Below are 48566 nucleotides of genomic sequence, written 5' to 3' on the forward strand. Positions count from 1 at the left end.
AATAATCTGCTTAGTAAAAAAGCAAATAACCACTAGATAATAATTAGTATTATAGTTATAATTTGACTTAGGAATGCAGTTTCATAAAGCTATATTTTGACGCACTACACTCTATCAAAAGATTATTTTTATCAATTACTGCATTTTCACTTCCATTTTTAAAGAGCCAGTCTGGATTAATCCCAATATACTGATCAAAGGGCAGGTTATCAAGAATTAAATAGTTTGTACATTCTTTCCCACTTCTACCTGCTCTCCCTGTTTGTTGCCAGAAAGATGCCCTCGTTCCGGGATATCCAACAAGTACTGTTGTGTCAATCTTTCCAATATCAATACCAAGTTCTAAAGCATTGGTAGATATAATGCCTCGCAAAACACCTGTAATCATTTTATTTTCAATTTCTTTACGTTCCAGAGGTGTATACCCTCCCCTATATCCAGATATTTTATCCGTTAATGATGCTCCAAAGAAACTCTCTGATTCTAATTTATCTCTTGATTCTTTTAATACTACTTCAACGTTTTTTCTTGATTTGGTGAATGCAATAAAACTATTATCATTTTCTACCAAATCAGGTATTAAATCAGCAGCAACTGAGGTTGTCTGTACTTGACCATAATATTTTTTATCGGCCCCCATAATCTTTGGCGGTTGAACAAGCACATATTTTCTTTTCACTGCTGGCGAACCATCCTTATCAATTTGAATGAATTTTTGCCCACATATATCTTCTACTAATTCAACAGGATTTGCTATAGTTGCTGAGCTGCATAGATATTGAGGTGATGAATTATAATATCTGCATACTCTCCCTAATCTTCGAAAAACATTTGCCACATGGGAACCAAATGCTCCTCTGTACGTATGCAGTTCATCAATTACCACATATTTCAGATTAGAAAATATAAAATCAAATCCAAATTTACTGTGATTCGGTAAAAATGCAGCATTTATCATTTCAGGATTAGTTAAAATAATATTTGCACTTTTTCTGATTCTACTTCTTTCATTTACAGGAGTATCTCCATCATATACACCTGCTGAAATTCTGTTTTCCCCGAAATATTCTAAATAAGGCATTATAGCACGATACTGATCGCTTGCTAATGCTTTTGTAGGGTATATAAAAATTGCTCTTGCAAGAGGATTCGATAAAATTTCTTGAAGAACCGGCAGCAAAAAGCTAAGTGTTTTTCCACTAGCTGTAGATGTGGTTATTACAATATTATGACCTTCCATTGCTTTTTCAAACATCTCTGCCTGATGACAATATAGTTTTGTAATCCCATTTTTAGAAAGGTACCCACATAATTCCACCGAAAGCGTACTCGGAAAATCGACATTCTTTGCTTCTCTTTTCAAGATTGTTTTATTGTATATAATTAAATCATCTATATTCATAATATTGCTCCTATTCTACTAAATTACTTATAATTATATACTAAAGTATAAATAATAACATCTTAGTTTTACAAGCAAAAATGCACCCATTATTGGGTGCATCTGAGTTATAACTAAACAATTTAAAACACTCAATTATTATTCAAATAACGCTTTAACTTTTTTCAACTCCTCGCGTATTGGAATGCCTTGTGGACAATGAGTCTCACATTTGCCACATTCTACGCAACTCGATGCCTTTTGCTTAGGTGCAAGAAAACGGTCATAATTCTCCTCTTTACCAAACATATGATAATTATTATAAAAAGTGAAACATCCAGGGATATTAACACACTCCTCCATTTATTCTTATTTTTAAACTTAATTTTTTATTATAGTTTCATTGAAGCTCCCTACTCTATATCCTTGCAAGTCTAAAGTTACATATTTAAACCCACATTCTTTTATCTTTTCAGCAATAGTATCTAAAAGTTTTTCATCAAATAATTTACTCCTGTCATTTTTACTTACTTCAATCCTTGCTAAGTCTCCATGGCATCTCACTCTAACAGCTCTAAACCCTATGCTCATCATATATTTTTCTGCATTTTCGATCTTCTCGAAATCTTCTATTTTTAATTCATTTCCATAAGGTATTCTTGTTAAAAGACATGCGTATGCTGGCTTATATCCCAAGTATTAAGTCCTAATTCTTTGGAAAAAGCTCTTATTTCTGCCTTAGTTACCTTGCATTCTAAAAGTGGACTCTTTATTTCTAATTCCTTTAATGCTTTAAGACCTGGTCTATAATCACTTATATCATCAAAGTTAGTTCCATCTATTACATAGTTATAATCCTGATCCTTAGCAACAGCTAATATCATGCCAAACACTGCCGTTTTACAAAGATAACATCTATCTTCTGGATTAAATTTAATTGAATCAATGATTGGAGCTTCTATAATCTCATGCTGTACTCCTAATTTTTTAGCTAGTTCCTTTGCTTCTACTATTTCCCACTTTGGAATATATGGAGACATAATTGTTACTGCCTTTACATTGTCCCCAAGGGCCTCTTTTGCTACTCTAAGTAAAAAAGTACTATCTACTCCACCTGAAAATGCTAAGACTACTTTTCCTAATCCTTTAATATATTTAATTAATTCATTATACTTTTCATTGTTTATCATTTATTTTTCCACCTCTCACCTAAATATACTTTATATGATTACCATCATTATTCTACTTATCCCAAGGCAAAACGCCTGTCACTTCTGCCTCTTCATATCCGCCTATTTTATACGCTCATAATAACGCAATGTATCCGAAGATTGAATGATACTTGTTATTTTAACCCTCTGTGGACTATGTAAAAAGTATAACACTTGGAGTCCACTCTAAGTCAAGTATTTTTTCACTTTAGTAAGCTGGCAATTGAATAACTGTACATACTTATTCTTTGGATGAGCAATTAAGCTTAACAGCGAGTGCGGCATTGGAACAGAATTTACAGTAATACTTACAGAAAATTAAAGACTATGTTTTCGCATAGCCTTTTTTTATTTATTTAATTTGAATATCAATTATGTCTTTTGCATTATCAAGCAACTTAGAAGGTACGTATATACTGATTTCACAATTACCTGGGAAACCATAAATGCCGTTAATTCCTGCGGTTTTTTTTAACGACGGTATATCAAAAGCATTTAGTTTTGATTCAATTAACTTTGCTTCAAAATCATCACTAACTGATATAAGAAAAGCCTCAGTGTCATATTCTTCTACTGAATCCACTTTTGTAGTTTCAAGCACTTCTACTAAATCACATCCACAGTCGCTACACTTTATAAATCCCGTGCGGTATTCACATTTACATTTTGGACACCATGACATAATAACATCTCCTCAAAATATTTTTAATCTTTTAAATTCTATAATTACATATATTTTTATTATATTCTAATGTTTTTAAAATATCAATTTAAAACACTAATATTATACAGTAGCTAAAAACATAAAAAAGAATAACTAATTAGATAGTTATTCTTTTTGAATTGCTAAATAATATTGAGAAATTTAAGTATTATAATTACAACAACAATTCCACCAATTATTGATAACATATAATTCACACTCCCTTTATTCTAGTTTTAGCACCTATTTTAATTCTATCCTAACTATTTTCTAATTCCTATATGATTTAATTGTAAATTTAAAGCATGACGCAAAAAGAACCTTCGGCATTTTCCTTCCTAAAGGTTCTTTTATTTTTATAATATATACTTAGCATTTTTAATGTTGATTATTAAATAATCCAGCCCCTTCTACGATTTCCTGTTCCATAAATAAACTTAAAACAGCTTCATTATACTCATTTAAATTTTGCGACTTTTTTATCCTTTTAGCATATTTTTTATTATCTGAAAATATGTAAATCATATAGCCCCATAGTTCTTTCATTCTAAATATTGCATTTCTTTCTTCATCAAATATTTCTATATATTTATACAACATTTCATCATGAAAATCTTTTAATACTTTTTTATCTATATTAGTATTATGGTTTATCTTATTCATCAACCCTGGATTAGCTATAATACCTCTTCCTAGCATAACTGTTTTAACTTCTGGAAAAGCTTTTATTAATTTATTATGATCATCGACAGTGAAAATATCCCCATTATAACATACTGGACTTATGCTTAAAGATAATGCATCTTTAAACACCTCTAAATTAGGTTTGTTTCCATAAAAATCTTTTTGTATTCTTGGATGAATAATTAATTCTTCTAAAGGATATTTATTGTAAATTTTTATTAGCTCATAAAATTCTTCTGGACTATCTTTTCCTATTCTAGTTTTTATAGAAATTTTCATATTATCTATCTTAAATATTTTATCTAAAAATATATCAAGCTCTTCCCTTTTGGCTAAAAATCCTGAGCCTTTATTTTTTGAAACAACCGTTCCAGCGGGACATCCTAAATTTAAATTTACCTCGTTATAACCTAATTGTTGTAATTTTCTAGCAGTAGTAATAAAACCTTCTGCATCGCTCGTAAGTATTTGTGGAACTATGTTCATACCTTTATTATTTTCAGGCAAAATATCTCTTAATTCTTTAGACTTAAGACTTCTACTTTTATTTGTAACAATAAAAGGTGTAAAGTATTTATCAATATTATTAAAAAACTTTTCATAAGAATTTCTATATACGTATCCCGTAATTCCTTCCATGGGTGCTAAATAATATTTCATTCCCATTATTTGAATTCCTTTTCAATAACATCTGTTAGTTTTTTACAAGGAATGATCTTTATATTCTTAAATTTAATACCTGTTTTTAAACAATTCATAGGTATATATGCCTTTTTAAAACCCATTCTATCTACTTCTTTTAGCCTTTGCTCGAGCGATGGTACTTTTTTTAATTCACCAGTAAGGCCAAGTTCTCCTATAAAGACTGTATCAGTAGATATTCCATGGTTTAATGCGGAGGATGCAATACTCATCACTACAGCAAGATTTACTGATGTTTCAGTTAACTTAAGACCACCTGTTGCTTTTATAATAACATTCTTATCATAAAGCCCTATCCCTCCCCTTTCCTCAAGAATTGAGATAAGAGTCCCTAATTGTTCCTTCCTTGCGAAACACTCACTTAATCTACTTGGATAAGGAGTAAAAGATTTAGATACAAGACTCTCTACCTCTACAACAATTGGTCTTGTACCGTCCTTTATAACGGCTAAAGCACTGCCCGGAACTAACTCTTCCCTTTTGGTCATAAAAAACTCCGACGGGTCAGTTATTTCTTCCATTCCTATCTCTGACATACGAAATAGTCCACTTTCAGAAGTGTCACCATATCTGTTTTTTTTGCTAATTAAATGTTTCAGTTCTTCTCCATCTTCTCCTTCTATGTACAACACGGTGTCCACTAAATGTTCTAGTATTCGAGGCCCCGCCATCTCATCAGCCTTTGTCATTTGCCCAACGAGAAATACAGCTCTTGGTCTATCCGGATTTTTTGCTTTATCCTTTAAAGCTGTAGCACATTCAATTACTTGAGTAGGCGATCCCGCTCTTGAACTTGAATATTCTTCTAAAGTAAATGTTTGAATGCTATCAAGTATTATTAAGTCTGCATCAACTGTTTCTATATGTTGTAATATCTCATCTAGCTTAGTATCAGAAACTACCCAAAAATTATCAGCTAGTTCTTTTACTGTACGGTCAGCTCTATTTTTAATTTGACTATTACTTTCCTCTCCAGATGCATATAAAATTTTAAATCCTTTTAAAGACAGAGCATTTGCGAGTTGCAGTAAAAGAGTTGACTTGCCCATTCCAGGAGGTGCTGAAATTATGCTTATACTATCTCTAACTATTCCGCCGCCCATAACTCTATCAAATTCTGAAACTCCTGTAACTATCCTATCGCTGTTAGATTGTACAACTGCTCTTAGTTTTGTTGGATTAGTTGTTATTACCATTCTACTTGATTTAGATTTAAGGTCGCTTGCCTTAACTATTTTTTCTTCATATGTATTCCAGGCACCACAATCGCTACACTTACCCATCCATTTTGGAGATTGTGACCCACAGTCTTTACAAATATAAACTTTTTTATCTTTAGCCAATCAAATACAACTCCTTAGTTTTGCCGTTACTCTAAACGCAATAAAATAACTTTATTAATACAATTATATCAACAAATCATTTTCACAGTCAACACATTGATATATATCATAGTATTGTCTTATTTAAAAGGTAATTAGCATATATTTTATTATATGTAGGTTGTTGTTGTCTAATATTACCTATTTAAATCTATATAGAAGAGGAGGAGAGAAATTAAAATGTGGAAAAGGAATAGTGAAAAATCAGATTTGAAAATAAAACCAATAAAAATAATAATGATAATAGTATTAATATTAATGATAATTTTAGAAATATACCTCACTGTGACATTAGGAATATTGGGTCTATTTATAGGTTTAATAATTGCTTTTATTATTTTAATGATACTATTAAATAGAAGCAAAAAGTCTAAACGTTCAAACGTAAATGCATTCCTCCAACATAAGAATAATGAAGAGTAATTTATAATTAATAAAGTGTTTCCTTTGACTTTATCCTTGTAAAGCAATGAATTGTAATGATATAATAAATTTGTTAAAAATTATAAATCGCGAAAGGAATGGTTTGATTATGGAAACGAAATTAGAAAAAAAGTTTGGTCTTATTACTGCGATAGCAATGGTTGTCGGCATTGTAATAGGCAGTGGCGTTTTTTTTAAGGCAGAAAAAGTATTAACTGCAACTGGCGGGAATCTTACACTAGGTATTTTGGCTTGGGTTATTGGTGGTATTATTATGATTTCTTGTGCCTATACTTTTGCTGTAATGGCAACTAAGTACGAGAAAGTAAATGGTATAGTAGATTATGCAGAAGCTACTATGGGCGAAAAATATGGTTATTATGTTGGCTGGTTTATGGCACTTATTTACTATCCAACATTGACGTCAGTTTTAGCATGGGTTTCAGCTAGATACACCTGCGTATTATTTGGATTTTCAATTACAGGTGGAGAGTGTATGACTATTGCCTGTCTATATTTGATAGGTAGCTATGCAATAAACGCATTATCACCAGTTTTAGCTGGCAAATTTCAAGTTAGTACAACTATAATAAAACTAATTCCACTTATTTTAATGGCTATAATTGGAACAATAGTGGGTATCAATAGTGGTATGACTATGATTAATTTCACAACAGTAGTAAAAAAAGTAAGTACTGCGAATGCATTATTTACAGCAGTTGTTGCAACAGCTTTTGCATATGAGGGTTGGATTATTGCTACAAGTATTAATGCTGAATTAAAGAACGCAAAGAAAACGCTTCCACTTGCTCTAGTTGGTGGCACGTTTATAATTATGGCTGTTTATATTCTTTACTATATAGGACTAGCTGGAGCTGTAACAAATGAAGTTATGATGAAAGGTGGGGAAGCTGGAGCTAAACTGGCATTTCAAAAAATATTCTCCTCTGCTGGTGGCACTCTAATATTTGTATTTGTTATTATTTCTTGCCTCGGAACTTTAAACGGATTAATGCTCGGATGTACTCGTGGTATTTATTCATTAGCAGCAAGGGGCTTTGGACCAAAACCAAATATATTTAAACAAATAGATAGCGAAACTAATATGCCAACAAATTCATCTATACTCGGACTACTTCTTTGTGCTATATGGTTATTATACTTCTATGGCGCTAACTTAACAAAACCTTGGTTTGGATTCTTTTGTTTCGATTCATCAGAATTACCTATAGTTACTATTTATGCATTATATATTCCTATTTTTATTATGATTATGAAAAAAGAGAAGGATTTAAACTCATCTAAAAGATTCATAATGCCTATTGTTTCGTTAGCAGGATGCATATTTATGATAGTTGCCGCCTGTTTTTCCCATAAAATAGCAGTTGTTGGGTATCTAATTATTTTTACTATTATAATGGCTATTGGGGCTTTGTTTTCAAATAAAGGAAATCTTACTTAAAATAGAATTGTCACTCTGATTCAACTAAATTAAAATCAAAGTATAAGAAAACCCTTAACTAAAAATTAATTAGTCAAGGGTTTTACTTACTAATTTATTCTTCATCCCATATCATTTTTGCCAATGGAAAAGGTTCTAGAGCTCGATCTAATATACCTTGAACATAGGCAATTAAAATCCCATAATTAACCATAGGTACATCAAATTCTTTTGCTGACTCAATTCTATTGAGCATCGCAGCTCTATTTAACATGCAAGCGCCACAATGTATTATTAGTGCATATCTTTTAACATCCTCTGTGAAAGTAACCCCTGAAGTGTATTCGAAATCTATCTGTTTACCCGTAATTTGCCTAAGCCATCTAGGAATTTTAACTCTTCCTATGTCATCAGCTTGCTTATGATGTGTACATCCTTCTGAAACTAGTACTTTATCTCCATCCTTAAGCTTTTCAACTGCCTTAACTCCCCTTATAAGCTGGACTAAATCCCCTTTATATCTTGCAAATAAAATTGAAAAAGAGGTCATAGGAATGTCCTTAGGTGTATCTGCTGCTACTTTTAAAAACACTTGTGAATCTGTAATAACAATTCTAGGTTTCTTACCTAGATTCTCTAAAGTTTCCCGTAATTCATGTTCTTTAGTAACTATTGCAATTGCATCACTTTCAAGAATATCTCTAATGGTCTGTTGCTGAGGAAGTATTAATCGTCCCTTTGGGGCTGCCTTATCTATAGGCGTAACTAATACTACAAAATCACCCGGACTAATAAGGTCTCCTATAATTTTAAATTTTTCTTCCTCTTCTGGGATCATACTTATAATTTTATCTTTAAGTTGCTTTACTCCTTGTTTTGTAACTGCTGAAACAGAAACAGAAGGAATATCTAGTCCATTATTTATTTTACTAATGAGCTCTTCATTTACGGTAGCTATATCAGCCTTATTTAAAACCGCTATTACTGGTATCTTTTTACTTTTTACTTGATCTATAATATATTTATCATAGTCAGTTAATCCAATAGAGGCATCAATAACCACTAAAGCAATATTTGTTTTATTTAAAACCTCAAGTGTCTTCTTTTTTCTTAATTCTCCAAGCTCTCCAACATCGTCTAGCCCTGCGGTATCAATTATTACGCAAGGCCCAATTGGCAATATTTCCATAGCCTTGTATACCGGATCGGTAGTTGTTCCTTTCATATCTGACACAATAGCTGTTTCCTGATTTGTTAAAGCGTTTATTATGCTAGATTTTCCTGCGTTCCTCATTCCAAATAACGCTATATGGACTCTTTCTGAGCGAGGTGTATCATTTAAACTCAATTTTCATTCCTCCTTATTTTAACCCGGGTATTCCTGGTTTCGTTAATTCATACGGATTTAATATTTCCTCTATTTTTACATTGCTAAGTATTTTCTCTGAGAGTAGTATATCCCTAATGGTCTTATCCTCTTTTAAAGCTTTTTTTGCTACGCTACTAGCCTTATCATATCCTATATGATGAACTAATGCAGTAACTAAAGCTGTAGATTTTTCAAGATTTTCTTTACATTTTTTTTCATTTACACTAATGCCTTCAATACATTTTTCTCTAAATATTATAACGCATCTGTTTAAAAGCTCAAGGGATTCAAGCAAACTCTCTGTAATAAGTGGTGTAAAAGAGTTAAGTTCCAATTGTCCCATTGAACTCGCCATAGTTATAGCTCCATCATTTGCAATAACTCTCATAGAAACCTGAGCCACCATCTCCGGAATCACAGGGTTAACTTTTCCAGGCATTATTGTAGAACCTGCTTGCATTTCTGGTAAATTTATCTCCCCAAAACCACCCTTTGGTCCAGAATTTAATAACCTTAAATCATTTGATATTTTTAAAAGGTTAACACTACAAGACTTGAGTAATCCGGACACCTCCACATACACATCACAGTTTTGAGTTATATCCATTGGATAATCAGACCTAGCCAGGCCTAGCTTTGTTAAATCTTGAAGGGAATCCGTTATCATATATATAAATTTATTTGTAGCATTGAGTCCCGTCCCAATAGCTGTAGCACCCATATTTATTTGTCTTAACCGTTCTTCTACCTTATAAATTCTCCAACGATCTCTCTCTATTGCCTTTGCATAGGCGCCAAATCCTTGACCTACCATCATAGGAAGTGCATCCATAAGTTGAGTTCTCCCTAGCTTTATCATATCTGCAAATTCATTTTCTTTCTCTTGAAACGACTGCTGAAGCTCTGACAAAGATTTACTTAACTTCCTTATAAGATGGATTGCTGCAATTCTAAGTGCAGTTGGATAAACATCATTTGTAGATTGAGACATGTTAACATCATTTAAAGGATGTATTAAATCATATTCTCCCTTATTTCCTCCAAGGATTTCAATTGCTCTATTGGCAATTACTTCATTTACATTCATATTAGTTGAAGTTCCTGCTCCACCTTGAAAAGCACTAACCACAAAGTTATAATCAAGTTCTCCGCAAATTACATCTTCACTTGCTTTTATAATAGCATTTGCTTTTTCATGATCAAGTTTTTTAAGATTCTTATTTACACCCGCTGCTGCTTTTTTAATAATTGCAATTTCATATATCAATTTTAAATTTACGCTCTTATTTTCTAATGGAAAGTTTTCAATTGCCCTTTGAGTATTGATTCCATAATAAAATTTATCATCTATCTTTATCTCGCCAAGTAAATCCTTTTCAATTCTATATCCCATTATACCCTTCCTTTTTCAACTAATTTACTATCTATAAAAATAGAATACCATTTAAAATAAAAAAAATCAAAATTCTGTTGTTTAATCAAAAACTATTATATAATATTAATTATATAATCAACAAAATATAGCGAGGTATTAAATATGGCAAAAAAAAACAGTAGAAATAACGATCTTTTATATAATTCTAAAGCGACCGCTTCTCCACAAATCTATTCCTTATTAATTAATCTAGTAAACCAGGATAAAGAAGCTCTGGCAAAAGCGGTGATTAAAGTTGATTATCTCTTAGAATATGCAAGCCGATGCATAAAACAAAAGGATTTTGAGGAAGCAAATGAAGGTTTAAGTAAGGCTAAAAGTAGAATAGACATGTTAAAAAACGAAGATGTTGATACTGAATACTTAGAATATTTATATGTTGGTATAGCAAAAAAGACGACCATATAAGAAAACCCCCGACCAATTTATTAATTAGTCGAGGGTTTTCTTACGGGGTTTAGGAAACCGTAGTTAGTTTACAAATCATCTAATTGCACAACCCCGCTTTTAAGTAGTCTAACAAATCGCTCCACAATTTCTGGTTCAAACTGACTTCCAGATCCTTTTATTAATTGAACTATAGCATCATCAAGGGAGAGCTTCCGCCTATATAGTCTATTTGTAGTCATTGCATCAAAAGAATCTGCTATTGCCAAAATTTTTGCTAGGAATGGAATTTCATCTCCTTTTAAACCGTTAGGATAACCCTTTCCGTCCACTCGTTCATGATGGAACATTACAAGAGGAACAATATCTTTAAACATCGATAATGCAGAAAGTATATTAGCCCCTGTTAAAGGATGTTTCCTTATCTCTTCAAATTCTAGTTCACTTAACTTTTTACCTGACAAAAGTATATCATCTGCAGTACCTATTTTGCCTATATCATGGAATATTCCTGCTACCCTTAACAAGTCTAAATCTTTTTCATTTAAATGATTAAAACATTTCCCGATTTCTACAGCATATTTTGAAACTCTGTCTGAATGTCCACTTGTATAATCGTCCTTTGCATCAACTGTAAGTCTTAAAGTATCTATAGTCTCTTCATATCCGGCCTTGATTATTTCATAAGTTTTATTGAGTTCATCATTTTGTATATTAAGTAATGAATGCAAGAATGCGTTATTTATAGAGCTTGCTGCGTGTTTTGCAAATATCTCCAATAAACTTATGTTTTTATCATCGCTAAGTTCCACATAAATAACTCCCATACACTCTGATTTATCATTAATAAGCGGAAAGAATACACCTTCTTCATATCGCACCTTTTTCTTTTGCATTCTAGCTGAACCTGCATATACCATAAGGGATGGGTTAAACATCCTTGTAAATGTATTTACATCAGTATCAAACTTTCCAATGCCTTTAAAAAAGCTTTCCGTTAAAATGCCTTCATGGCCAAAAATATTATCAGCGAAAATAAAAGCATTAGTTGACTTAACTATTTTAAGAAGATTTCTAAGTACCTCTTCAAGTATCACGTCTATAGGCTGCAGTTGATATATCTTGGGAACTGACTCCAAAATGCTATTAAGTCCGTTTCGTGTCAGCTTAATTTCATTCATCATAGCTACGACCTTGTAAGCTGATTTGACCAGAAGCAAAAGTTGACTTTGATCATTCGATTTACTACAATAACCTTGTATATCATTTTTTTCAAGCGTCTCTAAAGGTGGTGCAGACTCTGAATAACCAGTTAAAAACAATATATATAATTCTTTGTCAAATTTCCTTATTATCTCAACTACTTGTGTTCCATTAATGTTATTAAGCATATAATCAAGAATCAATAAATCATAATGATTATTTTTAATTTTCTCAATTCCTTCTTCATGATCTGTATATCCTTCAAATTCGTAACCATACTTCTCAAGAATAACCCTCAAAGTTTTAATTATTCCTATTTCATCATCAATAGCTATTATTTTAAACTTTTCTCTTTTGTTTATTAATTCAACTTTTTTTATATTAGAAATCCTCACTTTATTTCCCACCTCCAATCAAATCAAAATGCCCCGCACTTTTACACCTATTATATCAAATTCTTATGAACTTTAATATAGAAACTCACTCCTTTTTCCTCTTCAGATTCAAGCCACATATCACCTTGGAACATTACCTTTATTTTGGAATAAGAAAGATAAAGTCCAATTCCGCTTCCTTCTTTTCCTTTGGTTGTAACCATCTCTTTAAAAAGTTTATCTTTAATTTCCTGTGTTACACCTCTTCCATAATCTTTAACTTTAAAGATTATGTAGTCTCCCTTTTCAAATATTATAAACTCTATATTCCTAGAAGACGCATCAGCGGAAGTAGTGTGAGTAATTTTTCCATAAGACTGAATGGAATTCGAAATAAGATTATCAATAACTTGTACCAAAGTTCCAATATCCCCATTAATTAAAAAATTTTCTTTTGTTTCATTTGAAATAATTAAATTACAAAAATTAGATTTAACCTCATACTTCATAAGGAATTCAATATTTTGAATTATCTCTTCTAGTGTAAAACTTATTTCTTTACGAGTATCGGAACTTGCTACCTGGTTCTTTATCGCAGTCAAAGCATTACTCATATAAGAAAAATGCGCTTTAATATCGTTAATATTAGTTAACATTTCATCTGCTATCTCGTGATGATCACTCTCACTCACAATTGTATTGCCCACAGATTCATTATATTCTTTAGTAAGATCCTCTAAAGCTATAATACACCCAGCTATTGACATTATAGGAGTTTTTAGATTGTGAGAGATCCCTCCCATTAACATACCAAGAGATGATAGCCGCTCCTGCTCTATAATTTGTTCCTGTTGCTCACTTATCTTCTTCAAGTTGACCTTATTTTGAGTTATGTCTTTTAATAAAATTATATTACCTAAGTGGTTTTCACCTGATATTATGGGTGTAATTTCAATATTGAAATATTTGTCAAATTTTTCTTCACAAAAGTGGTGTTCAAAGATGATAGACTCCTTCATAACATTTACTTTTCTTATAACCTCTTTAAAATGGTACATTTCATGAGATTTGAAAAAGCCTAAAACGTTAAAAAGATAATGTTTCCTTTTAATCTTTACAATGGGATCAAATATATTCTGCATAGTCTTATTATAATCAGTAATTCGAAAGTTTTCATCTATAACAATAAAACCATCGGATATTCTATCCACTATTGTTCCCATTGCTATGGGCATGAGATTAAGAAAATTAAATTTAAAAATTGCTATCATTTCAAATAATCCAAAAATGGTGAAAGCAATTGAGTTTGATAAAAAAGGTAAGTCGAGTAAATTTAGTGTAAAAGCTATGTTTACAAATACAGGGACTAAAAACCCAATAACAATAAATAGCGATTGTTTTGAAAAATAACCAGAGTTCTTTATTGAAAATACCACTAAATAACTTATCCCAATAAATATGCAAATATAAGAATAAACTGAATGGAAGTAAAAATAACTTCCATATATTGCATCTTTGTTATTAACAGAGTACTTAACAAAAAAAAGTTTATGCATGTTGTTAGTCCATATTAATACCGTTGATAACAGTGGAATTATAAAAAGCATAAGGTATTTCCATGAAAATTTTATTCGTGTATGTGCATATACAATACCAAATAGAAGAATACTAATCGGTATAAAGGAAATAGAGAAATAGCATATATTTATAAATACCATTTCTGTATAACCATATCTTAATCTTACGCATAATTCTAGTAAAGTACCTATATTCCAAATAAATAACAATACTATTATTGATATAAACACATTCTTTAACTGTGATTTATTTGAATTTTTATAAATCATATAAGCCATAATAATAATAATTACTGTTGACATAAGAAGTAACACTAAGCTAATATCAATTTTTCCTATCATAATATCCCCCTTTAAAATGTTAAATTATTTCATCAATAACATTCGCAAGTTCCTTCGCATGTGATTTTATAAAATAGTGATTAGCATCTTTTAAAGTAATTAAACTCATTTTTTCGCAATAATTTAACCACTCTTTATATTTCTTCTCATAGTTTTTTGTAGATGAATCACTTTCACCTATTACTAAATAAACTGGTGTTAATAATTTACTACTTTTGTTTCGAGAAAAATCATGAAAGTATTTCATATAACATCTTACATCATGCCTAAATGCTTTGATAATTAATGACATTTCTTTGTTTCCAAATGCGTAATTAGCCCCACCAAGTTTATTAAGGTATTTTATTATCGCTTCATCATTTTTTAATTTATAAGGGTCTACAACATCTCCATAATACTTTATAAACTTTGGTGGAATTATGCCACCTATAAAAATAGCCTTAATTTTTATTTTTTCTTTTTCTAATAATCTAGCTATTTCAATAGTAAGTGCACTTCCAACACAATGTCCATACAAAACAATCTCCGTTTTTATAAGTTTTTTTATCTCTTCAACACATAATAAAGCTATTTCCTCAATAGGTTTTAAAACACCTGTTTTCTCTCCAAAATCATGTCCAGGTAGAATAACCGAATATAATGAATACTTGTCGGATATTTGGGACAACTGAGTTCCAATTTCATTATATACTATTGGAGCTCCTCCGCCGTAAGGAATACCCAATATTGATATTCCTTTAATATCATCAGACTCCATTACAGAATAGAAAATACTATCTATACCTTTTTTATTCTGAATTTTTTTCGCCAGTGCTTCAATAGTCGGATATTTATATATATCAGAAATTGTAATTCCACAACCAATACTAAGGGACACATTGATAGCTAATAATGAATCTCCTCCAATGTTGAAAAAATCACTCTTTACTCCTATTTTATCTGTATTTAGTTCTTTCTCCCAAATGCCTGCAATCCTTTTTTCTATCTCATTTCTAGGCTCTACATATTCTTCATCAAGAGAAATACTAAGGAACGGATCAGGTAATTTTTTTCTATCAATTTTCCCGTTACCTGAGAGTGGCAATTTGTCCATTCTTACAAAATATGAAGGTATCATATATATTGGTAAATTCTTAGAAAGGTACTCCCTTATTTCAACATTGGTTAGCTCCGAATCTGAAACATAATAAGCGCATAGGTAACTATTCCTAGTTTCATCCTTTCTATCAATTACTACAGTTTCCTTAATTGATTTGAATCTCAATAATTGATACTCAATCTCACCAAGCTCTATCCTTAATCCTCTTATTTTAACTTGATTATCAATTCTTCCTAAATATTCTATGTCACCACTTGGAAGCAATCTTGCTAAATCGCCAGTTTTGTAAATCCTATCTTCATTTAAATATTGACTTGTTATAAATTTTTGAGCCGTAATATCTGGCGCATTGAGATACCCCCTAGCTAATCCATCTCCTGCTATAAACAGTTCACCGCTAGCTCCAATTGGTTGAACTTGAAGATTATTATTTAAAATATAAAGCCTAATATTATCTATTGGTTTCCCTATTGGTAGTACTTTTAGATTTTCTCCTTTTATGCAATCAAAATAAGATACATCAACAGTTGCCTCAGTCGGTCCATACAAGTTAGTTAAACTTATATCGAGATTTTCAAAAACTTTATAAAACCTTTCAAAATGTTTCAGCGTTAGAGCCTCTCCACTTGCAAATACTTGCCTTAGGCTGCTAACTTTATAATTGCTAGTTTCTCTTTGAAGAAAGTCTAAAAATACACTTATCATGGATGGTACAAAGTGTATAGTAGTAATTTTATATTTATCAATTGCACTAATAACTTCGGCTGGATCTTTCTCTCCCCCAGGGCAAAGTATAACAAGTTTTGCACCATAGAATGACCACCAAAATAGCTCCCATACGGATACATCGAAAGTATACGGTGTCTTTTGAATAATAATATCGCTCTCATTTAAAGGATATTCTTTTTGCATCCAATTCAACCTATTGATTACAGAATAGTGCTCTATCATTACTCCTTTAGGCATACCTGTTGAACCCGAAGTATAAATTACATAGGCAAGATCATTAGGTCTATTTATTATTACAAGATTAGTTGAGTCTCCTTCATATAACTCTGAATCGTCCAATAGTATTTTTTCTACATTACTATTACTCGTGTCACTTATTCTTTTTTGTGTTAGTAGTATTTTAACATCGGCATTTTCTAACATATATTTTTTTCGACCTTCAGGATACTCAGGGTCTATAGGTAAGTAAGCACCGCCAGCCTTTAGTATCGCCATTATACCAATAATCATCTCAAATGATCTATACACCATTATACCAACTATACTATCAGGTTTTACACCCTTGTCCCTGAGTTTCCTTGCAAGCTGGTTTGATTTTTCATTTAACTGCGCATATGTTAGTGACTTGTCTTCAAACAATAATGCAGTACTATTAGGCGTTTTCTTAACCTGTTCTTCAAACAATTGATGCAATGTCATATCTTTTGGATATTCAGCTTTAGTATCATTAAATTTAGAAATAGTGCTCAATAGTATATTCTTATCCTCTTCATCGAGCATTTCAAGCTTATTTATAGCTATGTCATCATTACTTATTGCATTCTTAATCAAGTTCATTAAAGAACCACTTACTTGACGTATTTCATCTTCAGTAAATAGGTCAACTAAATAATCAACATTCAATAATAACTTTCCGCTGCCTTCCCTATCGTCCAAATGTAATATTAAAGATTCGACCTGATTTTTATTAAAGTGCCATCTAATCTCATAGCTATCTGGATGATCACCTTTTTCATACTTAGAATTTTGATATGAAAGGAGGCAATCATAAAATTTATCTATAACTTTATATTTTTCTCTATAATCTTTTAAAATCAATTCATAACTATATTTTTGATTTCTTAAATACCCATTCAGTTCTTTTGATACATAATGAGCATAGGAATCAAAATCCCCATTAACATCCACAAGCAATCTTACAGGAATTGTACTTACAAACATTCCTGTCATCTGTTTTTCCTTTGCACCTGATCTATTAAGAATAGGTGTCCCTATAACCACGTCGTTAACACATGTCTTACTACTAATATAAATTGAAAAAATAGCCATAAATAACGAAAATACTGACAGTTCATGCTTTGCGCAGTATTTATAAATATTTGTAGTTAACTCACAGTCAAGAAGAATAGTTTTTCTATCTGCTTTTGTTGAGTGAATTCCTTTAGAAACTGGTTTTAAGTGAGCAATTTCAAACTTATCGTTATATTTCTTATTCCAGAATTCCTTTGACTTTACGAATCTATCAGAATATCTAAATTCATCTTGATCAATTAAGAAGTCTATATATGATGGTTTTTTGACATTTGAAATCTTTTGATTATTCTTTAAGCATTGATAATTCCCAACAATTTGACCAGCAAGGAGATTCACTGTCCAAGCGTCTGAAATTAAATGGTGAGTATTTGCATAAAATGCGCCAACATCCTTACCTAATTTTATGATGGCAAAATAATATAAGGTTGACTCAATAACTTTGAAAGGTTTCTTAGCCTGCTCATCAGTCCACTTATAGAACTCGCTAATATCAGAATTACTGAAATCAAAAAAATCAATTTTAAAATAACTGTAATTATGAATATATTGTTTAGGAATACCTTCCTCTTCTATTACCCTTATTCTCATAGCATCGTTTTTCTCTACAAATATGTTTATTGCTTTTTCAAGAAACTCATAATTAATTTCTTCTGTAATTTTTAGTGTTCCTGCCACATTTCCTATACTTGTTCCTGGAAAAAATTTTTCTATTTGCCATATAGACTTCTGAGGCAGCGATAGGTTATGAAACCTTGCATAGTGTTCAAAACTTGACATTAATAGCCTAACGAATTCTACCATACCATCTCTATTCATCATTATCCTGTTTATTGAAAGTTTTTTCCCAAATTCACTTGTGAAATTATCATCAGTAACATCAAAAGGAGATTGAATGTAAATTCTTAATTTATTCTTATTTTTAATCCTAAAGAACATTGTTATCTGAGTTAAAATCGAATGTATGATTGTATCAAAGTCTGGTTTATCCTCCAGAAGGTAAATTTTAATAGTATCCATACTATCAAAATTAGTTTCTCCTAAAAAACACTCAGCAACAGAATAAGCTACAATTTTATTGTTTTTTGTTGTTTGAAGCAACCTTCTTTCAACAGAATAACCAATTGTATGGTAAATACCTTTTATTTCATCTAAATTGTAGCAATCCTTATGGTAATCGAAACAATCCTTCTCTAGAGAGGTTAGGGTTTCATCACAATATTTTATAAATTCATCAGGATTATCAAGCATTTCAGTCTTATATTCACTTAACTTCTCTTTTATATCATAATCAATACTATATTCATAACATAACTGATTGTGAAAGCTCACTTTTTCACTGTCATTAATAATATGACTAATATTCTTAAAAACACCTATATACCATTCAGTATCCGAATTAGTATAAGTTATAAAATTTTCAAAATAGACATGATTTAATAATTGCTCTGAAAGTCCTATAAAAATATCTGAATTTACTTTCGGGTTAAGATATGTCTCCATCAGTAATACGGGCTGATTCCCCAAAAAAGTATGGTTATAAATACGCAAGGCTGAATTAGCCCCCATAATAATATTATTTTTCTCATATACTAAATTTACAGAAATAGTAGGTTTATCTTTAACTTTATCAATGTTTTTAATTTCATAAGTAAGCTCAGTATTTTCATTATCTAATGCTCTTTGTCCAATGTTTGTTATCTTATTATATAACTCTGACATTTCATCTTTTGACAAATCAGTAAGGGATTTTAAGTTAGGATAATATTTTTGAAAAATATAGTGAAATAAAGCCTGTGAAGATGCCCAGTCAATGTTAACAAAGCTTAACCCACATACAAATATATTTCTTGACTGCTTTATATATTTAACTTCAGCATCAAAATAAAATGATAATGAATCATTAAGATTAAGGTGTAAATTTCTTAAAACATGCTTTTCACATATAGACTTAGAATTTATTTCAAAAGAAAGTCCTGTAGTACTAACTTCAATTATTTTAAAATCCTCTGTACTTTCTTGAAATCTTAAAAATGCACTTTCATTTTTCTTAATCTTATAGCGTGTACTATTTCTAGCAAATGATGCCTTTACTAATTGAGGTTTCCTAATAATAAATGATTTTTCAAATGCTTCAATTATCTGTGCTTCAAATACAAAGAAAGTATTTTTGTAGAAGAACGATATTTCGATATTATCTGAAGCTTCAAAAGGATAAACCTCTTCAGAATATTTTACTAAAGGCTCATAATCTGTTTTGTAATTAAATACCATTGTTCCAGGAAATTGATTTTCTTTAATTCTTATAGTAATTGTTGTTTCTCCTTGTCTTTCAAGGTTGTTAAATAATTCTTGAATACTTATTGAATCATTTAAATTTTCATATTTCCCCATTATTGAATCCCCCGATTTTATAATTTTATTATCATATTTAAACAGACATTTTTATTTATTAAAATTTATATTAGATAGCATTTTACATATATATTATATTATATATTAACAAAATATTCTATTATTTTTCAGAAATATGTCGCATTCCCCAATTTAAGGCATTATGGTGTCTTTATTTTTATTGGTGTAATCATTATATCCAGATAAATATGGAACATACAAAAATGTACCTTTCAGCAAAAGCCAAAGGGTACACCTTTTCATTTTTTCCTTTACTCTTTACTCCAAATCACATTCTAATAAAACATAGGTATAACTTGAATCAATTTTATTCTTAACATACCTCTGTGTTACTTTGCCTTCCTTAATGAGTGCACCAATTGTGCTGGATCTCCTTTTCTTAGCATTCTTAATCATTGGGTATGCCATAGCACTGCCTAATCCATAATGTCCTGGTTTGACACCCATGTAAAGTAGAACATAATTGCTACAACGTATTTTTTTAAGGAATAGTTTGATATATTTTAAAAATCCTAATTTTCCATATAACATATTGCCATAGTCAGGCATTCCTATAACAAATCCCACAACTTCTTCCTTATAGTATGCTATTTTCACAAACGAAAAATCTAATATATGTCGATAAGCTCCGAATTGCTGCAGGAAGTCCTCCTCACTAATGCTTTTAAATACTGGAAAACCTTTGTATAATTCCATTAACATATTGTATATTTCCCTTATTACAATATCATAGTCCTTCTCTTTGAGAGAGACTATGTGGTACCCTTTATTAGTGAATTTATTATATCTTTCCATACATTTCTTATCCATATAATTGAACATCGGTGGTTTTTCGTAATAATTAGATACATAAGATTCAGCCACTCTATAACCCCCAGCCAAAAATAACTCCATATAGTATTCCTTATTATATGGCTCTGACACATAAGGTTTTTTGTCAAAATTATTAGTCTTCAACCTGTATTTTATCCAGAAACTACAATCGATAGGTCCCTTTATTTTTTTACAATTATTCGCTCTCGTTATTCTCTTCGCCTCTTCAAACAACAACTTAGAGCACTCAATATCATTAATGCTCTCAAAAAAGCCTATACATGAATAATCATCGCCTGGATAAATAGTTACTATACATCTAGCACATGCTGACCTTTCTTTATAAACAATAAGTTTATATATTTTAAAATATTTGCTAAGCAAATGCTTTTCGAGAAGTAGTTCACGTTCTTCCTTTTCATTTTGAACTATATTCATCGGAGAGTATAAGTCCCTTGGAATCATTAAGAAATCATTTATATAATTTTCTTCTTTATCAAATGTTATAAGTTTATACATCATTTATCATTCCCATTTCTGTTTCATTCTCTTTTCTATTTCAATTTCCCCTGTATTCCCATTCATTTTTATAATGTCACCAGTTCTTAAAATGTTTGTAATATTTTTCACTCCTACAATTGAAGGAATATTTAATTCTCTAGAGATAATTGCAGTATGGGATAGTAATGACCCTTTTTCCGCAATTATCCCTTTAGATAAGGTTATTAAAAACACCCATCCTGGATCAGTCATTTTTGTTACTAATATCTTATTTTTGAACTCTTTAATTTTTTTAGGGTCATCCACAACTACTACTTCTCCAATTACCAAACCATTGGAACATGGAATTCCAAAAATTTCATTTCTATTTTCAAACATTTCCTCAGAATTTATATTAGAATGTTTTTTTTCAAAAACCTTGTTACTAAAAATAAGTCTTGAGCTATTTGGCAATTTACTAAACATTTTATATTCCTGTTTTCTAATATTAATAAGTTCTTTTAAGTCAATGTCTTGCCCAGCAATAAAATCAAAAACCTCAGTAGTTTTTAAATAAAATATATCTTCCCTAATTTCTATTGATTTTGAGTTACAAAAATTTTGTCCAATAGTTAAAAATATTGTTCTAACCATCCCATATATTCTGCTCCTATTAAGTCTTGAAATTTCTCTGTTTTTTATTCCCAGCATTGCACGTGAGCTAAAAAAGCGTATAATTTTACGTTCAACTTGGCCGCACTTTTCAAGTAGTTCATCTGATATTTTTTTGTTATCTTCATTTTCCAAAAACTTACTAATATTTAGCAACTTTTCTTTATCTTCAGTATATTCTAATATTTTTTCTACTAAAGTTATTTGCGATACTCTAAATGTACTACTTTCTAACTTTAGCTCTTCAAAGGAACGATCTCCATAAATATCAATGTACTGTTTAAACCTTTGGGCGAAATTCGAGTTGTTCCCGTCCAAGTAGTTCGCCAGCATTTTATTGTCCTTAAGCCCCACTAAATCTTCTAATAAATTTTCTTTCAAAACAATCTTCGCGAGTTCTACTAACATCTTTATAGGTTTCATGCTCTCAATGTTTGATATTCCTGAAATAAATTTATTAGTATCCGCTTCGTAATTTTCTGTTTTCATTTTTTTAAAGCGATACTTTATAAGACCTACATAAATAAATGCATACAGATCATTAAGCAAAGTGATATCCCAGTCTTTCAAAACCCTTTCAGAAATACTATTATATAACTCTACAAGAAGTTTATTATCCAAATTGTTTTTATATTTAATTTTAAAATGATCACTTACTTCAATATATTTATTATTTAATTTATCCATTTCTTTTGGAACAAATAGAAATTGTTTTACAAAACTTAGATAAGTTCTAGTCCTTTGTGAAATACTAATATCTACTTTTTCTGAATTATATTCTTTGCTGGCAACCCCAAGCATTTCTTGCCATATTGGAATTATTTTTTTGCTAAGCGGTAAAAATTTAATTAACGTATACCAGTTATTAATATTGTAATACATTCTTCCGTTTACACTATCCACCATTTCTTTTAATACGTTGTGATACTTTTTAATAATCATTTCATTAGATAATATCCTCTTTGATAGTCCGTAAAACACTCCGTAATATGCCTCTTTAACAAAAGAAGCAGAAAGTGGTAACGTTATATTCGGATAACTCTCTACAATATTACTATTATCAAAAATAATAGTTTTGTCCCTTTTTAATGTTGTTATAGGTCTTACCTGCAATATATATATGACGCCTTTAAATAACGCGAACTCAATATCTAAATATTCACCATATACGTTCTTAACCATAATTATAGTTTCAATTATCCTTTGAAAAGTATTTGTATCTAAGACAATTGAATGTTCTTGTTTTTCCAAATAATAATCTTCATCAAAGGTATTATAATAGTATGTTGTGGTGGGTACCTTGTCTTCTACAACCAAATCGCCCGTTCCCGCGCCAACCACAATTACCATCTCATTTAATAATCCTCTTGGGTTTGCTGTAAAAATAACCCCTGAAGCATCCGCATTAATCATTTTCTGCAATATAACACTCATTTTCAAATCAATGATTTTTATCTTTTTGTCCAAGCAATATTTTAACACATTAGCTGAAAATAGTGATCCTAGGCAATCTTTTATTTTGTCAAAAATGTCTTCCTTTGAAACATTCAAATAAGTATCAAATTGTCCTGCAAAAGAGCTACTATCACCATCTTCTACAGTTGAAGATGATCGCACTGAAAAAGAATCACTTTTCCCAAATTTCTTTTCTAGATAATTTACCACTGCCTCTTTAAATTCATCATCAAACCTAATATCACTTACAATGCTTTTAAAGTACAAGCTGGCATTTTCCAAGCTCTTTTCATCATTATAATTAATATTCTTTATTGTATCTTCTATTTGTACACTATAATCTTTTAGATAGTACGCAAGAAATGTTGAATCTATACAAAAAAGATCTGGGGTATTAATTTTGTTTTTTCGCATCAGAAATAAATTGTGCGCTTTTACTCCCACTTTGCAATTTTCAAAATTCTCTATATCTACTATAAATTTTTTCATATAATCCACCGGGTAACTATATATATAAGTTCGATGATAACAAGAGTAAGTTCTGTAATATATTCATATACTATAACCTTATCCACAAGCTTGAATCTTGTAGGATCTTTTATAAAATTTGTTCCCTGTTTTAGAAACCAAATATAACTTCCTATTACTGTAACAACTGCAATAGGATAAATTTGATAAACAAGAATTGAACTAGTGATCATATCAAAAACCATTACAATCATTATAAATTTAGTTGCTTTTTTGAATCCAAAAAGTTTTGAGTATGTTGTATAATCATTCTCATCCTTAGGTGCCCTGGTTTTTCTTGAAATTTCCCAGATTAGTCCTGGAAAATATAATGTAAGTAAAATTATCAAATTATTTAATGTAAAAATATTTATATTATATTTTATACATGTAAATGAAATTACATATAAATTTAATATGAGCTGAACTGGATTATGAGTAATCAAAGCCAGTGGCAAACTCTTTTGTATTTTAGTCTTGCTAAAAAACCATACTGACATTACGACTCCATATACTGCTAATATTACGAAGTATATTATGTTGTTCATGAAAATCAAATTTAGTGTTATTACAACTACACAAACAATAGTTAAAAGTGTTACTAAATCATTTTTTTTAACCCTTCCAGAAGGAAATGAACGTTCAGGAAACATTATTAAATCCGTTTCATAATCTTTGAATTCATCCGCAATTCTAAGTGATAATAAAAAACCAAATACCGTCACTGCGCCAATAATCTCCTGTAAATTAATATCTAGTCCCATAGAAGACCCATTTGTGAGAATTACTAAAAAATAAATTTCAAAAAACATTATAAATCCTAAAATTAAGCGAGGAATTACAGGATACATTTCATTTAAATAAATATTTAGCCTTTTAATCATTTTATAATACCTCCAATTTTCTCACCCATTCTAACCTTAGTTTCAATATTCTCTTTTGAGAATTTTAAAATATCAGAGTCCACTTTGATTACTCCCGCTTTAAATAGGAGCAATATTGTTGATCCACCGAAGGAAAAATAACCTTTCTCATCACCTCTTTTAAATTCATCTGCTTTGTGATTAGTTATTTTACCTACTAAAATTGCGCCTACTTCTATTTGAATAATTTCACCAATGTTCTCTGTTATCAAAACCGAAACTTCTCTCTGATTTTCTATATAAACATTATGCCTCTGAGAAGATATTGGGCCTACTGTGTGTAATACACCATTTATTATATTTCGCCGCTCTACATAACCATTGTCAATATAATGATACCTATGATAATCATCTACAGTAAGTCGAAAAACAAGGCAAGTACCATTATTATAGCCTTTTCCCAGAATATCGTCCCTTAATAATTCACTAATAGTATATGTACTGTTTTTAATATTCATTTTCAGTTCGTTATTAATTTTATAAACCATTAATTTTGCATCCGCAACTGAAATAAGCGTATGCCGTTCCAAAGAATACGGTCTTTTACTCCGTTTAATTTCCCTCACGAAGAAATCATTAAAACTATTATAGTTCCTGTCTTTATAATCACTCATGTCAATGCTGTTTTTTTCTATAAATGGTTCTATTTTTTTTACAGACTTTCTACTGTCCATATAAACAGAATATAGCTTTGAAAAACATTTTGTAGAGAAGAAAATCTTAAGCAATATTCTCCCGATCATTGTTTTGTATAAGAAATCTAAATAACCTTTTTTAAACTGTTTTTCACTAAATATTATTTTTAATTTTCTATTATATACTTTAGTTTCCATTTATACTCCCTTTAGTATAATAAATGTTGATAATCCTATAGCTAGACATATGAAAAACAAATAAGCATAACCTCTTGGCTTTTTGATTTTTATATCAATAATAAACAATAGCGCAACCACAAATATAGTTAATGCATATAGCATATTAAAAAAGCTGGGTAGAAGGCAAAATGAAAACATCCACATCACAGGAAAAATAAGTGCGGAATAAGTTACCGGAAGTCCTTTATAAAACGCAATTGTTGAATCAATATTATTCTCAACCTGAACATTGAAATAACCTAGCCTTGTTATACCTGCTAGTGCATAAAAACTGTAAATTACTAAATGATACCAACTATTAAGTCCAAGACAAAGTGCTAAAATAATAGGTGTTGCAACGAAATTAATCATATCTGCAAGGGAGTCAATTTGAACCCCAAACGCTTCTTGCTGTTTAGTTCTTATCAACATTCGGGCATATTTACCATCGAAAAGGTCACATATTCCTGCAAAGATCAAAAACATCATACCAAATCTAATACTATTGTTAAGAGCGTTATAAATTCCAAGTATGGAAAACACCACCCCCATATACGTCACTATAACCGATTTATTATATTCACCTATAAACATATTACACCCCTTTCCTAATCAGATATAAACACTTCTCCTGTTGCGCCATTTATTGTTATTTTACTGCCATCTTTTATTTTTTTAGTAACATCATAGCAGCTTACAATACAAGGAATTCCATACTCTCTAGCAACTATAGCCCCATGACATAAAACACCACCGCACTCAGTAACTATTCCTTTTAAAATTGCAAACTTACTTGTCCACCCTGTATCAGTAAATTTCGTAACCAATATGTCTCCTACCTGTAACTTATGTATTTCTTCAATGTTTTCCACTACTCTAGCTATGCCAGTTACAATTCCGTTATTACATCCAACCCCAACTATTTCCTTCGTATTACTTCTAATCTTAACATTTTCCTTCTTAAAAACTGCTCCTATTTCGTTTTCACTTTTAAAATTTCTAAACGAAGTATAATAGTTTTTATTTCTTTTTATGATTTCTCTTAACTTAAATTCATCTTTTTTATTTTCAATAAATTCAAACAAGTCATCAATTTTTAAATACCAAATGTCATCTAAATCCTCTATTATTCCTTTTTCTTGATAAACTTTAGCAAGTTTCATTGTGTATATTCTCACCAAAGAATAAAATCTAATTGAAATATCCTTAAGTTCTTCTCTCCACCATAACATTTCTCTCATTTTCTCTATCTTATTAAATAATTTTTTATATTTTCCAGGCGACACTTGTTTTTTTATACCTTCAAGCTGTATACAGTAATTATTGTATTGCTTCTCTTTGTCCCTGCTTGGACTGAAGCTATCATCTAAAACAATTGTATCCTTTATCATTTTTATAACTTTTCCTACATCTTCAAAATAACAAGGATACGTAACATCCAGTTCACTGTCTGAATGATACCCGTATTTTGTAATATGAGTTATTAACTCTGGAACAAAATATTCTTTTCTATTCTCGCAGTAATATCTTTTTATTTCTTCGATATCAGAATTGTTCCAAAAATCAAAACTTGTCCTATCTTTAGATATTTTTCTGCTAATTTCCCAAATATCATAAAATGGCAATAGGTGAGATACATTTTTAAGTCCACCGATTAGGTCTAAGTAATTACTGCTTGTAATATATTTAGGCAAACTCCGTTTAAAAAGCGGTTGCTGTATTGTATTTATGAATATCTGCCAAAAATATCGACTTTCACCTTCTAGATAATCCGTTTTTATTAATTTATACCATATACTTTCGATATTTTTATTTGTATTTTCATTATCACTAAGTGCCATTTCATTATATTCATTATATTTTTTAAATAACTCTTTTGTAAACTTAGATACATTGTTATTTTGCTTTCCTGTTAATTTGCTTTGAGCAAAAGCCACTTGAATTATTTTAGCTATTGATTTAGGTGAAATTTCAGTAGTTCTACCCTCACCTTTATATGTAATTCTAACTCCTAATTCACTATCAAATTCTATTTCTTTGTATCCCGGAATACATGCCATAGCTTCCTTAACAACACTTAAATTCCAATATGGCCTTCCATAAAACATTTCTCCAAGTTTTCTAAGTTTCCCATCTTTAAATAGCTTAGTTTCCAGCAAAAATCTTTTTAAAATTATCTCCCACACATATTCATAAAGGCTCCACATATATGGTTTGCATACCGTTGCTGAAACTCCACCGTCCTTAAAATTAGCAGTTGTCCATTGATCAAGCACCTTAGCGTATAAAATCTTTGTAATAGGCCTTGCTTGCAAAATGTATAATTCACCCTTTTCATATGAAAATTCAATATCACAAGGATATCCGAAAAATATTTGTATTTTAAGTAGCGTATCCATAAGCTCATTTAGTTGTTCTTTTTTAAGCAACTTATTGCTAATGCCAAAATCATATTTTTCATCAAACCAATTGTAAATATAACTTTCAGGGTTTACTTTTCCACTTACAATATTCTCTCCTTGCCCCTCTGCCATCTCAACAACTATTTCTTTGTCATTTCCGGTAATAGGATTTAATGTAAAGGCTATCCCACTCATTTCTGAATTTACCATCTCCTGAATAATAACTGCCATTTCAATATTATTTAAGTCTACCTCATTGTCAATTAAGTAAGAAAGGCTAGCCTGCTCATACATTGATTTATAACAAGCAATTATTGCCTTTGTTACATCTGATATTCCAGTAACATTTAAAAAAGAATTATATTGACCAGCAAAAGATAAACCTTCCAAATCCTCTTTGGATGCACTACTTCTAATTGCATACTTCTTGTTTTTATCTAATCTTTTACTTATCTGCGAGAGAACATTTTCTGGTATTAAAAATTTAGAAAACATACTAATTATTTCTAAACTTATTTCATTAATATTATCTTTGTTTAATTTTAGCAAACTATCTTCTATACTTTTTCTCTTATCATTATAGTCAACTATATCATTGTAAATCACACTGCTAATAACAAACATATTAGGTACATTAAAATCATTTTTCTTCATTTCCATTAAAAATTTAGCTTTATTTCCAACCTGATCTGACAATTCCATATTGATATCAAACATCCTTCAATTCTCCTAAAACATATTTTTTCTTAATTTCCCAAGGTATAAAAGCATGTTTATTACTATATGAGTCAATGCACCTAAAAGCACATAAGCTAAATAGAACTTAATACTCATTTTATAAACTAGACATATTACTAAAACACACCCAAATATTGAGTCTGCTTGATCTAGCAAAACAAAAAATATACTTTTTATGCCTTCACTAGTCTTTCCTGGAATGATATTTATTCTTCTTTTTAAAAAACTATTTGGAAGTTCAAGTAATGCATACGCTAGTCCTAATAAAAAACCTATAAAGACGTTATAGCTTAATGAGTTATCATAATTTCTATATAAATAGTTGTGATCATTTAAATATTGTAGATTGGCGCATATTAATCCCCATATTATAGTCGAAACAATTGCAAATACAATCATTCCTATAAAGCCCTTCCATGTTTTATTATCACCAAAGATTCTCTTGCCATCATAAAAACATTTATTATTGTCCATTGGTCTTGTCCATAAAGACATATACGGTAATTTAACCCATACCATATTCAAAATTCCTGCAAAAATCACAGGGATTAGGGTTATATACATTGTAAATATTACTATCATAATTTTTGTTCCCCACTATCATCATCAAATTTATATGACCTTTAAGCTATTAATATGTTAGCTTTCCAGCCTAATTCTTCACAAATTATACCATATAACGACTAATAATAATACAATGCGAGCTTGTATTTGTTATATAATATACTTATAAAGTAACGCGATACTTTTTATTATATCCTATGCTATAATTAATTCATATTTTCCTTTTTAGGAGGCCTCATATGGATTCAAATTATACTACTATATTTTCATTGATCAATAATTTTAGAAATCAATAATATTATTCCTACTGCGGCCGCCGAAATGCCGACCTTGTTGGTGTAAAAATACGTAAAGAAATAGCTTCGTTGGTATAAACGCATTATACCCTCAATATTATAAGGAGGTCTTGTTAATGAATAAGAAATTAATCTTAGGTGTAATATTAACAGCCGCAAGTTTGTTTGCAGCACCTATAAACAATGTATATGCTGATTCATATAAGAGCGTTACTATAGGATATGATTTAACGAATCAACAGAAAGAAGACATGCTAAAGTATTTTGATGTAAATAGGAATAGTGCGAGTGTTGTTGAAGTTACATCTAATGAGGAGAAGAAATATCTAGGAGATAGCGTATCTAAATCTCAATTAGGTAATAAAGCTATATCATGTTCATATATTGAGCCAACCTCTACTGGTGGTTTAGTAGTGGATACAAATAATGTCACTTGGGTAAATGCTAGTATGATAAAGAACGCTCTAATTACAGCAGGAATTGAGAACGCTAATGTTAAGGTTTCTGCACCATTCACTGTATCGGGAACTGCAGCTATGACTGGCATACTAAAGGGATTTGAAAATAGTAAAGATGGTAAGAAATTGGATGAAAGCACAAAAAAAACAGCTAATGAAGAGGTGGCAGTTACAGGCAAACTAGGTGAAAAGATTGGACAAGATAAAGCTGCGGGATTAATCAATGAGGTAAAGAGTGAAGTTATAAAAGATAAACCTAAGGATGATGCCGGCATAACAAAAATAGTAAATAATGTAACAAATAATTATAATTACAATCTGTCTAAAGATGATGTAAGTAATGTTGTTGGATTAATGACAAATGTAAATAAATTAAACTTGGATTACAGCAAAGTAAAAGACCAACTTGATGGTGTAGCTAGTACAATGAAAAATACATTAGATAGTGATAAGACTAAAAGTTGGTTCGCAGGTGTTTGTGATTCTATAGGAAATTTCTTCAGTGGAATATCAAATAGTTTAAAATCATAACTCACATAATTAAATCATAGCATTAGAAAACCCACAGCTAATTAATAGTTGTGGGTTTTCTATATAATAAATAATATTTTCTATTCTTGCCCTATATTTTTTCATCTAACAAGTAAACTTTATCAGCATATTTAGACTCATCTGAAATTTTAAGCTCAGAGTTTTTAACCGCTTGTTTAACCTGCGCACCAGCCATGTTAGGTTTGACAATACACCCAGCTCCAGCCACACATCCACCCGGACACGCCATTCCTTCAAGGAGATATCCATCATACTTTCCTTTTATGGCATCATTACACATCTCTCTACATTCTCTCAGTCCATTGGCAGCTTTAATCTTCACTTCTCGCCCTGGATGTTCTTTTGTTATCAAATCAGCTACAGCCTTAGCGACTCCACCTGCAACAGCAAAACCTCTTCCTGAAGCAGTTGCTTCATTACTCAAGCTCATATCTGTACCAATTATTTCTACTTCTTTGGCCTCTAGCATTCCAGCTAACTCCTCATATGTAATTACAAAATCAACTTCACTTTTTACACTTTTTCTGGAAGCTTCTAATTTTTTCGCGCTACATGGCCCAATAAAAACAATCTTTGCATCTTTATATTGTTCTTTCACAAGCCTTGCTGCAAAAACCATTGGAGTCAAAGTCATTGAAATATTTTCAGTATACTGCGGATATAATTTTTTAGCCATAACAGACCATGAAGGACAACATGAAGTACCCATAAATGAAAGTTTTTCAGGTACATTTTCTATAAAATCTTTTGCCTCCTCAATTGTACAAATATCTGCACCAATCGCAACTTCAACAACATCTTTAAATCCAAGTAAAATCATCGATCTTTTAAAATCATTAAATCCAACATTTTTACCAAACTGCCCCACATATGATGGAGCTACAATTGCAATTACTTCTTCCTTTTGATTAATTGCCTGAATCAGTTGAAATATTTGACTTTTATCAGATATTGCTCCAAAAGGACAATTTACCAAACACATTCCACAGCTAACACATTTATCATAATCTATTGATGCTCTACCATATTCATCCGAATATATTGCATCCACTCCGCATGCCATGGCACATGGTCGACCATGTTTTATTATTGCTGAATAAGGACACACTTTAGCACATAAACCACACTTTATACATTTTTCCTGATCAATAACACTTTTCCCTTTAACTATACTAACTGCATCTTTAGGACAGACTTCTACACAAGGGTGTGCTAGGCATCCACGGCACATATTTGTAACTTCATAGCTATTTGTTGGACAAGAATTACAAGCAAATTTTATAATATTTACAAGTGGCGGTTCATAATATTTTGATGGTTTTGTTGCCCCCTCTAATCCCTCCGTAATTGCTCTTGATTTATCACTTGGTCTTAAATTTAGCCCCATTGCCAACCGGATTCGCTCACTAACTATTGCTCTTTCAAGAAATGTACTATCTCTATACCTACCCACATCTCCCGGAATGATTTCATATGGAATATTATCTATTTCTTTTAAATTATCTTCAAAGGCCATCTTACTTACGGCCGTAAAAACTTTGTGTCTAATATCAGTGAGTGTTTTATATTCGTATTTCATAATAACTCCTTTTGTGCTTTAATATTTACAAAAACTACATATATATATTCTTCGTTAGAATATCATATAGGAACAATTTAGTCAATTTTGTTTGTGTATTATATGAAACAAACGAATAGCTCTCTTACCTTTTTTCTATATGACTATTCCATCACAATGGTCTACTTCATGTTGAATAATTTGAGCAATCCATCCTGAGTATTTTCCTCTTCGCTTCTTAAATCCCGAATCAAAATACTCTACTTCTATCTCTTTAAATCTATTAGTTTTTCTAACACCTATAAGTGAAAGACATCCTTCTTCCGCTATATATTGGCCCAATTTATCCACTATAATAGGGTTAATCATTGGAACGTTTATATCGCCCATACTGATCACAATAATTCTTTTTTTGACACCAATCATATTAGCTGCCATTCCTACGCAGCCTTCCTTATTTGCTTTAAGCGTATCAAGCAAATCCTGTATTACCTGAACATCTGCTTTTGTAGCAGGTTCTGATTTTTGATTAAGAAAGAATATGTCTTTCATAATTGATCTAACCATATGTTATACTCCTTTAATATTTGTCTTACCTCTTACTTCTTAAAACTAACTGCAAGACCGTTTCCACAAGCCTTAAGTAGGCAAAAATGATGTACCTTCGTATAATTTCTGTGTGAGGAAATTATGGCTATTAATATTATTATAATTCTAAATACTTATAATATCAATGTCTTTACTTTCTTAAGATGGAGAGAGCTTATAAAAAAGCTATATATATTTGTTATAATAAATGATAAGATATAAAAAGTAAAATAATTTGATAATAACGCATACAACTACAAAATGAAAGGATGATATATTTATGGCAATAAAAAGAAGAAAAGTAGCTATTGTTGGAGCTGGTGCCGTTGGTTCAACTGTAGCATATACTTTAGTAATGCAAGATATTTGTGAAGATGTCTTGATATTAGATATTAATAAAAATAAAGCTTGGGCAGAATCTATGGATTTAAACCATAGTATTTCATATCTGAATCGAAACACAAATATTGTTAGCGGTGAATATGAAGACTGTGGAGATGCAGATATTGTTGTTATTACAGCAGCCGCACCATATATAACCGGGCAAACAAGATTAGATATGTTAGAAAAAGCATCCTCAATTATAAAATCAATAGTAAATCCAATTATGGATAGTGGTTTTAATGGAATCTTTATTATTGTAACAAATCCAGTAGATGTAATTAGCTATTATGTTCATAAATTATCGGGGCTACCAGCAAATCAAGTGATCGGGACTGGAACATCTTTAGATTCTGCTCGTCTGCAGAATGCAGTAGCAGATGTCATGGGTGTTGATCCTCAAAGTGTTCAGGCATATTGTTTAGGCGAGCATGGAGATTCGCAGATGGTTCCTTGGAGTATGGTCACAGTTGGCGGAAAAAATTTCCTTAAAATTCTTGATGATAATAAAGAACGCTTAAATCATATTGTATTAGAACAAATAGAAAAAAACATATTGGAAATTCCTTTCAAGGTCGTAAATGGTAAAGGTGCTACTAATTATGGAATTGCTGCAACAACAGCTGAGATAATTAAATGTATTTTTAAAGATTCCAATAAAGTTATTCCTGTTTCTGCTATGCTGAACGGAGAATATGGCATAAAAGATGCTTATGTAGGTGTTCCTGCGGTACTAAACCGAAATGGAATAAAGGAAATAGTAGAGTTACGTCTTACCGAAGATGAAAATGAAAAATTTCAGAATTCTGTAAAAATCATTAAGTCATATAATCCTAACCTTTAATATAGTAGTATAAAGATTGACAAGAAATAGTCTAAATAAATTTAAACATAATAAAACCCACAACTAATTAATTAGTTGTGGGTTTTACTGGTAGTTATAATGTATTATATAAACAATTCCATTGAGTTTCTTAGACTACTACAGAAATAAGAGTAATAACAGATAGAAAGAAACCTATTGATAAGTTTTGAAGAATATTATGAACATTATAATATCTATTTCATATTATAATATTGAGAAAAATATTAAGGAGAAAATCAATGTTTTATTGTCCATATGAAAACATTACAAATAATTATTACAGAGCTATGCAAATGAATTCTTATATTAGAGTATTCCATGCCTCCCCTAATTCACCAGCTGTAGATGTTTATGCAAACGGAAATCTTATTGTAAAAGGTCTTACTTATGGGAAATTATCACAATATATACCTGTTCCTTCTGGCAATTACAATATTAAAGTTTACCCTTCAGGACAAATGACAACCCCTGTTATAAATACAAATCTATATATACCTGAAAATACTGTAACTAATATAGCCGCAATAGGAGTTCTTCCCAATATTAGTTTATTCCCAATTCAAGAACCAATCACTGCTCAGACATCTGGTAAATCTTGTGTAAGATTTATTCATCTTTCTCCAAACGCACCAGCTGTTGATATAAAATTAGCTGATGGTACAACAGTATTCAATAATGTTGCTTATAAGGGTATTACAAATTACGTTAACGTTCCTAAAGGAACATATACCTTCAAAGTCAGCCCTACTGGTACCAACAATGTAGTATTAACTGTTCCTAATATTGAACTAAGTTCAGATAATTACTATACTATATATGCAATTGGTCTAGTTGGAAAAACTCCAGCCTTGGAGGCTATAGCAGTATTAGAACCAAGATAATAAAAAACGAAGGTGTTTCTTAAGATTACCTACGTTTCTTTTATTTAATTTGTGTGAATTTATTAGATTACTATTAAACTACCTAACATTATGCTGACTAGTTTATGCTACTAATCCCATTAAATCAACGCATAAGAAAACCCACAACTAATTTATTAATTAGTTGTGGGTTTTATATCTTTTAACAATCCTTCAAACCATTGAAACATTCCCTATATGATGAGAGAGTGAATTTTCCAATATTTTTTTAAAATAAGTAGGCATAGTTTCACAATGTTCAAGAAATTGTTCTAATAAAGAAATTTTCTTAATATATTTTTTTTCTTCTAATTGTTGAAGATTATAATAAAATGACCCTTTAGTGAAATTTACTATATATTTATAGTGTCGCTCCTCCATTAAAGCCAATAATTCGTATCCGTAGGAACCTGGGTTTTCTTTTAATAAATCTAAAATTAGTAATGGCTTCAACACATGTTGCTTATTAGAAAAGGCCTCAAAATATCGTAAAACAAATTTTCTTTGAGAAATTGCATCAATATGAATACCATAAACGAAAAATAGCCAACTAAGGTGAATACTTTACTTCACCCCAGACGGCATAAATTTTAGTCTCTATTAAATTTCACATTCTACTTTCAAACTAACATTCTTTTACTATAGGTTGACATTCATGCAATTTAAATTCTACAATAGTACACCAGATTTCGATACATCAGTTACTGTACAACGAGTTGTATCAAAACAACACGGTTTTTTATCTCCATTTTGTAATTTCGAACACATTACATTAATTCTTTTATTTCGAGTATCTAGATTTAAAGTTGAACGAATCCATCTAACCCATTCCCACCTTGATTTTGCATTAATAGAATTCCATTGGTTTAATACATTTGAATTAATAATTTCATTCATAATGTCCTCAGAAACCTCTGGCTCAATCCATTCATTGATTGGTTCTATATTTAAAAATACAGTTTTATCAATAGACATTCCAGCTTCTTCACTTAATAAGGTACTTACCTCTATCCAATGACTACCTTTACCGTCTGGCTCTAATGGTGCTTTAAAATTCAAATTATTAATTGTTCCTCGAACCATAACCATACCCCTCGAAGGGAGTTTTTTACTTGAGTCTAGAGGTATTCTTATAACTTGTAGGTGGCCAATTTTTAAAAGTTTAGATTCGAAAATAATTGACATTTTTAATCACCTTTCCCTTATAATTTTATAGTGATAATAATAAGTTTACATGTTTACTTTTACATTAATTATAAGACATATTAAATGTGTGTGTTTATACTTAATATTTACTCTTTTTCATATATTAAATCACAAATATTGGTTTATTTTAGCAATTTTTTCTTATTTAAAGGAGCAAACATAAATCTCTTAAAAGACTTCATATTGGTAAGCCAAACTATATGTGCATCCTGTTTTTTATTGCTAAGTATTCTAGGAACGAAGAACTTAGCAACTGTTTGCGGCTCATCTCCAAGTGTGTTAAAAATTTTCTTAAACTTTTTATCTTGTATAACTGAAGAAACTTCTCCTGTAGGCGACTTTGTAATAAATTCAGTAAGCATCATACCTGGAGAAAGCCTGCCTGCCTTTACAGGAGAATTCTTTAATTCTTTTGCAAGTCCCTTAGTGAAATAAGTAAGAGCATGTTTTGAAGCACCATACAAAATAGTTTGCTCAATAATCATATTATTAGAACCTAATCCTTCCATATTCCAAATCTGACCATTCTCCTGTTTAAGCATATTTTCAGCGGCTATCTTGGAGCCGTTCATAACACCCTTTATATTCGTGTCCACAACTGCATCAATATAATTATCAGGTGTATCCCATATAGATTCACGAGGACAATTTTGTCCGGCATTATTAATCCAGATGTCTATACTCCCCCATTTTTCGACTGATTTTTGCCACAGGCATCTAATATCAGCTATATTTCTAACATTACAGGTCAAATATATAAACTTATCTTCTAACCCCATAAGTTTTTCTCTCGCGTTGCCAAAGGATTCAGGTTTTGAGCCGGAAATGGTCACATTACACCCTGCACTTAAAAATTCCTTCGCCATTTCAAGTCCTAAGCCTCGAGTACTTCCCGTTATTACTACGTTTTTCATTATAATATACCCCTTTATATAAAGATTTATTACCACAATATTACTTTTACTACAAAAATCAATACCTTTCTGAGGCTGAAATAGTTAAAAATATATTTAGTATGTACATTGGTGGTAATGGTTATGGGATAATGAGGACTTTATACTAGTTAAATCTAAAATTAATGGAAAGAAGGTATAGTAACATATATTAGAGGGTTTTAGAAAATTACTTTAAAAATTTATTAATTTTTATCCATACATAACCAATTAAATATTAGTACTTGTTAGGAATATTATACCATTAATTGCGGATTTTATAAACCAATAAAGCGATTTACACACCTATATTATAATCCATTATTAACAATTCTTATATTTATAAAATTACCCTTTCCAATCTATTTCCTAACCGACTTAACATTTCACTGGCAATTGTCCCAGCATTTTTAGATAAGTTCTGTGCTGTAATTTCCTCTAAGCCATCACAACCAATTAAATTCATTTCATGAATACATAGGTATGAGTTGCAATAGCATTTTTATCACCATTCTTATCTGTGGTGTTTTCATTGATATTTTCCCCCCTCAGAATTTTATTACAAGATTTTTAACCTCAATATAACATTCATTTTGTTCTTATCTACATTCATTATTTTATATGAATCTTATATGTATACATATTGATTTACATTTCAGTAACGTTGCATTTTTGTAACTTTAAGTGTACATAATCATCGTAACTCAATTAAATTAAACCATTATAAAACCCACAACTAATTTAATAGTTGTGGGTTTTACTGGTGGAGAATTTGCTTTAAGCGTGTCAAGTTTCTACAAGCCTTATAATGTAGTGAATATATACTGTTTCCTTAGCGGTACTGGTATTATTAATGATTTAAAATGAACCTAGCTTGACATCCCCTGATTTCTCATAGGAAGCTATAATTACTCCACTGGAAGTAAGTTTGCATTCTTTTACTTTGAACGCTGTTGGAATTGTACCCGCTGCAAATAGACGTTGTCCAGTTCCAAGAGTTATAGGATAAATTTTAAGCCACAATTCATCCACCAAATCATTTTTCAATAAGGTCTGAATGAGTTGACCGCTACCGTGAACGTGTAGGTCAGGTGCATCTTCATTCTTTAGTACTTTTACCTTTTCTACTATATCGCCATCAATCCGTTTTGAATTTTTCCAAACATCAGTATCATCTGGAATAGGCTTACTGGTCACAACATATTTGTTGACACAGTTAATTATGCTGTTTGGATCAATCTCGGGCCAATTTGCCGCAAATATATCATATGTCTTTCTTCCAAGTAGCAACTCAAATGTTTGTTCCATTTGGCTTCCCATTTCTTTTTCAAGTATCCCTTCCCAATAGGCAACAGACCAACCTCCATAAAGAAATGAATCTTTTGAATCTTCTTCTGGTCCTCCAGGGGCCTGCATCACACCATCAAGTGTTATAAAAGATATCACAATTATTTTTCTCATACACACATCTCCCTTCGTATAATTTCTAATTATTATAAACAACGCGTCATAAGTAGACAGTACTCCTCATTCCCTGTGTGAGGAAATTATAACTATTAACTTCATTATAATTCTAAACACTTGTAATATCCATGTCTTTATTTTCTTTAGCTTTGAATAATTCATTATCGCTAAATAGTGCACATCCCCTATAAAAAATGCACACCTCTACCTTTAAAATCCATAAATATGTGCATATTCGATATATAAATTAAAAATTTATGCTGCAAATCTTAAAATTTCCACACAGCAATTTATCCAAAAAACAATAAAAATCCCTGAATTCAAGGGTTTTCCATTGTATCAAACTTGTTGTTTTCTTATGTCTAAGGGCCATGATTTCTATACAATTTAACGACTTTTTTATTAAAGGCATTAATTTAATATCGCTAAATTGTATAGGGTTTTATATTTTCTAACAATCCTTCAAACCATTGAACATTTACTATATGATGAGAAAGTAAATTTTACAACATTTTTTAAAATAAGTAGGAATAGTTTCACAATGTTCAAGAGATTGTTATAATAAAAAATTTTTCTTTTTAGTTTGTTCAGTTTGTACTTCTATTAGCTTTGTTAACGCCTCGCTTTTATATTCATTGGAAAATAGCATTGCTGAATAAAAAGTAAGTTTATATAATCTGTCTTAGAGCCATACTTATACATCAATTTTTCAAATTCTTTATGCCCTAATTCAGAAATGATATAATTACGCGTCTCTCTAGTATTTTTTTATTGGTCAATTTTTTTAATATATTGTTTTTCTTCTAATTGCTGAAGATTATAATAGAATGACCCTTTAGTGAAATTTACTATATATTTATAGTGTCGCTCTTCCATTAAGGCTAATAATTCGTATCCGTAGGAACCTATGTTTTCTTTTAATAAACCTAAAATTAGTAATGGCATCAAAAAAACACCTTCTTTATATCCTTAATTAAAATTGAGCTAATAGTTATTCCGTAGTTATAAAGTTTAACCATTGTTAATTTGTATGAATTGAGATTCAAATTCATCATACGATATTTATCCTAACGCGAAATCCATACTTTTTATATATATCTTTTCTGCCTTTGTATGTGTTCTAGCATTACTAATATTTATCAACTCATTTTCATTAATTAATGGCTTCAACACATGTTCCTTATTAGAAAAGGCTTTAAAATAACGCATCCCAAATTTTCTTTGATGTTAAACGTGATGCTGTGACAAATCAACAATTATCCTGTACAACAGTAAATTTCTGTAACTCTTGATTAATAAGGTTATATTCAATACAGCCTTTTCCAAATCCTTTTTTACCTAAAAAATCTCCTAAACCACCAATAATGAGAGGAATATCTGGAGCATTCAACTCCTTTCTAAGATCCTCAATAATTAAAAGTAACTTTTTGTAATAGACTTTGTAGTTACCATTTGAATATTTATATAACTTCGTGTTTTACTAAGTTTCGGATATAACATTTTTTATTCTCCTTTTCCCTTTTATTGATGTACTATTAATATATTTCATTGTTGTCTCCATCCTTAATATTTATTATAACCTCAGATTGTAATAATCAGTTGATTTTGAGCATTTTCTTTCGATAATCTACATTCTTTAATTTAATACATATTAAAACTATCACATTAATGACTTTTAAAAGTATAGTGATTTTTATTTAGAATTTCAGCTAGAGCTAGATGATTTTTACAATGGATTAGATTAGGCAAGTTTAAATGTTACAAAGAAACATTTTCACATGCCTAATTTGTTATATTCATCATGAAAGTTCTCTATTACTTTCAGTCCAAATTCCCGTAGTAGCGTCAACGTTCCAGGAAGGAAACCATTGTATTTTTGGCTTACCATCAATAAATGTCAGTGGTGTCCACATATATCTTCCTGTCCCGATTCCGTGAAAGTTGCTGTAACGGTCACCACAATATATATAACATGTAGTATCACTTCCCTGTACCGTAATTATAAAATCATGTTGAGAGTTATATGAATTATGTGTATTAGGGCAATTGGCTACGATTTTTAGAGTTGACCAAGGACCAGCTAGGTTTACTGCTGTAGAGTATTTAGTTTCAGAGGACTCCCATCCGCGCATGTCTGAGGAAAACCAATAATATACTTCATCTTTTTTAACTATATATGTAGCTTCACGCTTAGACATCTCAAAGCCTTCAAATACCTTGCCTTTTAAGCTACAATAGTCTGCCTGTAGCTTAAATATTGCAAGGCTATAATTTACTTCTTTTCCATCCTCTAGATCTAAACCTTCATCCATAACAGTTAAAAGATAAGCATTTTCATCCGTATCCTTGTATACAGCCATATCACCGAAGCTTCTTCCTTCAGCTATAGCGCTACCAACCCAATTATATACACCGGTTACTGTTGAACACTGTGCAAACGCCACTCTGTTTCTTGGAACGCCAGGACTATTCCATTCAAAAATCATAACATAATTTTTAGTAGTACAATTGTATATAACAGAAGGCCTTCCAATCCAATGGTCCTTTGCAAGATTTCCCGAAGGCTGTCTTGTTAATACGTTATTCTCAAACTTCCAGTTAATTAGATCCTTTGAGGAATAACATTTTATATTACAAAATTTAGAATTACCTACAAATTCGGCACCAAACCAATAGTAAACATCACCCACTTTAAGCATATCTCCACCTTGAGCTAATATCTCATTTCCTTTGGTATCTTTCCATATAGTATCATTATTTATTGCTTTGTTTTCCATTAAAATACCTCCAATTAGTCTTTTACCTTTTAATGATAACTTTAACCTCGTGTACAACTTTATGATTAAATAATAAAATTATTTACTCAACCTCACTTGTATGTTTTTAAAACCTTCGAACTCAAATTTAGAGTTCGAAGGTTTTGTTTATTTAGCAAATCACTATGTTATTTACTGTACAATTACCATTTACTTTTCCTTTTTCTTATCTACTATATAATGCTTGCTCAGCTTTTTAGCCGATGCATTTAATGTAGTTACTTCTAGATCTATATCTCTTTGTGATGTCGCTAATGCATTAGTTACTAATGTTTTAGCATGTGTTATTGCTGATTGTAATTTAGCTTTTAATCCTACTGCATTACCATTTCCTGTTCCTTTTTCTGCTGAATCATACAATGCCTGTGCTTTCTTTATCGCCAATGATAATACTACGGTATTATGTGTTGGCACTGCTTTCGTAGTTACAGCTAATGTTTCACTGGCCCCTGAAATATTACCTGTAGCATCAATAGCCTTTACTGTAAATAGATATTTAGAATTAGGTCTTAGCCCATTCCAATAGAAATTTGTATTATCTTTATTAGTAGTTCCTATAAGTTCTCCTCCACTGTAAACCCTATAACCTGATACACCCATGTTATCTGTAGAAGAATTCCATTTTATTGCTGCCTCATCTTTAGAAACTCCAACTGTAGATAGGTTTTGTGGTATTGATGGCTTAGTTGTGTCTGCTTCACTTACTGCCGCGCCATATAAATCTATACATTTACCCCAGTGATTATATTGATTATTTAGTTCTATAGTCATAGTAGTATTATCTACAACTGCACTATAGGTTAATGTAACTATATAATTTGAAATCCAACCACTATTGTTTAAACTAAGTGGTGTAGTTACAGCATCATCTACATTTGACTCATAAACAGCATTAGATCCATCATTTAGTTTTGCCGTTAATTTAGCTTTTGAACCCTTAACCCCCACTAAAATACTGACTGTCCTTTGTTTAGTACCAGCCTTAACAGTGAATTTTACGCCTGGATTATCCCCTGCATCTCCCTGTGGTCCGAAAGAAAAGCCTTTATTATCATCTACCTCTGATGTAGGTTCTGTACCATCGCTGTAACTAACCTTATAACCAGTATTATCTGTTACAACTGCATGTTTCTCTATTCCAGTTACTTCAAGATCTGAAATAATATGATTAGTAATTCCTGCCTTGCGATTACTAATAATTTGTGCAGTTTTTATTCCACTCACGTCTGCAACATTGCCACCCCAATGAGCCCAATCAAGGTTTCCCAAAGTAGTTAAATTAGCAGTGTCCCCAAACGCAACATTACTTTTAATTCCAGAACCCGATGGAGTGGTGTCAACTTGGTCATCATTAGTAGGATTACTAGACACTCCTGGTGCTTTTTCTGGAACAGTAGCTGGCATTATTGTAGGTTCTTTGCTACTATCAGTTATTACAGTAACAGAATTTGCTGGTACTAAAATTCCTTCTATAGTTGCATTTGCCCAATAAGTATCTTTTATAGAATAACCATACTCATTAAGTTGATGTTGTTTTACAATACCTGATTTAATGCCTGCACCTTTTGAATTTACTTTAACTATTTGAGTCTCATTTGATCTGTTAACAATAGCAATAGAACTATCCTCTCCATTTTCAACTGCAAGACTCACTATCTTGCCTTCTTGGTCTGATGTACTTTCAACTACATCTCCTATCATGTAATTGTTAAACATCTGGAATACATTAGCGCTTGGTCTCAAGTTCATGTCATTATCCATTTTACCATAAACTCCATCAAACTCATTCCAAGCAGTAGTGCAATCTGCACCACTTTTACTTGCATATATCAAACTAAGTGCATCAAAAACTCCACCCTTATAATTTTGCATTCTAGGATCATTGTTTGTCCAACTCCAACTTATGTTGTACTCATCACACCACAGTGGTATGTGTTTGTTTGGAGATTTTGTATCTAAAATATTCCTTATATCTTTAGTATGCTTTTCAAGTGTTCCTGCAGTTGCATCGGCTGGAGTACTTACTCTATTATATATTGTTTGGTCGCTGGCACCTAAATCGCCGCTACCATAAAAATGATAACTTAAATAATCAAGAGTACCTTCGGGTAAAGTCCCGTCTACAAATCTACTTATTTGATCATATAAATCTCCTCTAGCAAATGAAGCTCCACCAGTTTGAATAGTGGGATCAATTGCTTTCATTGCCTTTGAACATTGATTATAAATATCTATCATTTCATTTAGACGATCTGGCGTACCAGCATTAGCAAATTGTACATAATATTTATCATCCCACTCATTCATAGGTTCCCATAACTTTACCTTAAGCCCTAAGTCTACGTTTACAATTTTAACTAAGTCTGCACACAATTTTACATAATCAGCTACTTTTTCTGGTTTGAGGCATCCAGTGCTATCAAGCCATCCCCATTCTGAATTCGTTCCTGGAATATCTATCATTTTTTCTGATGAAACAGAACTCATTCCATCTAAAGCCAGCTTAATCTTTGTGGCATCCCAAGTAGGTACTCCATTAACAGTTTTAATCCATCCATTATTATTAGAGGATTCGCCTACCATTTCCCAGCTGTGATATCTTATAATACCAACATTCATATACCTCATATTATCTTGATACTTCTGATTGTTTACAGTAGTAGGATTAAAAGCTTGAAACCCATTTATGCCATAACTTAAACTAGTAGCACTTGACACAACTTTATTCCAATCAGTAGATACATTAACTACTGTGGATACAGGTTGCGTTGTAGTAGATGCCTTAACTATTGGTGAAAATAAGCTGTTAACCATTAATAGGGTTACCAATAAAGACATAATTTTTTTCATAATATTACCCCTTTTATTTGTATTTTTTTGTTGTAACAGTGTTTACAAAAAATGTAAAAATTATTAGACAATTTTTTTTATATCTTATGTTCAAATTTTACATATATTTCAATATTAATTTAAAATAAAGGGGATAAACATATCCCCTTTATAGTTATTACAATTTATTTATTTTGTTCCCACTGTTTTAAGGTTAGCTGCCCACTGCGCATTTCGTACTGTCAAAAGCTTATCATAACCTGCTTTAGTCACAGCAGCTTTCCAATCATCCATAATTTTGTTAAATTCAACGTCTGTTTTAGCAAAAACCACTTTTGCGCAATACTGGGTGTTTAAATCCTTAATAGCAATGTATGCCGCATCTTCTTCTGAATTTTGTTTGTAATTACCAACATTATATAGTTCATCCCCAGTAAATTTGTTCCACTTGCCATAAAATAAATCTGCTTTTCTTGCCCAAGGAATCGTATCTGGTGCTTGAAGTTCCCTTGCTGTTTCCATTTCCATAATTCTCCAAGAGCCTTCTGGAACAAAGTCTCCCAGTTTTAAAGCATTAAGTTCATCTGTTTTCATATTTTTAAATTTATCATTTGCTATTGGTGCTCCTTTAGCATCTAAAGTATCCCATAACTCACCTTTAGGACCATATGTTAACATTCTAATTCCATCATCACTTAGCATCCAATCAAAAGCTGCAAATATTTTTTCTGGTTCCTTTGCTTTAGTTGTAATGCAATTAAAATTCCAGCCTACAGCACCACCAGTATCTACTGTAAGTTTATTTACGTCAACACCATCTTTATGAATATATGGTATAAAATCATACCCAGCCTCTGGATCCTTTGCCTGTAATATTTTATTTGCTTGGTCCCCAATAGTAGAGACATCATAAAATCCAGCAACTGCAATTTTACCGTTATTTAGTTTTTCTTTAAATTGCTCTGACTTTTGAGTAAATAAATCTTGAGTCATAAGTTTTTCTCTGAAAAATTTATTTGTCCACATATAAGAATCTTTAAAGCCTGTATCTTCAAATATTGATGTGTATTGTTTTTTATTTAAATCAGCAACTGCAAATCCTAAGTTACTGTCAGATTTAGAGAAGTTAATTTGATTATTCTCACCTTCTCCTACATAAAGCATATTTTGAACTTGAACAACTCCACCATTTGTATTTGCACTATCTAGTGGTACTACGTCAGGATATTTTGCCTTAACTAGCTTTAAATATGAATACAAATCTTCAAAGGTATCAAGCTTTGGTGATCCCAAATCCTTGTAAATTTTTCTATTAACAACCCACCCTTTATTATTTGTACGAGTTGCCTTTTTATTGCCAAACCAATTAGAAATACCGTATGTCTTACCATCTACTTTCATAAGGTTTGAGGCATTAGCATCCACTAACTTCTTATAACTAGGATATTTAGGATTATTTACATAATCATCTAAAGCAACTAGCTTTCCTGACCTTGCAAGAGATTCAAATTGAGCTCCTCCATCCATTTGAATTACGTCAGGTAGTTCGTTACCTGCAACCATGGCACCAAATTTCTGCGCCGCATTTCCATTTGAGCTAATTTCATTTACAGTAAGCTTTTCTTTGTCTATAAGCCACTTTGTTTGTTGAGTTGATCCATATCCTTTTGGTGCATACCAATCGTAGTTTACATAAAAACTAAACTCCAATGGCGAACTACCAAAAGTCCAACTTGAATCTGCAGTAGCACTCGGCTTTGAAGCAGGTTTTGTTCCTTGGCAACCAGTGAAAATAATGCTAGTAGCCATAATTGAAGACAACACAGTTAATAAAACTTTATTATTTTTCATTAAAATTTCCCCCTTTTTATTCTTAAGTCTTTATTTAGATCACATTATTTCTTGTGATATTAAATACATTTTAATTAAACTCTAACCTTTTACGGAGCCAACCAAGACTCCTTTTACAAAGTATTTTTGAACAAATGGGTAAACCATTACAATAGGTAATGTAGCCACCATAATTGTAGCTGCTTGTAAGGATCTTGATGTAACTGTAGATATTGTAAATTTACCAATTCCTCCAGTAAGCTTGGCCATTTGTTCTGCATAATTACTTGAATTCATTACATTCATTAAGTAGTTCTGTATTGGAAGCTTAGCCGCATCATTAATATAAATACCAGCTGTAAACCATTCATTCCAAAAATAAACCGCAGTGAAAAGTGATATTGTAGCCATGGCTGGCCCAGAAATAGGCAATATTATACTAAAGAAAGTTCTAATATGATTACATCCATCCAATTTCGCAGATTCTTCAATTTCTTCTGGAATTCCCATAAAGAAGGTTCTTAATATTATCATGTTATAAACACCAACTAAAGATGGCACAACTAAAGCTGCATAACTATTTATCATTCCAAGTGACCTTATTAAAAGATATATGGGTATAAGGCCTCCTGAAAAATACATTGTTATTACTGAAAAAATCATATATATTTTTTTACCTTTTAAGTATTTTTTAGATAACCCATAAGCATAAATAGATGTGAAAAACATAGCCATAAAAGTTCCAATAACAGTTCTACCAATAGTAACAATAAGTGCTTTTATAAACATAGCATCATTTAGAACTGCTTTATAATTTTCAATAGTAAATTTCCTTGGCCAAAATGTAATTCCACCTAAAGTTGTGTTAAGTCCATCATTAAATGATATTACAAGTGTATTCCAAAAAGGGTATAATGTTAAGAAGGCTAGAATTGTTAATGAAGTATATATAGTTCCATTTGCCACCTTTTCACCCTTAGATAGTTTCATTTATTAACCCACCTTTCCAAATAGAATCGAATTAATCTTAAAGAATTTTTTTACCACAAAGATTCGCTTCCAAGTTTTTTGACCAAAAGATTTGCACTGCAAAGTAAAATTATATTAATTACTGATTTAAATAATCCTACACATGTAGCATATGAATATCTCATTCCACCTAACCCTTGTTTATATACATAAGTATCTATTACCTCAGAAGTATCTCGTAATATTGCATTTGCGCCATTGTTTGTTAACACTAAGATATCTTCAAAACCAGCATTTAGCAAGTTTCCAATTGCAAGAATAAGAAATATACCAATTACAGGCGCTATGTTAGGTAATGTTATTGCAAATATTTGTTTCACTCTACTGGCACCATCAACTTCAGCAGCTTCATATTGGGCTGTATCTATACCTGATATTGCAGCCAAATAAATAATGGAACTAAACCCTATTTCTTTCCAAAGGCCTGAGCCTATAAGTATTGTTCTAAAATATTTAGGAATTGATAACCAACTTATTGGTTCCTTTATTAGCCCCAAGGATTGTAAAAGCAAATTTAAACTTCCATTATCCACAGCCAAAATTGAAGTTACAAACCCTGCTACAATAACCCAAGATATAAAATGAGGTAAATAAGTTATAGTTTGAACTATACGTTTAAAACGTTCATTTCTTACCTCATTTAGTATTAGCGCCAAGAAAATAGGTGCCGGAAAAAGTATAAGTAACTTTAAAAAACTAATAGTAAGTGTATTCCCCATAACAAGTAAAAAGTCAGGAGAATTAAACAATACATGAAAATGTTTTAATCCAACCCAGTCACTATTAAAGAAGCCTTTAAAAATATCGTAATCTTGAAAGGCAAACAAGACACCCCACATAGGTATATAATAAAAAATTATTATATAAATCATAGCAGGTAGCACTAAAATTTGTAAATCCCACTGTGCTATAAATTCTTTAAATCCAGACTTTGTTGTAGTTTTTCTATATGATACTGGCTTTTGCATAAAAGTATTCATATACGCCCTCCTTCATATTTAATCCTAGATTCCACATTATAACCGCTGTTACACATGCATCCTTGTTTGTAATATGATTATATATCGTTTTCATAGTCTTTACTATCATGCTAATCAACTATATGTAATCATAAAACAACTATTTGTATTTCACAAAACATTACCTTTAATTCTGTCTAAATTATTATTCCTACTCCAATCGAATAGAGGCTAACAATTAAAATGTTTCGCCCCTTTCACAACACCCTACGTACCGTTCGGTATAAGGCGTTTCATTAGTTTACGAATTTAACGTGGTTATAATAAT

Annotated in this window: 33 protein-coding genes and 4 pseudogenes; 6 read left to right on the forward strand and 31 right to left on the reverse strand. The window is 30.9% G+C overall.

The window, feature by feature from the left end; all coding sequences use genetic code 11:
- Positions 1-67 precede the first annotated feature (67 nt).
- The 6 genes and pseudogenes from KPL55_RS17810 to radA all read right to left on the reverse strand — a co-directional run bounded on the left by KPL55_RS17810 (position 68) and on the right by radA (position 6024).
- Positions 68-1402 carry a DEAD/DEAH box helicase gene (locus KPL55_RS17810; protein ID WP_376770468.1) on the reverse strand — a complete coding sequence of 445 codons (1335 nt, stop codon included), beginning with the start codon at positions 1400-1402 and terminating at the stop codon, positions 68-70.
- Between the two features lie 138 nt (positions 1403-1540).
- On the reverse strand, positions 1541-1690 hold the full coding sequence (locus KPL55_RS17815; protein WP_246599601.1) for a 4Fe-4S dicluster domain-containing protein: 150 nt from the start codon (positions 1688-1690) through the stop codon (positions 1541-1543).
- A gap of 72 nt (positions 1691-1762) precedes the next feature.
- Positions 1763-2571, reverse strand: a pseudogene (gene larE, locus KPL55_RS17820) (ATP-dependent sacrificial sulfur transferase LarE).
- 373 nt (positions 2572-2944) lie between these two features.
- Complete coding sequence (locus tag KPL55_RS17825; RefSeq protein ID WP_216308098.1) at positions 2945-3274, reverse strand: hypothetical protein; 330 nt, start codon at positions 3272-3274, stop codon at positions 2945-2947.
- Between the two features lie 399 nt (positions 3275-3673).
- On the reverse strand, positions 3674-4639 hold the full coding sequence (locus tag KPL55_RS17830; protein WP_216308127.1) for a tRNA dihydrouridine synthase: 966 nt from the start codon (positions 4637-4639) through the stop codon (positions 3674-3676).
- Between the two features lie 5 nt (positions 4640-4644).
- Positions 4645-6024, reverse strand: coding sequence for a DNA repair protein RadA (radA, locus tag KPL55_RS17835; RefSeq protein WP_216308099.1), 1380 nt, complete (start codon positions 6022-6024; stop codon positions 4645-4647).
- Positions 6025-6243: 219 nt separating this feature from the next.
- Here radA and KPL55_RS17840 point away from each other — a divergent pair, with 219 nt between their 5' ends.
- Together KPL55_RS17840 and KPL55_RS17845 are read left to right on the forward strand one after the other, a co-directional pair.
- On the forward strand, positions 6244-6486 hold the full coding sequence (locus KPL55_RS17840; protein WP_216308100.1) for a hypothetical protein: 243 nt from the start codon (positions 6244-6246) through the stop codon (positions 6484-6486).
- A 109-nt stretch (positions 6487-6595) separates the two neighbouring features.
- On the forward strand, positions 6596-7948 hold the full coding sequence (locus KPL55_RS17845; RefSeq protein WP_216308101.1) for an APC family permease: 1353 nt from the start codon (positions 6596-6598) through the stop codon (positions 7946-7948).
- Positions 7949-8042: 94 nt separating this feature from the next.
- Here the strand turns inward: KPL55_RS17845 and hydF are convergent, their stop codons facing one another.
- Positions 8043-9275 (reverse strand): [FeFe] hydrogenase H-cluster maturation GTPase HydF, encoded by a 1233-nt coding sequence (gene hydF / locus KPL55_RS17850; protein ID WP_216308102.1) that lies wholly within the window; start codon positions 9273-9275, stop codon positions 8043-8045.
- Positions 9276-9288: 13 nt separating this feature from the next.
- Complete coding sequence (locus KPL55_RS17855) at positions 9289-10689, reverse strand: aspartate ammonia-lyase (RefSeq protein WP_216308103.1); 1401 nt, start codon at positions 10687-10689, stop codon at positions 9289-9291.
- 144 nt (positions 10690-10833) lie between these two features.
- Between KPL55_RS17855 and KPL55_RS17860 the strand changes: the two genes are divergently transcribed.
- The gene (locus KPL55_RS17860; RefSeq protein ID WP_216308104.1) at positions 10834-11139 is read left to right on the forward strand and encodes a hypothetical protein; all 306 of its coding nucleotides are present in this window, start codon (positions 10834-10836) and stop codon (positions 11137-11139) included.
- Between the two features lie 68 nt (positions 11140-11207).
- Here KPL55_RS17860 and KPL55_RS17865 read toward each other — a convergent pair whose 3' ends face one another.
- From KPL55_RS17865 to KPL55_RS17910, 10 genes are all read right to left on the reverse strand, one after another.
- Positions 11208-12716, reverse strand: a complete 1509-nt coding sequence (locus KPL55_RS17865; RefSeq protein ID WP_216308105.1) for an HD domain-containing response regulator — start codon at positions 12714-12716, stop codon at positions 11208-11210.
- Between the two features lie 50 nt (positions 12717-12766).
- Positions 12767-14614, reverse strand: a complete 1848-nt coding sequence (locus KPL55_RS17870; RefSeq protein WP_216308106.1) for a histidine kinase N-terminal 7TM domain-containing protein — start codon at positions 14612-14614, stop codon at positions 12767-12769.
- Between the two features lie 19 nt (positions 14615-14633).
- A complete protein-coding gene (locus tag KPL55_RS17875) occupies positions 14634-20147 on the reverse strand; it encodes a non-ribosomal peptide synthetase (protein WP_216308107.1) in 5514 nt (1837 codons plus the stop codon).
- A 279-nt stretch (positions 20148-20426) separates the two neighbouring features.
- Positions 20427-21503, reverse strand: a complete 1077-nt coding sequence (locus KPL55_RS17880) for a hypothetical protein (RefSeq protein WP_246599605.1) — start codon at positions 21501-21503, stop codon at positions 20427-20429.
- Between the two features lie 3 nt (positions 21504-21506).
- Complete coding sequence (locus KPL55_RS17885; RefSeq protein WP_216308108.1) at positions 21507-24077, reverse strand: phosphoenolpyruvate synthase; 2571 nt, start codon at positions 24075-24077, stop codon at positions 21507-21509.
- Entirely contained in the window at positions 24074-24979 is a 906-nt protein-coding gene (locus KPL55_RS17890; RefSeq protein ID WP_216308109.1) for a UbiA prenyltransferase family protein, read from the reverse strand. The genes KPL55_RS17885 and KPL55_RS17890 overlap by 4 nt, the downstream gene beginning before the upstream one ends.
- Positions 24976-25851, reverse strand: a complete 876-nt coding sequence (locus KPL55_RS17895; RefSeq protein ID WP_216308110.1) for a phosphatidylserine decarboxylase — start codon at positions 25849-25851, stop codon at positions 24976-24978. Before KPL55_RS17895 ends, KPL55_RS17890 begins: the two co-directional genes overlap by 4 nt.
- On the reverse strand, positions 25852-26466 hold the full coding sequence (locus tag KPL55_RS17900; protein ID WP_216308111.1) for a CDP-alcohol phosphatidyltransferase family protein: 615 nt from the start codon (positions 26464-26466) through the stop codon (positions 25852-25854).
- A 14-nt stretch (positions 26467-26480) separates the two neighbouring features.
- The gene (locus KPL55_RS17905; protein ID WP_216308112.1) at positions 26481-28991 is read right to left on the reverse strand and encodes a PEP/pyruvate-binding domain-containing protein; all 2511 of its coding nucleotides are present in this window, start codon (positions 28989-28991) and stop codon (positions 26481-26483) included.
- A gap of 12 nt (positions 28992-29003) precedes the next feature.
- On the reverse strand, positions 29004-29594 hold the full coding sequence (locus KPL55_RS17910) for a CDP-archaeol synthase (protein WP_216308113.1): 591 nt from the start codon (positions 29592-29594) through the stop codon (positions 29004-29006).
- A gap of 394 nt (positions 29595-29988) precedes the next feature.
- Between KPL55_RS17910 and KPL55_RS17915 the strand changes: the two genes are divergently transcribed.
- On the forward strand, positions 29989-30861 hold the full coding sequence (locus tag KPL55_RS17915) for a DUF1002 domain-containing protein (RefSeq protein ID WP_216308114.1): 873 nt from the start codon (positions 29989-29991) through the stop codon (positions 30859-30861).
- A gap of 91 nt (positions 30862-30952) precedes the next feature.
- On the opposite strand, the gene KPL55_RS17920 is transcribed toward KPL55_RS17915, so the two are convergent.
- Both KPL55_RS17920 and KPL55_RS17925 read right to left on the reverse strand, forming a co-directional pair.
- The gene (locus KPL55_RS17920) at positions 30953-32461 is read right to left on the reverse strand and encodes a 4Fe-4S dicluster domain-containing protein (RefSeq protein ID WP_216308115.1); all 1509 of its coding nucleotides are present in this window, start codon (positions 32459-32461) and stop codon (positions 30953-30955) included.
- A gap of 135 nt (positions 32462-32596) precedes the next feature.
- On the reverse strand, positions 32597-33007 hold the full coding sequence (locus tag KPL55_RS17925; protein WP_216308116.1) for a peptide deformylase: 411 nt from the start codon (positions 33005-33007) through the stop codon (positions 32597-32599).
- A gap of 301 nt (positions 33008-33308) precedes the next feature.
- Here KPL55_RS17925 and KPL55_RS17930 point away from each other — a divergent pair, with 301 nt between their 5' ends.
- Both KPL55_RS17930 and KPL55_RS17935 read left to right on the forward strand, forming a co-directional pair.
- Complete coding sequence (locus KPL55_RS17930) at positions 33309-34253, forward strand: L-lactate dehydrogenase (protein ID WP_216308117.1); 945 nt, start codon at positions 33309-33311, stop codon at positions 34251-34253.
- A 260-nt stretch (positions 34254-34513) separates the two neighbouring features.
- A complete protein-coding gene (locus KPL55_RS17935) occupies positions 34514-35155 on the forward strand; it encodes a DUF4397 domain-containing protein (protein WP_216308118.1) in 642 nt (213 codons plus the stop codon).
- Positions 35156-35310: 155 nt separating this feature from the next.
- Here KPL55_RS17935 and KPL55_RS17940 read toward each other — a convergent pair.
- The 11 genes and pseudogenes from KPL55_RS17940 to KPL55_RS18000 form a co-directional block, all read right to left on the reverse strand.
- Positions 35311-35626 (reverse strand): annotated as a pseudogene (locus tag KPL55_RS17940) (helix-turn-helix transcriptional regulator).
- A gap of 216 nt (positions 35627-35842) precedes the next feature.
- The gene (locus KPL55_RS17950) at positions 35843-36358 is read right to left on the reverse strand and encodes a YdeI/OmpD-associated family protein (RefSeq protein WP_216308119.1); all 516 of its coding nucleotides are present in this window, start codon (positions 36356-36358) and stop codon (positions 35843-35845) included.
- 143 nt (positions 36359-36501) lie between these two features.
- On the reverse strand, positions 36502-37293 hold the full coding sequence (locus KPL55_RS17955) for an SDR family NAD(P)-dependent oxidoreductase (protein ID WP_216308120.1): 792 nt from the start codon (positions 37291-37293) through the stop codon (positions 36502-36504).
- Between the two features lie 876 nt (positions 37294-38169).
- Entirely contained in the window at positions 38170-38772 is a 603-nt protein-coding gene (locus KPL55_RS17965; RefSeq protein WP_246599612.1) for a dihydrofolate reductase family protein, read from the reverse strand.
- A gap of 428 nt (positions 38773-39200) precedes the next feature.
- A pseudogene (locus KPL55_RS17970) lies at positions 39201-39723 on the reverse strand (PadR family transcriptional regulator).
- Positions 39724-39837: 114 nt separating this feature from the next.
- Positions 39838-40228 (reverse strand): annotated as a pseudogene (locus KPL55_RS26600) (sialate O-acetylesterase); the annotation flags it as partial.
- Between the two features lie 346 nt (positions 40229-40574).
- Positions 40575-41552 (reverse strand): family 43 glycosylhydrolase, encoded by a 978-nt coding sequence (locus KPL55_RS17980; RefSeq protein WP_216308123.1) that lies wholly within the window; start codon positions 41550-41552, stop codon positions 40575-40577.
- A 189-nt stretch (positions 41553-41741) separates the two neighbouring features.
- The gene (locus KPL55_RS17985) at positions 41742-44441 is read right to left on the reverse strand and encodes a GH39 family glycosyl hydrolase (protein WP_216308124.1); all 2700 of its coding nucleotides are present in this window, start codon (positions 44439-44441) and stop codon (positions 41742-41744) included.
- Positions 44442-44609: 168 nt separating this feature from the next.
- Positions 44610-46271, reverse strand: a complete 1662-nt coding sequence (locus tag KPL55_RS17990; protein ID WP_216308125.1) for a type 2 periplasmic-binding domain-containing protein — start codon at positions 46269-46271, stop codon at positions 44610-44612.
- A gap of 81 nt (positions 46272-46352) precedes the next feature.
- Positions 46353-47240, reverse strand: a complete 888-nt coding sequence (locus KPL55_RS17995) for a carbohydrate ABC transporter permease (protein WP_216308126.1) — start codon at positions 47238-47240, stop codon at positions 46353-46355.
- Positions 47241-47290: 50 nt separating this feature from the next.
- A complete protein-coding gene (locus tag KPL55_RS18000; protein WP_246599607.1) occupies positions 47291-48259 on the reverse strand; it encodes an ABC transporter permease in 969 nt (322 codons plus the stop codon).
- Positions 48260-48566: the final 307 nt, after the last annotated feature.

The organism is Clostridium lacusfryxellense, assembly GCF_018861735.1.
GTDB classification, from domain to species: Bacteria; Bacillota; Clostridia; order Clostridiales; family Clostridiaceae; genus Clostridium_AD; species Clostridium_AD lacusfryxellense.

Coding starts and splice junctions, on each gene's coding strand:
- KPL55_RS17895 (WP_216308110.1), bottom strand. CDS start 25,851: ATGGAAACTAAAGTATATAATAGAAAATTAAAAATAATATTTAGTGAA.
- KPL55_RS17860 (WP_216308104.1), top strand. CDS start 10,834: ATGGCAAAAAAAAACAGTAGAAATAACGATCTTTTATATAATTCTAAA.
- KPL55_RS17930 (WP_216308117.1), top strand. CDS start 33,309: ATGGCAATAAAAAGAAGAAAAGTAGCTATTGTTGGAGCTGGTGCCGTT.
- KPL55_RS17845 (WP_216308101.1), top strand. CDS start 6,596: ATGGAAACGAAATTAGAAAAAAAGTTTGGTCTTATTACTGCGATAGCA.
- KPL55_RS17965 (WP_246599612.1), bottom strand. CDS start 38,772: ATGAGAAAAATAATTGTGATATCTTTTATAACACTTGATGGTGTGATG.
- KPL55_RS17995 (WP_216308126.1), bottom strand. CDS start 47,240: ATGAAACTATCTAAGGGTGAAAAGGTGGCAAATGGAACTATATATACT.
- KPL55_RS17920 (WP_216308115.1), bottom strand. CDS start 32,461: ATGAAATACGAATATAAAACACTCACTGATATTAGACACAAAGTTTTT.
- KPL55_RS17815 (WP_246599601.1), bottom strand. CDS start 1,690: ATGTTTGGTAAAGAGGAGAATTATGACCGTTTTCTTGCACCTAAGCAA.
- KPL55_RS17875 (WP_216308107.1), bottom strand. CDS start 20,147: ATGGGGAAATATGAAAATTTAAATGATTCAATAAGTATTCAAGAATTA.
- KPL55_RS17825 (WP_216308098.1), bottom strand. CDS start 3,274: ATGTCATGGTGTCCAAAATGTAAATGTGAATACCGCACGGGATTTATA.
- KPL55_RS17855 (WP_216308103.1), bottom strand. CDS start 10,689: ATGGGATATAGAATTGAAAAGGATTTACTTGGCGAGATAAAGATAGAT.
- KPL55_RS17925 (WP_216308116.1), bottom strand. CDS start 33,007: ATGGTTAGATCAATTATGAAAGACATATTCTTTCTTAATCAAAAATCA.
- KPL55_RS17830 (WP_216308127.1), bottom strand. CDS start 4,639: ATGAAATATTATTTAGCACCCATGGAAGGAATTACGGGATACGTATAT.
- KPL55_RS17955 (WP_216308120.1), bottom strand. CDS start 37,293: ATGAAAAACGTAGTAATAACGGGAAGTACTCGAGGCTTAGGACTTGAA.
- KPL55_RS17915 (WP_216308114.1), top strand. CDS start 29,989: ATGAATAAGAAATTAATCTTAGGTGTAATATTAACAGCCGCAAGTTTG.
- KPL55_RS17935 (WP_216308118.1), top strand. CDS start 34,514: ATGTTTTATTGTCCATATGAAAACATTACAAATAATTATTACAGAGCT.
- KPL55_RS17910 (WP_216308113.1), bottom strand. CDS start 29,594: ATGATAGTAATATTTACAATGTATATAACCCTAATCCCTGTGATTTTT.
- KPL55_RS17840 (WP_216308100.1), top strand. CDS start 6,244: ATGTGGAAAAGGAATAGTGAAAAATCAGATTTGAAAATAAAACCAATA.
- KPL55_RS17885 (WP_216308108.1), bottom strand. CDS start 24,077: ATGAAAAAATTTATAGTAGATATAGAGAATTTTGAAAATTGCAAAGTG.
- KPL55_RS17890 (WP_216308109.1), bottom strand. CDS start 24,979: ATGATTAAAAGGCTAAATATTTATTTAAATGAAATGTATCCTGTAATT.
- KPL55_RS17990 (WP_216308125.1), bottom strand. CDS start 46,271: ATGAAAAATAATAAAGTTTTATTAACTGTGTTGTCTTCAATTATGGCT.
- KPL55_RS17900 (WP_216308111.1), bottom strand. CDS start 26,466: ATGTTTATAGGTGAATATAATAAATCGGTTATAGTGACGTATATGGGG.
- KPL55_RS17810 (WP_376770468.1), bottom strand. CDS start 1,402: ATGAATATAGATGATTTAATTATATACAATAAAACAATCTTGAAAAGA.
- KPL55_RS17880 (WP_246599605.1), bottom strand. CDS start 21,503: ATGATGTATAAACTTATAACATTTGATAAAGAAGAAAATTATATAAAT.
- KPL55_RS18000 (WP_246599607.1), bottom strand. CDS start 48,259: ATGAATACTTTTATGCAAAAGCCAGTATCATATAGAAAAACTACAACA.
- KPL55_RS17950 (WP_216308119.1), bottom strand. CDS start 36,358: ATGTCAATTATTTTCGAATCTAAACTTTTAAAAATTGGCCACCTACAA.
- KPL55_RS17905 (WP_216308112.1), bottom strand. CDS start 28,991: ATGTTTGATATCAATATGGAATTGTCAGATCAGGTTGGAAATAAAGCT.
- KPL55_RS17980 (WP_216308123.1), bottom strand. CDS start 41,552: ATGGAAAACAAAGCAATAAATAATGATACTATATGGAAAGATACCAAA.
- KPL55_RS17985 (WP_216308124.1), bottom strand. CDS start 44,441: ATGAAAAAAATTATGTCTTTATTGGTAACCCTATTAATGGTTAACAGC.
- KPL55_RS17870 (WP_216308106.1), bottom strand. CDS start 14,614: ATGATAGGAAAAATTGATATTAGCTTAGTGTTACTTCTTATGTCAACA.